General features: G+C 70.6%; 51 protein-coding genes and 1 riboswitch (2 of these 52 only partly in view). Of the genes, 22 read left to right on the forward strand and 29 right to left on the reverse strand.

Going from position 1 to position 56,759, the window contains the following annotated elements:
* Nucleotides 1–1,208, forward strand: partial view of a hypothetical protein gene (locus ACTWQA_RS15720; RefSeq protein ID WP_443159962.1) — the 3' portion only. 742 nt of this gene lie to the left of the window's left edge; 1,208 of the gene's 1,950 nt are visible here — the last part of the coding sequence; its start codon lies off the left edge, out of view; its stop codon occupies nt 1,206–1,208.
* On the opposite strand, the gene ACTWQA_RS15725 is transcribed toward ACTWQA_RS15720, so the two are convergent.
* The 5 genes from ACTWQA_RS15725 to ACTWQA_RS15745 form a co-directional block, all read right to left on the reverse strand.
* Complete coding sequence (locus ACTWQA_RS15725) at nt 1,205–3,211, reverse strand: hypothetical protein (protein WP_443159963.1); 2,007 nt, start codon at nt 3,209–3,211, stop codon at nt 1,205–1,207. The two genes, ACTWQA_RS15720 and ACTWQA_RS15725, sit on opposite strands and share 4 nt — an antisense overlap.
* Nucleotides 3,212–3,268: 57 nt before the next feature.
* Nucleotides 3,269–4,024 (reverse strand): ABC transporter ATP-binding protein, encoded by a 756-nt coding sequence (locus ACTWQA_RS15730; protein ID WP_443159964.1) that lies wholly within the window; start codon nt 4,022–4,024, stop codon nt 3,269–3,271.
* Entirely contained in the window at nt 4,021–4,782 is a 762-nt protein-coding gene (locus ACTWQA_RS15735) for an ABC transporter permease (RefSeq protein ID WP_443159965.1), read from the reverse strand. The genes ACTWQA_RS15730 and ACTWQA_RS15735 overlap by 4 nt, the downstream gene beginning before the upstream one ends.
* A 230-nt stretch (nt 4,783–5,012) precedes the next feature.
* Nucleotides 5,013–5,993, reverse strand: a complete 981-nt coding sequence (locus ACTWQA_RS15740; protein ID WP_443159966.1) for an ABC transporter substrate-binding protein — start codon at nt 5,991–5,993, stop codon at nt 5,013–5,015.
* On the reverse strand, nt 5,990–7,129 hold the full coding sequence (locus ACTWQA_RS15745; protein ID WP_443159967.1) for an agmatinase family protein: 1,140 nt from the start codon (nt 7,127–7,129) through the stop codon (nt 5,990–5,992). Before ACTWQA_RS15745 ends, ACTWQA_RS15740 begins: the two co-directional genes overlap by 4 nt.
* Before the next feature lie 50 nt (nt 7,130–7,179).
* A riboswitch (guanidine-I (ykkC/yxkD leader) is annotated at nt 7,180–7,279 on the reverse strand.
* A gap of 122 nt (nt 7,280–7,401) precedes the next feature.
* Here ACTWQA_RS15745 and ACTWQA_RS15750 point away from each other — a divergent pair.
* Nucleotides 7,402–8,271, forward strand: a complete 870-nt coding sequence (locus ACTWQA_RS15750; protein WP_443159968.1) for an NAD(P)-dependent oxidoreductase — start codon at nt 7,402–7,404, stop codon at nt 8,269–8,271.
* Nucleotides 8,272–8,570: 299 nt separating this feature from the next.
* On the opposite strand, the gene ACTWQA_RS15755 is transcribed toward ACTWQA_RS15750, so the two are convergent.
* Genes ACTWQA_RS15755 through ACTWQA_RS15765 form a run of 3 tightly spaced genes read right to left on the reverse strand, consistent with a single transcriptional unit; the run spans nt 8,571 to nt 12,750 of the window.
* Nucleotides 8,571–10,379, reverse strand: coding sequence for a hydantoinase B/oxoprolinase family protein (locus ACTWQA_RS15755; RefSeq protein ID WP_443159969.1), 1,809 nt, complete (start codon nt 10,377–10,379; stop codon nt 8,571–8,573).
* Nucleotides 10,372–12,372, reverse strand: coding sequence for a hydantoinase/oxoprolinase family protein (locus tag ACTWQA_RS15760; protein ID WP_443159970.1), 2,001 nt, complete (start codon nt 12,370–12,372; stop codon nt 10,372–10,374). The genes ACTWQA_RS15755 and ACTWQA_RS15760 overlap by 8 nt, the downstream gene beginning before the upstream one ends.
* 6 nt (nt 12,373–12,378) lie before the next feature.
* On the reverse strand, nt 12,379–12,750 hold the full coding sequence (locus tag ACTWQA_RS15765) for a hypothetical protein (protein WP_305922745.1): 372 nt from the start codon (nt 12,748–12,750) through the stop codon (nt 12,379–12,381).
* Nucleotides 12,751–12,825: 75 nt separating this feature from the next.
* Between ACTWQA_RS15765 and ACTWQA_RS15770 the strand changes: the two genes are divergently transcribed.
* Nucleotides 12,826–13,467: a thymidine kinase gene (locus ACTWQA_RS15770; RefSeq protein ID WP_443159971.1), complete on the forward strand. Its 642-nt coding sequence runs from the start codon at nt 12,826–12,828 to the stop codon at nt 13,465–13,467.
* A gap of 49 nt (nt 13,468–13,516) precedes the next feature.
* Here ACTWQA_RS15770 and ACTWQA_RS15775 read toward each other — a convergent pair whose 3' ends face one another.
* Both ACTWQA_RS15775 and ACTWQA_RS15780 read right to left on the reverse strand, forming a co-directional pair.
* Complete coding sequence (locus ACTWQA_RS15775) at nt 13,517–14,413, reverse strand: hypothetical protein (RefSeq protein ID WP_443159972.1); 897 nt, start codon at nt 14,411–14,413, stop codon at nt 13,517–13,519.
* A gap of 51 nt (nt 14,414–14,464) precedes the next feature.
* On the reverse strand, nt 14,465–15,178 hold the full coding sequence (locus ACTWQA_RS15780; RefSeq protein ID WP_443159973.1) for an SRPBCC family protein: 714 nt from the start codon (nt 15,176–15,178) through the stop codon (nt 14,465–14,467).
* 248 nt (nt 15,179–15,426) lie between these two features.
* Between ACTWQA_RS15780 and ACTWQA_RS15785 the strand changes: the two genes are divergently transcribed.
* Both ACTWQA_RS15785 and cydB read left to right on the forward strand, forming a co-directional pair.
* Nucleotides 15,427–16,773, forward strand: coding sequence for a cytochrome ubiquinol oxidase subunit I (locus ACTWQA_RS15785; protein ID WP_443160119.1), 1,347 nt, complete (start codon nt 15,427–15,429; stop codon nt 16,771–16,773).
* 15 nt (nt 16,774–16,788) lie between these two features.
* The gene (gene cydB, locus ACTWQA_RS15790; protein ID WP_443159974.1) at nt 16,789–17,679 is read left to right on the forward strand and encodes a cytochrome d ubiquinol oxidase subunit II; all 891 of its coding nucleotides are present in this window, start codon (nt 16,789–16,791) and stop codon (nt 17,677–17,679) included.
* On the opposite strand, the gene ACTWQA_RS15795 is transcribed toward cydB, so the two are convergent.
* The 5 genes from ACTWQA_RS15795 to ACTWQA_RS15815 are packed head-to-tail and all read right to left on the reverse strand — an operon-like array spanning nt 17,652 to nt 22,181.
* On the reverse strand, nt 17,652–18,383 hold the full coding sequence (locus ACTWQA_RS15795) for an ABC transporter ATP-binding protein (RefSeq protein ID WP_443159975.1): 732 nt from the start codon (nt 18,381–18,383) through the stop codon (nt 17,652–17,654). The two genes, cydB and ACTWQA_RS15795, sit on opposite strands and share 28 nt — an antisense overlap.
* The gene (locus ACTWQA_RS15800; protein WP_443159976.1) at nt 18,376–19,107 is read right to left on the reverse strand and encodes an ABC transporter ATP-binding protein; all 732 of its coding nucleotides are present in this window, start codon (nt 19,105–19,107) and stop codon (nt 18,376–18,378) included. The genes ACTWQA_RS15795 and ACTWQA_RS15800 overlap by 8 nt, the downstream gene beginning before the upstream one ends.
* On the reverse strand, nt 19,104–20,093 hold the full coding sequence (locus ACTWQA_RS15805; protein WP_327590620.1) for a branched-chain amino acid ABC transporter permease: 990 nt from the start codon (nt 20,091–20,093) through the stop codon (nt 19,104–19,106). The genes ACTWQA_RS15800 and ACTWQA_RS15805 overlap by 4 nt, the downstream gene beginning before the upstream one ends.
* Entirely contained in the window at nt 20,077–20,958 is an 882-nt protein-coding gene (locus ACTWQA_RS15810; protein ID WP_305922733.1) for a branched-chain amino acid ABC transporter permease, read from the reverse strand. The genes ACTWQA_RS15805 and ACTWQA_RS15810 overlap by 17 nt, the downstream gene beginning before the upstream one ends.
* Nucleotides 20,952–22,181 (reverse strand): amino acid ABC transporter substrate-binding protein, encoded by a 1,230-nt coding sequence (locus ACTWQA_RS15815; RefSeq protein WP_443159977.1) that lies wholly within the window; start codon nt 22,179–22,181, stop codon nt 20,952–20,954. The genes ACTWQA_RS15810 and ACTWQA_RS15815 overlap by 7 nt, the downstream gene beginning before the upstream one ends.
* 98 nt (nt 22,182–22,279) lie before the next feature.
* Between ACTWQA_RS15815 and ACTWQA_RS15820 the strand changes: the two genes are divergently transcribed.
* The 3 genes from ACTWQA_RS15820 to ACTWQA_RS15830 all read left to right on the forward strand — a co-directional run bounded on the left by ACTWQA_RS15820 (nt 22,280) and on the right by ACTWQA_RS15830 (nt 26,465).
* Nucleotides 22,280–23,305, forward strand: a complete 1,026-nt coding sequence (locus tag ACTWQA_RS15820; RefSeq protein ID WP_443159978.1) for a LacI family DNA-binding transcriptional regulator — start codon at nt 22,280–22,282, stop codon at nt 23,303–23,305.
* Between the two features lie 99 nt (nt 23,306–23,404).
* Nucleotides 23,405–24,124, forward strand: a complete 720-nt coding sequence (locus ACTWQA_RS15825; protein WP_443159979.1) for a hypothetical protein — start codon at nt 23,405–23,407, stop codon at nt 24,122–24,124.
* A gap of 31 nt (nt 24,125–24,155) precedes the next feature.
* Nucleotides 24,156–26,465 carry a PQQ-dependent sugar dehydrogenase gene (locus ACTWQA_RS15830; protein ID WP_443159980.1) on the forward strand — a complete coding sequence of 770 codons (2,310 nt, stop codon included), beginning with the start codon at nt 24,156–24,158 and terminating at the stop codon, nt 26,463–26,465.
* Nucleotides 26,466–26,498: 33 nt separating this feature from the next.
* Here the strand turns inward: ACTWQA_RS15830 and ACTWQA_RS15835 are convergent, their stop codons facing one another.
* Complete coding sequence (locus ACTWQA_RS15835) at nt 26,499–26,924, reverse strand: hypothetical protein (protein WP_305922738.1); 426 nt, start codon at nt 26,922–26,924, stop codon at nt 26,499–26,501.
* Between the two features lie 159 nt (nt 26,925–27,083).
* On the opposite strand from ACTWQA_RS15835, the gene ACTWQA_RS15840 reads away from it, so the two are divergent.
* The gene (locus tag ACTWQA_RS15840; RefSeq protein ID WP_443159981.1) at nt 27,084–27,695 is read left to right on the forward strand and encodes a dihydrofolate reductase family protein; all 612 of its coding nucleotides are present in this window, start codon (nt 27,084–27,086) and stop codon (nt 27,693–27,695) included.
* Nucleotides 27,696–27,710: 15 nt separating this feature from the next.
* On the opposite strand, the gene ACTWQA_RS15845 is transcribed toward ACTWQA_RS15840, so the two are convergent.
* From ACTWQA_RS15845 to ACTWQA_RS15875, 7 genes are all read right to left on the reverse strand, one after another.
* The gene (locus ACTWQA_RS15845; RefSeq protein WP_443159982.1) at nt 27,711–28,727 is read right to left on the reverse strand and encodes a leucine-rich repeat domain-containing protein; all 1,017 of its coding nucleotides are present in this window, start codon (nt 28,725–28,727) and stop codon (nt 27,711–27,713) included.
* A 21-nt stretch (nt 28,728–28,748) separates the two neighbouring features.
* Nucleotides 28,749–31,109 (reverse strand): aerobic carbon-monoxide dehydrogenase large subunit, encoded by a 2,361-nt coding sequence (cutA, locus tag ACTWQA_RS15850; RefSeq protein ID WP_443159983.1) that lies wholly within the window; start codon nt 31,107–31,109, stop codon nt 28,749–28,751.
* Complete coding sequence (locus tag ACTWQA_RS15855; RefSeq protein WP_127935032.1) at nt 31,106–31,582, reverse strand: (2Fe-2S)-binding protein; 477 nt, start codon at nt 31,580–31,582, stop codon at nt 31,106–31,108. The genes cutA and ACTWQA_RS15855 overlap by 4 nt, the downstream gene beginning before the upstream one ends.
* A complete protein-coding gene (locus tag ACTWQA_RS15860; protein ID WP_443159984.1) occupies nt 31,572–32,438 on the reverse strand; it encodes an FAD binding domain-containing protein in 867 nt (288 codons plus the stop codon). Before ACTWQA_RS15860 ends, ACTWQA_RS15855 begins: the two co-directional genes overlap by 11 nt.
* Nucleotides 32,435–33,847 (reverse strand): uracil-xanthine permease family protein, encoded by a 1,413-nt coding sequence (locus ACTWQA_RS15865; protein ID WP_443159985.1) that lies wholly within the window; start codon nt 33,845–33,847, stop codon nt 32,435–32,437. The genes ACTWQA_RS15860 and ACTWQA_RS15865 overlap by 4 nt, the downstream gene beginning before the upstream one ends.
* A 145-nt stretch (nt 33,848–33,992) precedes the next feature.
* On the reverse strand, nt 33,993–34,202 hold the full coding sequence (locus ACTWQA_RS15870; protein ID WP_305922724.1) for an RNA-binding S4 domain-containing protein: 210 nt from the start codon (nt 34,200–34,202) through the stop codon (nt 33,993–33,995).
* An 11-nt stretch (nt 34,203–34,213) separates the two neighbouring features.
* Nucleotides 34,214–35,821, reverse strand: a complete 1,608-nt coding sequence (locus ACTWQA_RS15875; protein ID WP_443159986.1) for a PucR family transcriptional regulator — start codon at nt 35,819–35,821, stop codon at nt 34,214–34,216.
* 130 nt (nt 35,822–35,951) lie between these two features.
* Here ACTWQA_RS15875 and ACTWQA_RS15880 point away from each other — a divergent pair, with 130 nt between their 5' ends.
* The 6 genes from ACTWQA_RS15880 (at nt 35,952) to ACTWQA_RS15905 (ending at nt 44,121) form a co-directional block, all read left to right on the forward strand.
* A complete protein-coding gene (locus ACTWQA_RS15880; protein WP_443159987.1) occupies nt 35,952–36,812 on the forward strand; it encodes a DUF2877 domain-containing protein in 861 nt (286 codons plus the stop codon).
* Nucleotides 36,813–36,823: 11 nt separating this feature from the next.
* Nucleotides 36,824–38,158, forward strand: a complete 1,335-nt coding sequence (locus tag ACTWQA_RS15885) for an FdrA family protein (protein ID WP_443159988.1) — start codon at nt 36,824–36,826, stop codon at nt 38,156–38,158.
* Complete coding sequence (locus tag ACTWQA_RS15890; protein ID WP_443159989.1) at nt 38,155–39,546, forward strand: DUF1116 domain-containing protein; 1,392 nt, start codon at nt 38,155–38,157, stop codon at nt 39,544–39,546. Before ACTWQA_RS15885 ends, ACTWQA_RS15890 begins: the two co-directional genes overlap by 4 nt.
* A gap of 240 nt (nt 39,547–39,786) precedes the next feature.
* Nucleotides 39,787–41,862 (forward strand): protein kinase domain-containing protein, encoded by a 2,076-nt coding sequence (locus tag ACTWQA_RS15895; protein WP_443159990.1) that lies wholly within the window; start codon nt 39,787–39,789, stop codon nt 41,860–41,862.
* An 88-nt stretch (nt 41,863–41,950) separates the two neighbouring features.
* Nucleotides 41,951–42,766 carry an MOSC domain-containing protein gene (locus tag ACTWQA_RS15900; RefSeq protein ID WP_443159991.1) on the forward strand — a complete coding sequence of 272 codons (816 nt, stop codon included), beginning with the start codon at nt 41,951–41,953 and terminating at the stop codon, nt 42,764–42,766.
* 86 nt (nt 42,767–42,852) lie between these two features.
* Entirely contained in the window at nt 42,853–44,121 is a 1,269-nt protein-coding gene (locus ACTWQA_RS15905; protein WP_443159992.1) for an MFS transporter, read from the forward strand.
* 20 nt (nt 44,122–44,141) lie between these two features.
* Here ACTWQA_RS15905 and ACTWQA_RS15910 read toward each other — a convergent pair whose 3' ends face one another.
* The gene (locus tag ACTWQA_RS15910) at nt 44,142–45,710 is read right to left on the reverse strand and encodes a bifunctional 3'-5' exonuclease/DNA polymerase (protein WP_443159993.1); all 1,569 of its coding nucleotides are present in this window, start codon (nt 45,708–45,710) and stop codon (nt 44,142–44,144) included.
* Between the two features lie 21 nt (nt 45,711–45,731).
* Nucleotides 45,732–47,090 carry a metallophosphoesterase family protein gene (locus ACTWQA_RS15915; RefSeq protein WP_443159994.1) on the reverse strand — a complete coding sequence of 453 codons (1,359 nt, stop codon included), beginning with the start codon at nt 47,088–47,090 and terminating at the stop codon, nt 45,732–45,734.
* 250 nt (nt 47,091–47,340) lie between these two features.
* Between ACTWQA_RS15915 and ACTWQA_RS15920 the strand changes: the two genes are divergently transcribed.
* Nucleotides 47,341–47,757, forward strand: coding sequence for a hypothetical protein (locus tag ACTWQA_RS15920; protein WP_443159995.1), 417 nt, complete (start codon nt 47,341–47,343; stop codon nt 47,755–47,757).
* Nucleotides 47,758–47,805: 48 nt separating this feature from the next.
* Here the strand turns inward: ACTWQA_RS15920 and ACTWQA_RS15925 are convergent, their stop codons facing one another.
* Entirely contained in the window at nt 47,806–49,425 is a 1,620-nt protein-coding gene (locus tag ACTWQA_RS15925) for an FAD-binding oxidoreductase (protein WP_443160120.1), read from the reverse strand.
* Nucleotides 49,426–49,456: 31 nt separating this feature from the next.
* Between ACTWQA_RS15925 and ACTWQA_RS15930 the strand changes: the two genes are divergently transcribed.
* From ACTWQA_RS15930 to ACTWQA_RS15950, 5 genes are all read left to right on the forward strand, one after another.
* Complete coding sequence (locus tag ACTWQA_RS15930; protein WP_443159996.1) at nt 49,457–49,963, forward strand: TetR/AcrR family transcriptional regulator; 507 nt, start codon at nt 49,457–49,459, stop codon at nt 49,961–49,963.
* A complete protein-coding gene (locus tag ACTWQA_RS15935; protein WP_443159997.1) occupies nt 49,960–51,456 on the forward strand; it encodes a glycerol-3-phosphate dehydrogenase/oxidase in 1,497 nt (498 codons plus the stop codon). Before ACTWQA_RS15930 ends, ACTWQA_RS15935 begins: the two co-directional genes overlap by 4 nt.
* A gap of 103 nt (nt 51,457–51,559) precedes the next feature.
* Nucleotides 51,560–52,438 (forward strand): sucrase ferredoxin, encoded by an 879-nt coding sequence (locus ACTWQA_RS15940; RefSeq protein ID WP_443159998.1) that lies wholly within the window; start codon nt 51,560–51,562, stop codon nt 52,436–52,438.
* A 100-nt stretch (nt 52,439–52,538) separates the two neighbouring features.
* Entirely contained in the window at nt 52,539–52,850 is a 312-nt protein-coding gene (locus ACTWQA_RS15945; protein WP_080036407.1) for a WhiB family transcriptional regulator, read from the forward strand.
* Between the two features lie 261 nt (nt 52,851–53,111).
* Entirely contained in the window at nt 53,112–54,317 is a 1,206-nt protein-coding gene (locus tag ACTWQA_RS15950) for an esterase-like activity of phytase family protein (protein ID WP_443159999.1), read from the forward strand.
* A 176-nt stretch (nt 54,318–54,493) separates the two neighbouring features.
* Here ACTWQA_RS15950 and ACTWQA_RS15955 read toward each other — a convergent pair whose 3' ends face one another.
* Together ACTWQA_RS15955 and ACTWQA_RS15960 are read right to left on the reverse strand one after the other, a co-directional pair.
* Nucleotides 54,494–54,727, reverse strand: coding sequence for a DUF397 domain-containing protein (locus tag ACTWQA_RS15955; RefSeq protein WP_443160000.1), 234 nt, complete (start codon nt 54,725–54,727; stop codon nt 54,494–54,496).
* 147 nt (nt 54,728–54,874) lie between these two features.
* Entirely contained in the window at nt 54,875–55,756 is an 882-nt protein-coding gene (locus tag ACTWQA_RS15960; protein WP_443160001.1) for a helix-turn-helix domain-containing protein, read from the reverse strand.
* Nucleotides 55,757–55,987: 231 nt separating this feature from the next.
* Between ACTWQA_RS15960 and ACTWQA_RS15965 the strand changes: the two genes are divergently transcribed.
* Nucleotides 55,988–56,359, forward strand: a complete 372-nt coding sequence (locus ACTWQA_RS15965; protein WP_443160002.1) for an ATP-binding protein — start codon at nt 55,988–55,990, stop codon at nt 56,357–56,359.
* Between the two features lie 5 nt (nt 56,360–56,364).
* Here the strand turns inward: ACTWQA_RS15965 and ACTWQA_RS15970 are convergent, their stop codons facing one another.
* On the reverse strand, nt 56,365–56,759 hold the 3' portion of the coding sequence (locus ACTWQA_RS15970) for a phosphoribosyltransferase (RefSeq protein WP_443160003.1). It continues 232 nt past the right edge of the window; 395 of the gene's 627 nt are visible here — the last part of the coding sequence; the start codon falls outside the window, past its right edge; the stop codon is at nt 56,365–56,367.

Below are 56,759 nucleotides of genomic sequence, written 5' to 3' on the forward strand. Positions count from 1 at the left end.
CCACGGGCGCCAATCCCATGGGCGTGTACGACCTGAGCACGCGCAAGTGGAAGGACGTCGTGGAGGACGTCGACAGCCTCACCGTCGGCGGCGGCAGGCGCGGCCACGACCTCTACCTGTTCCAGAACGACGAGCTGGTGAAATACGACCTCGAGACCGAGAAGATCACCAAGCTGGGCTTCACCGAGTACGGCGGCGGCGCCGCCCGCACGCTCGGCTGGCTCGGGAACGTGCTCGTCGGCACCAGCTCCACCGGCCGCATCTGGCACTTCGACCGCAAGACGGGGCAGGGCCGGCTGCTCGACGGCACGCTGACCGCCCAGCCCGTCAGCATGCGCTCACTCGGCGCGGGCCCCGACGGCCGGGTCTACGCGGGCGGCTTCTTCAGCGGCGGCCTGGCCGCCTACGACCCCGCCACCGGCGAGGCAACGAACTGGACAAAAGTCGGTCAGAGCGAGGGCATCGTCACCCACAAGGGCAAGCTCTACCTCGGCGTCTACCCCGGAGCGCGGATCTACGAGTTCGACGGAACCGCGCCCAGGCTCCTGCTCGACCTCGGCGGCCAGGAGCAGGACCGGCCCTTCGCGATGATCTCCGCGGGCGACTGGCTGGCGTTCGGCACGGTGCCCAAGGCCGGCACCCACGGCGGCGTGCTCGGCCTGCTCGACCCCGCCACCGGCCGCTCGGTCATCAGGCGGAACATCATCCCCGGCCACAGCATCATCGGGCTGGCCTACCGCGACGGGATCATCTATGGCGCCACCTCGGCCTTCGGCGGCACCAGCACGCCGGCGGGCGAGGCCGTGGCGTTCGCGTACGACATCGCCACGGACTCGCTCAAGTGGCAGTCCACCCCCGTCGCCGGCGACCTGGCGCTCGGCTCGATCGCCTTCGACGACGCGGGGCGGCTATGGGGGCTGACCCCGGACACTCTGTTCGAGCTGGACCCGGCCACCGGGCGGACCGTCAGGTCCGTCCAGCACCAGACCTACAACTGGGCCGGCGCCACGCAGGTCTGGCTGGACACCCACCTCTTCTTCCACAAGGGTTTCCTGTGGGGCAAGGTGCAGGGCAAGGTGTACCGGTTCGATCCGGGGACGATGGCGTTCGCGCGCATCGCCCGCCCGATCACCAACCTCACCCTCGGCCCTGACGGCCATCTCTACCTGTCACGCAACGAGAACTTCTACACCTACCGCATCTGCTAACGGGTCAGCCGGAACAGGCGCGACCCTTCGGCGAAGTAGACGTCCTCGGACCTGTGCACCGCGAGCTGGTGCACAGGTCCCTGCCGCAGCACGGCGTGCCGCCCGGTCCGCGGGTCGAGCGAGAAAACGCTCTGGCCGGCATGCGCGCCGTACAGGACCTGATCGCGCCGGTTGAAGGCGATCTGCCCGCTCGAGCTCATGCTGTCCGACAGCGTGACGCGTTCGACCACCTTGCGGGCGGCCGTGCTGACGGCGAACACCTCACCGCCGGCGATCCCCCACAACCGCCCGCGGTCGTCGAACGTCAGGGCCGGGACGGCGGGCTTGCCCGGGGCGGGGACGATCTCCCACAGCAGCCGGTTCTCCTTCACCGACCACGCGAACAGCTTGGCCTCCGGCTGGGTCGGCGGTGTGGCCGACTGGCCGCTGTAAATGGAGGTGCCGCCGTAGAGCACGCCGTCGCGGTAGGCGAGCGAGACGATGCTCTGGTCCTTGACCACGTTGCGCTGGGCGTGTTTGAGCGTCCCGGTCCGCGGATCCCAGATGGCCAGCACACCGCCGAGGTGGCCGAGGTCGGGCATGGTGCCCGCGGCGAGGTAGCGGCCCGCCGACGCCAGTGCCCGAGGCCTGATCTGCTGGTCCGCGGCGAGGTCGAACAGCCGGGCCGGGTTCGCCGCCGGGCCGGGCTCGGGGCTCGGCGAGTACTCGGTGCTGTTCCACGGCAGCGCCGGGTCGTAGGCGTACACCCTGGCCTCGGGATAGGCGCCGATGTAGAGCTTGCCGTCGTGCGCGGTCATGTCCTCGCTCTGGGAGAACGTGTGAAACTCCTCCCTTTTGCCCGTCGCCGGGTCCAGGGCGGCGAAACCGCCGTTGAGGAAGCCGCCGGCGTACATGCGGCCGTCGGGGCCCTCCGCCAGCGCGGTCACGTCGATGGGCTCGCCCTTGACACCCGTCTGCACGAACGACTTCGCGCCGGTCTGCGGGTTGTAGCGGAACATCAGCCCGCGCCAGAGCAGGCCGACGACGCTCTTGCCCGGATAGTCCGGCAGGCCCAGCTCGGCCCAGCCGATGCCGCGCGTGTTGGCCACCCGGCCGGTGATGGGCACCCCGGTCCCCGTCGTGGCCTTGGTCCGGGGGTCGTAACGGACCAGCTCACCGCCCTTGACCAGGTAGACCGCACCCTGGTCGTCCGGGGGCGAGACGTCCAGGCCGTGCGCGGCGTCGAGCATGTCGGTCCACTGGCCGGCGGCGATGTCCCAGACGTGCAGCGGTCCGGGGCTCGCGCCGCCGAAGCGGACATAGAGGAAGCCCGCCGCGACGTTGACGTCGTAGGCCCACTTGCCCGCCGGGTCCAGGCCGTCGGGCATAGGGAGCTGCCGGGTCGCGCCCGAGGCGGCGTCGATCTCGAAGACGGCTGCGGGGGCCTCGGTGCCGGCGTAGATCTTCCCGCCGGCGTAGGAGACGCTGCGGACGTAGGCGTGGGTGGGTGAGAGCCGGCCGTAGTCGCGTACGCCGGTCGCGGGGTCGTAGCCGAACAGGCGGCCGCCCGGCGAGGTGCCGCCGTAGACGGTGGCGCCCTCGCCCGCGGCGACGGACCAGATGAAGTTCTCCGAGGGCAGGGGCCTGCCGAGGTCCTGGACGCCGCCCTGGTCCGTCCAGCGGTAGAGGCGGCCGTCGCCGTACGTGCCGATGTAGACGCCGCCGTCCGGAGCGGCGTCCACGGCCCAGGAGCCGGCGGCGCCCGGCAGGTCGTGCCTGGCCACCTCGGCTCCGGTGGCGGGATCGACGGCGTTGAGGTGGGCGGGGGCGCCCGAGGAGGCGCCCCACAGCACGGTCCGGCCGCCGGGTCCCGAAGCCACCACGCCGCCGATCAGCAGCACGTCCTCCAGGGGGACGCCGAGATCCTCCACGCGGGGCGCCGACGCGGCCGCCGGGGCGGCGGCGCCGAGCACGGCGAGGGCGGTCACCATGCCGCACGCCAGTAAGCGTTTTATTAAGGTCATGACCGAAACCTAGAAAGCCGCCGTGTTTCGCGTCAATACCGAATTACGGCATAGGAACTAATCTCGTACTGGCACTCGTCCCCTGATGAGGTCCTCGACCGTCGCGCGGAGGTCGAGGAAGTCTGGCGTCCGCTTGAGCCCGATCTCCCGGCGGTCCGGCAGCGGCACGGGCAACTCGGCCGCCACCCGCCCCGGGTCGGAGGTGAGCACGATCACGCGCCTCCCCAGCAGCACGGCCTCCTCGACGTCGTGGGTGACCATGAGGACGGTCGCGCCGGTGTCCCGCCACACCTGGTGCAGGAAAACCTGCATGTCCTCCTTCGTCTGCACGTCGAGGGCGCCGAACGGCTCGTCGAGCAGCAGGATGGACGGCTCGCAGGCCAGCGCCCGGGCGATCGCCACGCGCTGCCGCTGGCCGCCCGACAGTTGCCTGGGCAACGCGTGCGCGAGGGCCGTCAGCCCGACCTCCGACAGGTACCACTGGACGCGCCGCTCGCGCTCGGCGGCGGGCAGGGGCAGCAACCGCAGGCCGAAGGCGACGTTCTCGGCCACTGTGAGGAACGGGAACAGCGCCCCCGACTGGAACACCAGCCCGCGCTCGGGGCCCGGACCGCTCACGGCGACGCCGTCGAGCTCCATCGTGCCGCCGGTGACCGGCTCCAGCCCGGCGATCATGCTGAGCAGCGTGGACTTGCCCGAACCGCTGGCGCCCACGATGCACAGGAAGTCGCCGCGCCGCACCTCCAGGCCGATGCCGTCGAGGACGCGGCGGCCGGCGTACTCCTTCACGACGTCGCGCAGCACGAGCGTCACCCCACCCACCTCCCCACCCTGGCCCTGGCCAGCCTCAACCCGACGTCGATGGCGAGGCCGATGACACCGATCACCACGAGCACCGCGAAGATGCGGTCCGTCTGGAGAAAGCGCTGGGCGCGGACGATCCGGTAGCCGAGCCCGGACTCGGCGGCGATCAGTTCGGCGACGACCACGAAGTTCCACGCGGCCGCCGCGTTGACGCGCATCGCGTCGAGCATGCCGGGCAGCGCGTACGGCCAGACGACCTTGCGCAGCACCTCGCCGCCGGTCGCGCCGAGCGTGGCGGCGGCCCTGCGCAGCTCGGCCGGCACGGCACGGACCGCGTCGGCCGTCATGAGCGTGTTGAAGAACACCACCCCGATGACCAGGATCGCGATCTTGGACGGCTCACCCAGGCCCAGCCAGATGATCAGGAGCGGGATGAACGCGGAAGCCGGCAGGTATCTCAGCAACCCGATCACCGGCTCCAGCAGCGCCAGCGCGACCTGGGAGGTGCCCATGGCCATGCCCAGCGGCACCGAGATCGCCACCGCGAGCCCGAAGCCGGCACTCACCCTGCCCAGGCTGGCGGCGGCGTCCGACAGCAGCTGTCCGCCGGCCGCCATCTCGGCGAACGCCTGGGCCACGGCGGCGGGCGAGGGCAGGAAGGTCGGGTCGACGACGCCCATGGAGCTGACGGCCCACCAGAGAGCCAGCGGCACGAGCACCGCCACGGCCCTCAGCCCCCACCGCGCCCGCCCAGGCAACACCCGCATGCCGCCATCCGCCGATCGCCGGTGCAGCAGGCGGGCGAGCGGTGAGGCGCCCGTGCGGCGCAGGCCACGGGTGGAGCGTTTCGGGAGCGGCGGCCAATCGGCGCGGTCTCCCGACCGCCGCTCGCTCGCATGCCCGGCACCCGGCGCCGGCTCCCTCGAAGGCTGCGCACCCAACGGCGCGGGGGTCGATCCGGCACCCTGGGCGGATGCCGCACGGACCGGCGGACCGCTCATGACGACACCCCCTGGACGAAGCGCGCATCCAGCAGGCCGTCCAGCGGCGGCGCCGTGTCAGCGAGGCCCGACTCGGTCAAGAAGGCGCCGATCTCCTTGGCCTGTTTCTCCAGGCTCCCCGAGCTGAACGCCTCCAGATTGTCGGCCAGCGAGAAGATCGTGGTCCCGGCGTCGTACTCGGCGTAGGCCTGCTCGCTCACCCCCGCCCGCTTGGCCATGATCGTACGAGCCTCCGCCTTGTTCGCCTCGATCCAGGCCAGCGTGTCGAACCAGGTCTTCACCAGCCCCTGCACGACCTCGGGCCGGTCGGCGGCAAGAGAACGCGACACCACCAGATGGTCCGGAATCGCCCCGGGAAAGTCCTTGGACGTGGCGATGGCGGCGGCGCCGGGCAGCTCCAGCGCGGTCGTCGTGAACGGCGCGAACACCCCGACCGCGTCCACCTGCCCCGCCTTGAACGCGGCCGCCGCCGCATCCGTGGGCAATGGCTTGAACGTGATGTCACTCTGCTTGAGCCCGGCCTTGCGCAGGGCGAGCAGCAGCAGGTAATGGTCCACGGTCCCTTGCTCGGCGGCGACCGTCCTGCCCTTGAGCTGCGCCACCGACGTGATGCCCGGCTTGGCGATGATCTGGTCGTTGCCGGTGGAGTTGTCGTTCACCAGCACGACCGTCTGCTTGGCCCCGCCGGAGACGGAGGCGAGCGTGTCGTTGAGCGTCTGGCTGTTGGCGTCGATGTTGCCGGTGGCGAGGGCGGTGAGACTGTCGGTGTAGCTGTCGAAGTACTTCAGCTCGACGGTGACGCCGTGCTTGGCGAACAGCCCCTTCTCCTGGGCGACCTGCCACGGGAACCAGCCGGGCCAGGCGGAGAAACCCAGGGTGACGGCCTTGCCGGCAGAGCCCGTGGGCGCGGCCGGCTGGCCGCCGCCGCAGGCGGCGCAGACGACGAGCAGTGCGGCGGTCAGGAGCCGGCGGATCATGACGCGGCCTCCTTCTTCTTGGACGGCAGGTGACCGGAGCGGACCAGGCAGCCGAGCGTGTCGCAGATGACGCGGGTGGCGATCAGCGAGGTGATGTCGGCGTTGTCGTACGGCGGGCTGCACTCGACCACCTCGATCCCGGCCAGCGGCGCCGCGTCGGCGATGATCTGGATGAACTTGAGCACCTCCCGCGGCAGGAACCCGCCAGGCTCCGGCCACCCGGTCCCCGGCACGAACGCCGCGTCCAGGCAGTCCACGTCGAACGACAGCCACACGGCCTCGGCGTCGCGCCAGGCCACCTCCAGCGCCTTCTCGGCGGCGGCCTCGATGCCCATCTCGACGCAGTCAGTGACCGTCATGATGGTGGTGCCGCGCTCGCGGCCGACCTTCACGCCGGGCCTGGGGGCCTGCCAGCCGCCGATGCCGATCTGGACGAGGTTCTGCGGGGGCACGTTGGGGAGGTCGGTGGCGTGGAACCACGGCGTCGTGTGCATGCGCTCGTCGAGGTCGGTCTCCTGGGTGTCGACGTGCCGGTCGAAGTGGATGATCCCGAGATTTCCGGACAGGTGCTCGGCGACGCCGCGTACCGTCGGGTAGCCGATCGAGTGGTCGCCGCCGAGGACGACGGGGAACGCGCCGCTGGCGTACACGTGGGAGACGGCCTTGGAGATCTGGTCGAAGGTCTTCTCGATGTTGCCCGGGATCGTGAAGATGTCGCCGAGGTCGGCCATCGTGATCGACTCGCGCAGGTCCACGCCGAGCTCGAAGCTGTACGGCCCGTACAGCGCCGAGATGCGGCGGATGCCCTGCGGCCCGAACCGGGTGCCGGGGCGATAGGTGGTCCCGCCGTCGAACGGCGCGCCGAGCACGGCCACGTCGTAGTCGCCGCAGGTGCGCACGTCCTCGACGTACGGGGCCTTGAGGAAGGTGTTGATGCCCGCGAAGTGCGGCAGCTCGCCGCGCGAGAAGGTGGGGATGCGCCGGTCCACGATGGAGTCGGCGCCCTGCAGGCCCAGCTCCAGGGCGCGGGCAACCTCGCGGTCCCAGGCGGTGGTGGGCAGCTCGGCCTCGCGTTCGACGGCGAAGCGCGCCTCGGGTCCGTAGTCGTCGTGGAGTTTGCGGGGGTGCCAGTGCATTCGAGCTCCGAAGATCGTCGCCCGGCCGGAAGGCAGCCAGGCGTTGGCTGACCTCCCGGGCTTTTGTCCCGCCGTGGAGCGGCCGGCACAGGCCGCCTGCACCTCTCGGACCAGACCCGTGGAACCGGCGGAACCCTAGGTGCGCCTCACGCTCTCGGTGAGTCCCCCTCAGTGCACTCCTGCGGTGTTTCCCCGCCGTTAAGACCTTGTTCCAGTCGGCTTACCGGTCCCCCGGGCGCGGGTCGCTTCCCCGTTCTTCATAGGGTGATCCCATGACCTCTGTCGCATTTCTCGGAACCGGCCTCATGGGCGCTCCCATGGCCCGCAACCTCGTCAAATCCGGCCTGCCGGTCACGGCGTGGAACCGCACTCGAGACAAGGCCGAGCCCTTGGAAGCCGACGGCGCGGTGGTGGCCGCGTCTCCAGCCGAGGCGGTCGAGGGCGCAGACGTGATCGTCACGATGCTGAGCGACGGCGACGCGGTACGCGCCGCGATGACCGCCGCCGCGCCCGGGCTGCGGTCCGGGCAGGTTTGGGCGCAAATGAGCACGGTCGGGATCGACGCGGTCGCCGGGCTGGCGGCGCTGGCGGGCGAGCACGGGCTGACGTTCGTGGACGCGCCGGTGCAGGGCACGAAGCAGCCGGCCGAGCAGGGCAAGCTGATCATCCTGGCCGCGGGGCCGCAGTCCGCCCAGCAGGCGCTGGAGCCGGTCTTCGCCGCGGTCGGCCAGCGCACGCTCTGGCTCGGCGAGTCCGGTGCCGACGGCGCGGCCTCCAAGCTGAAGCTCGCCGCGGTGAGTTACGCCATCTCCCTGACCGCCGTCATCGCCGAGTCCCTCGCCCTCGCCAAAGGCCTGGGGCTCGATCCCGACCTGGTCCGGCAGGTGATCAGCGGCGGGCCGCTGGACAACGCCTACTTCCAGGCCAAGTCCAAGGCCATCATGGAGGGCGACTTCACGCCCAGCTTCACGGTGTCCAACGCGGAGAAGGACACGCGGCTGATCACGCGGGCCGGGGAGGCGGCCGGGGTCCGGCTGGACGTGGTGGAGGCGGCCGGGGAACGCTTCCGGCGGGCGGAGGCCCAGGGGCATGGGGACGAGGACATGGCGGCTACTTATTACGCGAGCTTCGACAAGGGGTGAGCCGCTACGCTTTAGCCGCCGCCTCCTACGGGGGGAGGGAAGTGGGCCCGGGTGGACCGCCGGACGCCGGAAGCCCGGGCGCCGCGCTTTTTTCAGCGGGCGTCGATGCGGTGCACGAGCAAGTCGGCCTCGACCTGACTCCAGAACCTACGGTCGCCACGCTCCGCGAGACACATCGCACCCACAACGATGTCTGGCAGCCACAGCAGGGGCTCTGACACTGGGTCGCACCACGACAAGCGCAGCAGCTGTCGTCGCGATCATGCTATCCCCACCCTTCACGTAGGGTGATGAACACCTCACAATTCGTCTACCTCTGCGAGACTCCGCCCACCTGAGAGCTTGGCGTAGCCAGGCCCCCGGTCGAAGAACCGGTCCGCCGGCGGCCGGAGGGTGGCGCGGAGTTCGGCCGTGCCCTGTTCGTCGATGCGGTCCCCGTCCAGCACGACCCCGTAGTCGCCGAGAGCGCCGGCGATGGAGACCTTGCCGTCCCGGACGTCGGCCGCCACCGCCCGCGGATCCCGGTCGTACGGCGACCCCCAGCCCCCACCCCCGGTGGTCCGGATGCGGATGACCTCGCCGGCCTGGACCGGGTGGTCGTCGACCAGGCCCTCCATCTCCTTGCCGCCGATCTCCACCCGGAACGGCCGCCCGGCGAGGCCGCCGTTGACGCCCCAGCAGGACAGGATGGACCGATCCGCGATGGACATGTACGACGCGTCCCGCAGCATCCTGATGTGCTTGTCGTAGCCGAGCCCGCCCCTGAACATGCCGGGCCCGCCGGAATCGCAGGCCAATGCCAGCCGCTCCACCCGGAACGGCCAGCGCGCCTCGGCGAACTCGACCGGGATGTTGCGCGAGTCGGGCACCACGTGGATGGTGTCCTCGCCGTCGGCGTACCAGCGCCCGCCTGAGCCGCCGCCGAGCACCTCCCGCATCAGGTACGGCTGCCCGTCCACGCCCGTCCCGTACACGCCTGTGTACCGGATCGTCTCCTGGTCGGCCGGCATCCGCCCGCCCGTGGCCTTCGCCAGGACGCCGGCGAGCACGCCGAGCAGGCGCAGGATGACGAACGTGCGGGCGTTCGTGGGGGCGGGGAAGATCGGGGTGAGGAGCGTGCCCTTCTCCGGGAAGATCATCGTGATGAGCGGCACCACGCCCTCGTTGACGTCCAGCTCCGCCATCCGCTCCGGCGTCTCGGCGAGGTTGCGCAGCACGGGCGCCAGCCACTTCTTCAGGAACACGCCGTCGGCGTAGTCCCCGGCGTGGTTGATCGGGCCCTTGGCCTGCGGGGACGTGCCGGTGAAGTCGATCGTCAGCGGCGAGTCCGCCGCGTGGTCGACGGTCAGCGTGATGCGCTGGGCGTGCAGGCGGGGCTCGTCCACGCCGTCGTGCTCGGCGTAGTCCTCCCACACGTACGTCCCCTCGGGGATCTTCGACAGCAGCTCCCTGCGGAACGTCTCCGTGGTCTTGGAGATGATCGCGTCGAAGCACTCCTCGATGGCCTGCCTGCCGTACCGCTCGAACAGCTCGGCCAGGCGGCGGGCGCCCATCAGGCAGGCCGAGCACTCGGCGTCCAGGTCGCCGGCGAGCGAGTCGGGCATGCGCGAGTTGCGGGTCATGATGCGCAGCGCGGCCTCGTTCGGCACGCCCTCGTCCCACAGCTTGATCGGCGGGACCATCAGCCCCTCCTCGAACACCGAGCGGGCGTGCGAGGGCATCGAGCCCGGCACGGCGCCGCCGATGTCGTCGTGGTGGCCGAAGGCCTGCACGAACGCCACGACCTCGCCCTCGTGGAACACCGGCACGGTCACGCACAGGTCGGGCAGGTGGCCGATGCCGCCTTCGGAGAGGTAGACGTCGTTGTGGAAGTAGACGTCGCCGGGCTTCATCGTCTCGATCGGGAAGTCACGCACGATCGGCTGGACGAGCGCGCTGTAGGAGCGGCCGGTCAGCTTGCGCAGGTGCACGTCGTGGATGCCGGCGCGGAAGTCGTGCGCGTCGCGGATCATCGGCGAGCGCGCCGTCCGCGCGATGGCGGTCTCGACCTCCTTCTCGACGGAGGCCAGCGTGCCCTCGACGATCTCGATGAGAATGGGATCAGTCACGCTTTATCTCCACGTTTCCGTACGTGTCCACCGTGGCGGTGAAGCCGGGGTGGACGGGGATCGTCGAGCCGTACTCCTCGATCACGGCGGGGCCCGACACCTTGGCGCCGGCGCCGAGCGCGGCCCGCTGGTGGATCGGGGTGTCGCGGGTCTCGTCGAAGTGCACGGGACGGACGGCGGTGGCGCCCGGGCCGGGCTTGTCCAGCGGGCGCAGGGTCGGGCGGGTGATGGGGCCGACGCCGGAGACGCGCAGGTTCACCCATTCGACGCCGTGGCGGGGGTCGTCGCGGTAGGCGTACCCGTAGAGCTTCTCGTGGGCCTCGTGGAAGCGGTCGATCACCTGGGCGTGCCAGTCGCCGTCGATCTCGCCGACCGGGGCCGGGACGCGGACCTCGTAGCCCTGGCCGTAGTAGCGCAGGTCGGCGCTGCGGACGTAGACCGGGTCGTCGAAGCCCTCGCGGTCCAGCGCCTCGCCCGCCTGATGCTCCAGGTCGTGGAAGATCTCGGCGGCCTTGCCGAGGGAGAGGTCGCGGGTGACGTACGTGCGGACGTAGTCGTTCTTGACGTCCACCGTGAGGAGCCCGAACGCTGAAACGTTCCCAGGGTCGCGCGGGATGACGACCGAGGGCAGGCCCAGGATGTCGATCAGCCGGCACGCCAGCAGCGGCCCGGACCCGCCGAACGTCACCAGCGGGAAGTCCCGCACGTCCAGCCCCCGCTTGACGGTGAGCTGCCGGATCGCGTTGCTCTGGTTGAACGCGCTGATCTCCAGAATCCCGGTCGCGGTGCGCTCCGGGCTGAGTCCGAGCTTGTCGGCCAGGCCCTCGATGCCGGTGCGAGCGGCGTCGGCGTTCAGCGGGATCTCGCCGCCGAGCAGGTGCGGCGGGATGCGGCCGAGGAACACGTGCGCGTCGGTGACCGTCACCTCCGTCCCGCCCTTGCCGTAGCAGAGCGGTCCCGGGTCGGCGCCGGCGGACCTGGGGCCGACCTTGAGCGTGCCTTCGGGCGAGATCCAGGCGATCGAGCCGCCGCCCGCGCCCACCGTGACGATGTCGATCATCGGGATCTTGCACGGGTAGCGGCCGATGGCGCCTTCGGTGGTGATGGACGGCTCGCCATCGATCACCACGGCCACGTCGGTCGAGGTGCCGCCGCCGTCCAGCGTGATCACCGACTTGTGCCCAGCCGTGGAGGCGATGAGCGCCGCGCCCAGCGCGCCCGCCGCCGGCCCGGACAGGACGGTGGTGATCGGCTGGTTGACGACCTCGCGCGCCGACAGGATGCCGCCGTTGGACTTCATGACGGAGAACGGCCGGCCCAGGCGGGTGGAGAGGCTGGCGATGTAGCCGCGCATGGCGGGCTTGACGGCCGCGTCGACGAGGGTGGTCACCGAGCGCTCGTACTCGCGGTATTCGCGCAGCACGTCGCTCGACAACGAGATCACCGCCTCCGGGTGCTCGCGCCAGAGCACTTCGCGCATGCGGCGCTCGTGCTCGGGGTTGGCGTAGGAGTGCAGGAAGCACACGCCGATCGCGGTGATGTTCTTGGCGCGGAACCAGCGGGCCACCTCGACGGCCTGCTCCTCCGAGAACGGCCACACCTCGTTGCCCAGGTGGTCGAGCCGCCCGCCGACGGTCTTCACCAGGTGCACGGGAACGATCCTGGGCGGCTTGACCCAGAAGTAGGAGTTGCCGTAACCGTCGGGCACGCTCTGCCTGGCGATCTCCAGGATGAACTCGAAGCCCTCGGTCGTGATGAACCCGAGGTTCGCGATCCGGTCCTCGAGCAGCTGGTTCGTGGCCACCGTGGTGCCGTGCACGATCGAGCCGACGTCGAGCTCGCCCAGCTTGGCGATGCCCGCGAGGAATCCGTCCGCAGGGTTGGCGGGGGTCGAGGGGGTCTTCGTGGTGAGGATCTCACCGGTCTGCTCGTCCACCGCGACTACGTCGGTGAATGTGCCTCCGGTGTCCACTCCGATACGGACGCTACGCATGGCTCCTCAGCTTCGGCGTCGGCCGAGCACTTCGTCGATGACTCGGGGCGCGTTTTCCGTGCCGACGTACGCCGCCAGCCGGATCACCATCTCCTGAGATCTGGCGAGTTCAGCTTCGACCCTCGCCTTTCCCGACTGCCCCGCCTGCACCCCGAAATATGCACCGATTATGGTACCGATCACTCCCGCCACACCAGCGAACAACGGGGCGAACTCCCGCGTGGCGAACACGGCGGCGCCGAAGGCGACCAGGACCGCGACAATGCCCACCACGACGACGAGGAAGCCGTAACGCCATCGGGTGGCATCCGCCTGGGCGGCCGTGAGGTCGTCCTGCTTCATCATCGCGTCGAGCGCCGGTGGTTTATCGGTGACCATAGTTCCTCCTGAAACCTCAGGGGGAAAATGTCCCACGAGGTCATGGAACAAGCCAAGCCGCTAAGCTGGCGCCCCGTGACCGAATCGTCTGCCTTGTCTGCCGTACCGTCTGCTGCCAGGGACGCTGTACTGAAGTTCTACTTCGGGCCCATGGACTGCGGGAAGTCGACGCTCGCGCTCCAGATGAACTACAACCATGGACGGCAAGGCCGGCGCGGCCTTGTGCTGACCAAGCACGACCGGTCGGGCGGGCCGAAGGTCACCAGCAGGATCGGGCTCGGGCTGGAGGCCATCGAGGTGGACGACTCGCTCGACCTCGTACGGCTGGTGACGGGGATGCGAACCCGGGTCGACTATCTGATCTGCGACGAGGCGTGCTTCTACACGGTCGAGCAGATCGAGCAGCTGGCGGACCTGGTGGACGAGCACGGCGTGGACGTGTACGCGTTCGGGCTGGCCTCCGACTTCCGCTCCGTGATGTTCCCGGCGGCGCAGCGGCTCTTCGAGCTGGCCGACGAGGTGTGCAGGCTGCAGGTCGAGGTGCTGTGCTGGTGCGGACGGCCTGGGCTGCTGAACGCCAGGGTCCTGGGCGGGGCGATGGTGCGGACCGGCGAACAGGTGGTGATCGGTGACACCGATGCCTCCCCCGTCCGCTATCAGGTGCTCTGCCGGCGCCACCACCGCTCCGGGCTGCTGGGCGAGGGCTCACCCAACTAGCCCGGCGAGGGCTCAGCCGGCGGCCGGCTCCGCGATGCTCCCGCGCCGCTCAGCCGGCGGCCAGCTCCTCCAGCCGGTACGGCAGGTAGGCCGAGTCGTCCACAAGCGCCGACGCGCCGCGCCACCACCCGAACCATTCGCCGCTGCGCCACATCCAGTCCACCCGCTCGATGGCGGCCACCACGTCGCCGACCGTCTTCCAGCGCTCACCGAGCTGCTCGCGCGAGGCGCCGTGACGCAGGGCCCAGGCACGCAGGATGCCCACGGCGGCGGCGGGCACCTCGCGGGCGTAAGGGTCGGGGCTCTCCCCTGGCAGCCGGTGCGGGCCGAGGCCGGCCGCCACCCCCCAGCTCCACTGCGCCTCGGCGGGCTGCGAGTACCGCAGGGAGTGGAAGTCGAGGTTGGATCCGAGATCCTCGTCGGCCCGCCGGGTGACGACCGCGTCGAGCCGCCCGCCGGCGTCGAAGTGCACCACCAGCCGCTGCCCTGGCTTGACGCCTGGCAGCAGGTCGAACCGGTCCTCGGCCTGCCAGGAGTTGAGGTCGACCCGGGCGACGGGCTGGCCCCACAGCTGGTCGGCGGCGTCGTCGGAGATCCAGGCGGCCAGCATCTCCAGCGCGGTCAGGTCGGTCCACGGCTCGATCGCGACGGCCGTGCGCACCACCTCGTCCGGTGGCGGCAGCTTGCCGCCCCTGGACCGCGCCCACCAGTCCGCGCCCAGCTCGCGGGTGCCCACCAGCAGCGCGGCGAGGGCGGCCAGCTCGGCGGAACGCCTGGTGAGCGAGGCGCCGAGGGCGAGTTCGAGCGTGCGGTCGGTCCGCTCGTCCCCGAGCACGGGGCGCACGTCACCGATCAGGGTCTCGGCGGTGGGACGCTCCTCGCCGAGCAGATTGCGTACGATTCGCCTGGCTTCTGTCCGTGCGTCCTCCGCGTGTGCCTGCCGCATACCCGCCACGCTACGCCTGGAGATCCTTTTCCTCTAGAGCCCCGTTGGACGTCAGGGGCGGGAGCGGCGGGAGGCGCGGCCGAGAACCCAGCCGATCGCGACGCTCGTGAGCGCGATGCCCGCCCCCATGCCGAACGACGCCAGCATCACCCACGGCCGCGTCTCGGTGTGCCGCTTGGGCGGCCGCTCGTAAACGGCCCCGGCGGCACCGGCCTCACCCGCCGCACCAGTGCGCTCGCCCGCCAGCACACTCGGCGCAGAGCCCGCCGGGACGGCGCTCGCCGGGACCGCGACCCTGTCCGCGGCGAGGGCCAGGCCGGGAGCCGCAGGTGCGCACAGATGTTCCTCCACGGCGGCGAAGAACTCCCCCGCCGTCCGCTTGGCCACCGAGCCGAGCATGCGCTGCCCGACCCCGCCGATCATCCCGCCGATCACGGCGTCCGCGTCGTAGTCGACCCGGGTCCCACCGTCCATCTCGCTCAGCCGTACCTGGACGGTGGCGTCCACCGTCCCCGGCGCCCCCTGCCCACGGGCCTTGAGCGTGAAGCTCTCGGGCGCCAGCGGATCCGCCAGCACGACCTCCCCTTGGTAAACGCCCTTGACGGACGCGACCCCCGCGTTGACCGTCATCCGATAGGTGTCCGGCCCGCACTCCTCCAGGCGCTCGCACCCCGGAATGGTGCGCACCAGCACCGCCGGGTCCTGGAGCGCCGCCCACAGTTGATCCCGCTGAACGCCGATCACGGCGCTGCCCGCCACTTTCATGCCGCCCATCTAAGCAGCCACGACCAGCCCGGATAAGGGCAACACCTGCCAGACGGTCCGCCGAGGGGCGTACGGATGAATCAACCCGCCGGGGGACGCCCCGGCCCGCCTCCACCGGGCATTCTCGATACCCGGCAACCAGCACGCACAGCGATGTGACCAAGGTCGCATCGCGTTGCTCTACAGCTTGTAGTACTACTTTAAGTAGATGAACTACAGCTTGTAGAGCTCAGGAGTCGACGGGGATGATGGACGCACTTGACCTGGCGCGGTGGCAGTTCGGGGTGACCACCGTTTACCACTTTCTGTTCGTGCCCCTGACCATCGGTCTGGGGATCTTCGTGGCCGGCCTGCAGACGGCCTGGCACCGTACGGGGAAAGAGCACTACCTGAAGCTCACGAAGTTCTTCGGGAAGCTGTTTCTGATCAACTTCGCCATGGGCGTGGTGACCGGCATCGTGCAGGAGTTCCAGTTCGGCATGAACTGGAGTGAATACTCCACGTTTGTCGGCGACGTCTTCGGGGCGCCGCTGGCGATGGAGGCGCTGCTGGCCTTCTTCATGGAGTCCACGTTCCTGGGGCTGTGGATCTTCGGGTGGGACAAGCTGCCGAAGAAGGTGCACCTGGCGTGCATCTGGGCGGCGGCCATCGGGTCCAACCTGTCGGCCTACTTCATCCTCGCGGCCAACGCCTGGATGAAGCACCCGGTCGGCTACGAGGTCGTGGACGGCAAGGCCAGGATGACGGACCTGTGGGCGGTGCTGACGAACTCCACGGCGCTGGCCCAGGTGCCGCACGTGATCGGGGCGGCGTTCATCGTGGCGGGCGGGTTCGTGCTGGCCGTGAGCGGCTACTGGCTGCTGAAGACGCGGGCCGAGATGTGGCGCAGCGCGGCGCGGGCGGCGCTGGTGATGACCGCCATCGCGGGGGCGGTCGTCGCGGGCACCGGCGACATGTCGGCCAAGCTGATGTACGAGCAGCAGCCCATGAAGCTGGCCTCCGCCGAGGGCCTGGAGCGCGACACGGCGGGCGCGGCGTTCTCCGTCGCCCCCGGCCTCGAGATCCCGAAGGTCCTGAGCTTCCTGGCCACCAACGACTTCGACGCCACCATCCAGGGCACCGAAGACCTGCAGCGCCGCTTCGAGCAGCAGTTCGGCCCCGGAGACTACCGGCCCGACCAGACGATCGTGTTCTGGTCGTTCCGGGTGATGATCGTCTTCGGACTGGCCACGGTGGGCCTGTCGGTGCTCGGATTGTGGCTGACCCGCCGCAAGCGCGCCTTCCCGCGGTGGTTGTCGCGGGCGTTCCTGCTGGCGCTGCCGCTGCCGCTGGCCGGGGTGATCGCCGGGTGGCTGCTGAGTGAGATCGGCCGCCAGCCGTGGACGGTCGCGGGCGAGTTGCTGACCGCCTCCAGCGTGTCGCCGGGGGTGACGCTCGCCGAGGTCGCCACGTCGCTGACGATCTTCACGCTGCTGTACGGGGTACTCGCCGTGGCCGAGGCCGTACTGCTGACCCGGCACGTACGCAAGGGCGTCGAGGAGCCGGAACCCATCATCGCCAAGGCCGAGCGGCGCGAGCCGTCGCTGATGTACTGAGGAGGGACACCCATCATGATCGATCTCTGGTTCGTCATCATCGCCTTCCTCTGGACGGGCTACTTCGTGCTGGAGGGCTTCGACTTCGGCGTCGGCCTGCTCGCGCCGCTCCTCAGCAGGAACGCCGCCGAGCAGCGGCAGAGCCTGCAGACCATCGGCCCGGTGTGGGACGGCAACGAGGTGTGGCTGATCACCGCGGTCGGCGCGATGTTCGCCGCGTTCCCCGCCTGGTACGCGGGCGTGTTCAGCGCCTTCTACCTCCAGGTCACGCTCATCCTGGTGGGTCTGATCGTGCGCGGCGTCGGCCTGGAGTGGCGGGGCAAGGTGAACGATCCGCGCTGGTGCGACCTGGGCATCATGATCGGCAGCGGGCTGGCGGCGTTCCTGTGGGGCGCGGTCTTCGCCGACCTGCTGTTCGACAGCGCGCCCGCGGCCGTGCTCGGCGGTGCGTTCACGCTGGCGGTGTGCGCGCTGCACGGCGCCGTGTTCCTGACGCTCAAGACCACCGGCCCGGTACGCCGCCGCGCCCGTGGCGCGGCCCTGGGGGCAGGTGCCGTGGTGATCCCGGTGGCCGTGTTCGCGCTGTCCAACCTCGGCACGTTCCCCGCCCTGGCCGCCATGGCGGCGCTGGCCGCGGCGACGGCCCTGATCTGGCGGCGCAGGGAGGGCTGGGCGTTCGCGGCCACCGCCGCGGCGATCGTGCTGACCACGCTGGCGGTCTTCATGGAGTTGCGCGTGTCGCCGCTGCCCGGGCTGACGCTGGCCGAGGCCGCCTCCGGGTCGTACACGCTGACGATGCTGAGCTGGATCGGCCTGATCGCACTCCCGTTCGTGCTGGTCTACCAGGGGTGGACGTACTGGGTGTTCAGGAAGCGGGTTCAGCTCGCGGGAGCGCCCCCTAGGTAGAGCTTGCCGAGGCGGGGATCGGCGGCCAGTTCACGCGCCGGGCCGGAGATGTGCACGCGGCCGAGGTCGAGCACGCAGCCGACGTCGGCCATCTCCAGGGCCCGGCGCGCGTTCTGCTCCACCAGCAGCACCGCGACGCCGGTCCGGCGCATGAGGTCGATCTGGTCGAAGACCACCTGCGTGTTGCGCGGGTCGAGCCCCATCGACGGCTCGTCCAGCAGCACCACCTTCGGCTCCAGCATGAGGGCGCGGGCGAACTCGACCTGCTTCTGCTGCCCGCCGGACAGCAGCCCGGCCATGCTCCCCCACCGCTCGGCCACCACGGGGAACAGCTCCTTGACGGTCTCGATGCGGGTGTTCAACTGGGCCTGGTCGCGGACGGTGAACCCGCCGAGCCGGACGTTCTCGGCCACGGTCATCTCGCGGAAGACGCTGTGGCCCTGCAGCACGTGGGCCAGGCCGAGGCCGAGCAGGCGTTGCGGCGAGAGCCCCGTCACGTCCTGGCCGGCCAGCAGCACGCGGCCGGACCGGGGCGTGAGCAGGCCGCTGGCGACTTTGAGCGCGGTGGACTTGCCGGCGCCGTTCGGGCCGACGAGGCAGACGACCTCGCCGGCGCGGACGGTGATGCTCAGGCCGCGCAACACGAGCGCGGCCCTGCCGTACCCGGCTTCGACGTCTTCCAGGGACAGCACGACTTCAGACACCGAGATACGCCTCCAGCACCTTCGGATCGTCCCGCACCACGGACGGCGGGCCTGCGGCGATGGGCGCGCCCCGGTCGAAGACGATGACGTGGTCGCACATGCCCATGACCATGTCCATGTTGTGCTCGACGACCAGGAACGTCCGGCCCTCGGCGTTGAGGTCGCGCACGAGCGAGACGATCCGGTCGATCAGCGCCGGGTTGACGCCGCCCGCCGGCTCGTCGAGCAGCACCAGCTCCGGCTCGGCCATGAGGGCGGCGGCCAGTTCGAGGAGCTTCTGCTGGCCGTAGGACAGGTCGCGGGCCTCGGCGTCCTCCAGGTGCTCGATGCCCATCCTGCGCAGCCAGTGCCGGGCCCGCGCGACCTCGCCCTTGTCGCGCAGGCCGGCCAGCAGCTCGCGCAGGCGGGTGCGGCGGACGGCGACCAGCATGTTCTCCAGCACCGTCAGGCGCGGGAAGACCCGGCAGAGCTGGAAGGTGCGGCCGATGCCGGCGTGCGCGATGCGGTGCGGCGAGTGGCGGGTGATGTCGCGGTCGCGGTAGAGCACCCGGCCCGCGTCGGGCTTGATCATGCCGGTGATGAGGTTGAAGAAGGTGGTCTTGCCTGAGCCGTTCGGCCCGATCAGGCCGTTGATCTTCCCTTCGAGCAGTTCCACGCTCGCGCCGTCCACGGCCAGCACGCCGCCGAACGACTTGCTCAGCCCCTCGGTCCGCAGCGAGCTCATGGCGCCACCCCTTGGAGTCGCTGCTCGGCCGTCTCGTCGGGAATGGACGGCCCGGCGCGCCGTCTGGTGAAGCGGGCGAGGATGCCGTCCGGCATGAACAGCACGACCAGCACGAGCACCAGGCCCGTCGCGGTCAGGTGGATCTGCGTCTCGCCCAGCGCGATCAGGAAGTACTCCCCTGCGGGGGCCACGATGAGCGCCCCCAGGAGCGGGCCGAACAGGTGGCGCACGCCGCCGAGCAGGCTCATCAGCACCATGTACGAGCCGATGAGGATGGAGAAGACGAAGATCGGGTCGAGGCTGCCGAACCAGACCGCGTAGAGCCCGCCGGCCAGCGCCACGAACAGGGCTGACAGGGCGAACGCCGTCACCTTGTACGCCCCGGTCGGCACACCCAGCGACTCGGCCTTGTCCTCGTCCTCCCTGATGGCCCGCAGGCCCGCGCCGAAGCGGGAGCGGGAGACGTACCACCAGGAGGCCAGCGCGATCGCGAGCAGCGCCAGGAACAGGTAGAAGAACACCATGTGCGTCTGGCCGCGGTGCAGGCCGGGGAAGGGCGAGGGGACTTGCAGGCCGGTCGAGCCGCCGGTGAGGGAGCGCCAGCCCTGGACGACGAGGTTCATCATCGACACCAGCGCGATGGACACGATCACGAAGGACGCGCCGCGCACCCGGACCGCCGCGATGCCGACGACCACGGCGAACACCGTGACCAGCAGCGCCGACGCCAGCAGCGCCACGACCCAAGGGACACCTGCCCGGACGACGAGCAGGCCGGTGCCGTACGCGCCGAGGCCGAAGAACGCCGAGTGGCCGAGCGAGACGTAACCCGTGAATCCGCCCAGGAGGTTCCAGGAGGTGGCCATGGCGGCGTACATGACGGTCAGCGCGCCCGCGTACACGAGGTAGTAGTTGGGCACCAGGAACGGATAGGCGATCGCCAGCGCGGCGACCAGCAGGGGGAGCCCTCTAGAAGCGATGCGCAAGCCGGCCTCCGAAGAACCCCTGGGGGCGCGCGAGCAGGGTCAGGAAGAGGAAGACGTAGAACATCATCGTGGCCCAGGTCGCGTCCACGGTGACCAGGACGAGGCCCTCGACCACGCCGAGCAGGACGGCCGCCAGCGCGGCGCCGATCACGCTGCCCAGGCCCCCGACGACGATGATGGCCATGAGCTTGCCGATCCACACCCAGTGCGAGGCGGGGAAGAACGGCGTGATCAGCGCCAGCACCGTGCCGCCCACGGCAGCCGTGGCCAGGCCCACGCCGAAGCCGTAGCCGGCCACGCGCTCGGTGTGGATGCCGACCAGCCTGGCTGCCTCCCGATGCTGGATCGTGGCCCGCAGCGACTGCCCGAACCTGCTCTTGACCAGCACCGCGAACAGCACGATGAGCGTGATCGCGGCGACCCAGAACGCGATGATCTTGTCGTATGGCAGGTGCACGCCGGCGATCGTCAGGGACCGGGTGGCGTAGTCCATGCTGACCGACTTGTACGAGCCGGTGTAGAACGTGCCGAGCAGCCCCTCGATCGTCAGCGCGATGCCGAACGTCAGCAGCACCGACATCATCGCCAGGTTCTCCGGCGCCAGCCGCGCGATCAGCAGCCGCTGCACCGCCACGCCCAGCACGAAGAACAGCGGCACCGTCACCGGCAGCGCCAGGAACGGGTCGAGGCCGAACACGGTGTGCACGGTGTAGGTCAGGTACGCACCCAGGAACAGGAACGCCGGGTGCGCCACCATGACCACCCGCATCACGCCGAAGTACAGCGACAGGCCCGAGGCGAGCAGGGCGTAGAGCCCGCCCGTCAGCACGCCCAGGGCCAGTCCCTGCAGGAGCAGGCTCACCATTCCTTCTTCGGGTAGACGATGTCGGCGGTCTTGGCGCTCTCCGGCAGGACGATCTGGATCTTGCCGTCGACGTACTGCTGGATCATGTGCGCCTGCTCGGGCCTTCCCTGGTCGTCGAAGGACAGCGGGCCGACGACCGTGTCGAACGTGCCCTGCCTGATGTGGTCGGCCAGCTTGTTCTGGCACTCCGGGGTCGGGTCCACGCACTTGACCGCGCTCACGGCCGCCTCGACGATCTGGCCGACGGTGTAGCCGTTCGCGGCGTCCTCGTTGGCCTCGCCGCCGAACATCTCCTTGTACCGCTTGACCATGTCCTGGTTGCCGGTGAACGTCGCGGTCGCCGACCAGCCGACGGGCGAGATGATGTGTTCGGCCGCCCCCTTCACCGCGGTGGGGAACTCGGCCAGCGTCGGCCCGGTCGAGAACGCCGCCAGCTTGGGCTGCACCTTCAGCTCCTGCAGCGCCCGCACCAGGCCCACCGAGTCCTCGAACTGCGTGCCGCCCACCACGATGTCCGGCTTGGCGGCCGCGATCTTGGCGGCGATGGGCGCGAAGTCGGTGGTCTCCGGCGGGTAGACCTCGTCCACCACCGTCTTGATCCCGGCCGCGGCCAGCTTGTCACGCAGCCCGTACGCGGTGCCCTGGGCGAACGGGTCGTCCAGGCTCGCGTATGCCGCCGTCTTCGGCTTCTGGTCGGCCGGCAGCTTGAGTATGTAGTCGGCCAGATAGTTGTAATGATCGCTGGCGATCGCCGGAGCCGCGTAGAACAGCCGCTTGAAGCCCTGCTCGAAGACCTCCTTGGCGGCCCCGGCCGGCTCCACGAACACCATGTTGTACGACTCCGCCACCTTCGCCGCCGGGATGACCAGCCGCGACGAGAACGGCCCGAACACCAGGTTGACCTTGTCTTGGGTGATCAGGGACTCGTAGTCGGAGCTGACCCGGTTCGGGTCGGAGGCGTCGTCACGGAAGATCAGCTCGACCTTCCTGCCCAGCAGGCCGCCCTTGGCGTTCACCTGGTCGGCCCAGACCTGGTAACCCTCCTGGATGCCCTTGCCGGGCTCGGAGAAGTCACCGGTCAACGGGAGCGAGATGCCGATCTTCACCGGCCCCGTCTGCTGACCCGGCGTCTGAGCACCACCGGGCTCGTCTGTCTTGGCGCAGGCGGTCAGTCCTAATGTGCAGATGGAGATGATCGCCAGGCCCTTGAGAACTCTTGCCATCGAGGGAACCCCCGGTTTGGAGAGGTGCCGCGTAAGCGCTTTCGGAAGCGCTTTCGGTTACGATTACACGGGATTCAGCCCCGGACAAGGGGGTTCGTATGGCACATCGGCCGCCGCGCCTCGTGGACGTCGCCAAAGCCGCAGGAGTCTCGCTCGCCACCGCCTCGCGTGCCATGACCGGCAGCACGGGGGTCAGCCCTCAGGTCGCGGCCCACGTGCAGGCGGTCGCCTCTCAGGTGGGATACGTGCCCAACAGCCACGCGCGGGCGCTGGCGGGCGGGCAGGCGGCCATCATCGGGCTGATCGTGCACGACGTCGGGGACCCCTACTTCGGCGAGATCGCCAGAGGCGTGCTGCGCGAGACCGAGAGCCTCGGCTACCTGGCGCTGATCAGCCAGACCCAGCGTGACCCCGGCGCGGAGCTGGTCAGGATCCGGGCGCTGCGGGCCCACCGAGTGACGAAGATCGTACTGGCGGGCTCCGGCTACATCGAGGCGGCCACGGAGGTCGACATCGCCGCCGAGGTGCGCTCGTACACGGCGGCGGGCGGCCGGGTGGCCGTGATCGGCCGGCATCACCTGCCGGTGGACGCGGTGTTGCCGGACAACGCGGGCGGCGGGGTGACGCTCATGCGGCACCTGCTCGACCTGGGCCATCGCCGGTTGGGCGTGCTGGGCGGCCCGGCCAACCTGACCACCGTGGCGGACCGGCTGGCGGGGCTGCGCACCGCGTTCGACGTGGCCGGGCTCGACTGGCGCTCGGTCCCGGTCGTGCACGGGGACTTCACCAGGGAGGGCGGCGCGGCGGCGACCGCGCAGCTCATGCGGGCGCGTCCCGACCTGACGGCGGTGGTGGCGTTGAACGATCCGATGGCGGTGGGCGCCCTGTCGTGGTTGCTGAACCACGGGCGCCGGGTGCCGGAGGAGATCTCGGTGGCCGGGTTCGACGATGCGCCGGTGGCGCGCGACGTCTACCCGGCGCTGACGACGATCAGGCTGCCCATGGTGGGGATGGGCAAGGAGGCCTTCGAGCTGGTGCTCAAGCCGCCCGCCTCGCGCCCGCGCCGCCGTCGTACCCGTCACGAGCTGGTCATCCGCGCCTCCACCGCCCCGCCCCCGCCCTGACGTCACCCCCCTTGACAGACCTTTCCCCCGGGATACGATCCGCTCGAAGGTCACGTAAGCGCTTTCGGAAGCGCTTACGCCCGGCGAGAGGATGCCCGGATGTCAGCCCTTCGCACTCTCACCCTCGCGGCCGCACTCGCCCTGGCCGCCCCGGCACTCCCATTGCCCGCCCACGCCGTCGCCGCCCAGGACTGCGCACTCGGACACGCCCGCGTGAAGGGCGTGGACGCGGGGCACCACTGGGCGCCCGTGACCCCCGCCAAGTGGCAGTTCCCCGGCGACCAGGTGATTCTCGCCGAGGCCGGGGTCGCCCGCCCAGGACCGCGCCGGCCCTTCGAGTACGCGGTGCTCAAGACCGGCCCTGAGTTCGCCTCGGCACGCATCGACGCGAAGGTCCGCCTGGACACGCCGACCAGCGTCAGCAACCGCGACGTGATCATCGTGTTCGGCTACCGGTCGGACACCGAGTTCTACTACGTGCACCTTTCTCAGGACAACACCATCTACCCGCACAACGGGATCTTCGTCGTCAACAACGCCGACCGCCTGCGCATCGACGACCAGTGGAACGGCCAGGTCGGCGCGCCGCCCGCGGTGACGGACACCGCATGGCACCGCGTCCGCGTCACGCACTGCACGGACACCGGCCGCATCTCGGTCTACGTGGATGGCGCCGAGACCCCGCTGATGACGGCCACCGACCGCACGTTCGCCTCCGGCCGGGTCGGCTTCGGCTCGTTCGACAACATCGGCAGGATGCGCGACCTGACCGTCAAGGGCACCCCGGTCCGTGACGGCACCGCGCCCGTTGAGCAGTGAACCCGTGAATCGACACCCTTGGTGGTGAGGCATGCCCAGAACCCTCCGAGGCCTGATGGCCGTGCTGCTGGCGACCGCGTTATGCGCCTCGCCGGCCACCGCGCAGGCGGAGCCGACTCCCCTCGACGACCCCATCCCCGAGAAGCCCACCCCGTCGGGCCTCACGCTGACGCTCGAGGAGTTCGCCTCCTTCCCCAAGACCGACACGACCCCGGCGCCGACCGACCCGCGCCTGGTCCGCTGGGCCAGGATCAACTACCTGGGCGAGCTCCCCGACGGCTCGCGCCGCCTGTACGTCAACGACCTCAACGGCAAGCTCTACTTCCTGGACAAGAGCGGCGGCCGGCCGCGTGAGTACCTCGACGTCGGCGCCACGTTCGCACCCGACTTCATCTCGGGACGCGGCCTCGGCAGCGGCTTCGGCTTCGCCGCCTTCCACCCGGAGTTCGGCAGGAACGGCACGTTCTACACCGTCCACACCGAGTGGGGTGCCGCGCTCACCACCAAGACCCCAGACCTGCCGCCCCAGCCGGGCGTCAGGTTCCACGGCGTGATCACCGAGTGGACGGCGACGGACCCGAAGGCGAGCACGTTCTCCGGCACCCGCAGGGAGGTGCTGAGGCTCGGCTTCTCCGGCCAGATCCACGGCATCCAGCAGATCGACTTCAACCCGGCCGCCCGCCCCGGCGACAAGGACTACGGCCTGCTCTACATCGCCGCCGGCGACGGCGGACGCGGCGTCAGCAGCGACGACCCGCAGAACCTGGCCGTACCGCACGGCAAGATCCTGCGCATCGACCCGTCCGGCACGAACGGCGCCAACGGCCGCTACGGCATCCCCGCCGGCAACCCGTTCGTGAGCCGGCCGGGCGCGCTCGGCGAGATCTACGCCTACGGCATGCGCGACCCGCACCGCTTCAGCTGGGACCCGCAGGCCGGCAACCGCCTGTTCCTGGGCCACATCGGCGAGCACGCCATCGAGGCGATCTACGATGTCGGCGCCGGGGACAACCTGGGGTGGAGCGAGCGCGAAGGGTCGTTCCTGTTCAACAAGGCCGACCGCTGCCACCTCTACACGCTGCCGGACAACGACGCCGAGTTCGGCTACACCTACCCGGTGGCGGCCTACGACCACGACCCGCCGCCCGGCCACTCCTGCACGTCCGACAGCGGCCACGCGGTCGTCGGCGGTTTCGTCTACCGAGGGCTCAAGCTGCCGCTGCTGCATGGGAAATACCTGTTCGGCGACATCGTGGACGGTCAGGTGTTCTTCACGGTCGCCGCGCAGATGAGGGAGGAGACCGGCCGCCGGGCCACCATCTACAAGCCGCGGCTGGTCGACGCCGCCGGCAAGCAGGTCACCCTGCAGGACCTGGCCGGCCACTCCCGGGTGGACCTGCGGTTCGGCCGCGACGCCGCCGGCGAGCTGTATGTGTTGTCAAAGGCCAACGGCAAGATCTGGAAGGTCACCAAGGCCGGGTGGACGCCGCCCGACGTGCTGCCCAGCCTGCGTGACGACCTGGTGGCGGCGTACGACTTCGAGCACCCGGTGGCCGGTGACCCGGCCAAGGAGCGGGACCAGGGCCTGTCCGGCACCGACATCACGCTCGTCAACGGCGGCGCCGCCATGCGCGTGGCCGACCGCGCCTACCGGGGCAGCACGCATGCGCTGCAGACCCGCCAGGTCGAGCCCGCCACGGCAGGCAACGACGACTGGAAGGCCGGGATCTACGGCGAGAACGGCGTGCCGACCCTGCGGGCGTTCAACGCCGTCCAGGGCGTGACCATCATGGGCTGGTTCAAGATGCAGGGCACGGGTCCCGCGCCCAACTCCAACACCGCCGACCCGGCCGACTTCTTCAACGCGATCGGCCTGGCCGGGGTGCTGAGCGGCAACTCGCAGGGCCATGACGTCAGGGCGCTTCTGGAGCTGATCACCGTGAACGGCGAGCTGCGCGTGGTGGCGCTGGCCCGCCGCGTGGACGGCGGCAGCTCACAGACCTTCGCCGCCGGCCAGCCGTGGCAGGAGATCCTGCCACGGGACCAGTGGGTGTTCCTCACCGCGACGTTCGACTTTGACACCGCGACGATGAAGCTCTACCGGAACGGCCGCCCGCTCGACGGCTTCTCCACCGTCGCCGGCGACCCATGGGGCGTCGAAGGAGACCCCGAGCCGGACGTCACCTCGGCGACCGACCCGCGAGGCATCAAGATCGGCGGTAGCTACCCGCAGAACACCCGGGAGCAGAACCCGTGCGACTGCCGCATGGACGGGCTGATGTTCCTGGACCGGGTGGCCTCCCCAGGGGAGGTCAGAGCCCAGTACGAGCTGATGCGCTGACGTCGTGGGCGGCGCCGGCCCGTCCGGCGCCGCTCACTTGGGTGCGGGTGTCTGCGAGACCCGGTGGTCGGTCAGGTGCAGGTCGCCGTTGAGCGTGGGCTTGATGACCTCCAGCACCTCGAGCGGGCCCAGGACGGTCCAGCGGGGGCCCACCAGATGGGGGTTGTACTCGGGCGCCCGGTCCATCCACTCGTCCTTGAGCTTCTCGGTCTTGAAGGTGTTGACGAAGAACTCGCCTTCCTTGGTCTTGCAGTACGCGGTACGGATTTCGTCGGCGTCGACCTGCATCTTCGGCTTGCAGCCCACCTTGGCGGAGAGTTGCTCGACCGTGAGGGGGGCGGCGTTGGCCTGCGCATTTCCCGCTGCTCCGTAGTCACTGTTCTTCCCGACGTACTGGGAACAGCCAGTGACCAGCCCGGCCAGCAGCGCGAAAGCGGCCAGACGTGGAAATGTCGTCATGTGCGGAGGTACGCAGGGCCTGCCACCGCGGTTCAGCAACCTGCCGCAACCCGCATTCTGAAAAGATTCCGGCCGGCATGTAGAGAACAGGAGGACGGCTCCGACCTCCCCGTGAAGGCGGCGCCAGACGAGCGCCGGAACCACACAGGAGGCAGTGAGATGAGCAAGGTCACTTGTGACATGGCAATGTCCCTCGACGGCTTCGTGGCTGGCCCGAACCAGAGCCTGGACCAGCCGTTCGGCGACGGCGTGGGCGAGCGCCTGCACCAATGGATCGACCAATGGATGTTCGGTGAGTCCGAGCAGCACGCCGCAGTGATCGAGGGCATTACCGCGGCCGGTGCCTTCATCATGGGCCGCAACATGTTCAGCCCCGGCCGCGGCGCCTGGGACCTGGACTGGAACGGCTGGTGGGGCGACGAGCCGCCGTACCACGCGCCGGTCTTCGTCCTCACTCACCACCCACGCGAGCGGGTGACGATGAAGGGTGGCACGACGTTCACGTTCGTCACCGACGGGATCGAGTCGGCGATGGCCCAGGCGCGTGAGGTCGCAGGCGAGCGCGATGTGGCCGTCGCCGGCGGCGCCGAAACGGTGAACCAGTATCTGGCGGCAGGGCTCATCGACGAGCTGCGCCTGCACGTCGCGCCCATGATCCTCGGCAGAGGCGAGCGGCTGCTCCACAACGTCGGGGACATCACCCTCGAACCCCTCGCCGCCCCCTCGGGCACCCGCCTCGTCACCCACCTGACGTATCGGGTGATCCGATAGAAGGGCCGCCTCGGTTCAGCGCAGGATCACGCTGCCACGCGCGGTCAGCCTCCGCAAGACCTCGGGATCTCCGTCGAGCTTGTTCCACCGCAGGTCGAGCTTCTCCAGCGCGGGCAGGTCGGCCAGGCACTCGGGCAGCTCTCGCAGCCGGTTGTTCCGCAGGTCCACGTGGGTGAGCTGGGGCGGCATCGCGTCCGGCAGCTCGCGCAGGCGATTGTTGCGGAGATCCAGCACGCGCAGCTCGCCGAGCCGGCGGATCGAGGCGGGCAGCCGGGTCAGGGCGTTGCCCTGCAGGTGCAGCTCCCGAAGCCGGGCCAGGCCGCCGATGGTGCCAGGGAGTTCCTCCAGGCGGTTGTTGTAGAGCCGCAGTTCCACCAGGGAGGCCATGGACCCGATCGGGTCCGGCAGGCGCGTGATGCGGTTGTCGGTCAGATTGAGGTAAGCGAGCCGGTCCAGCCGTCCGATCGACTCGGGCACGTGCGTGAACAGGTTGTCGCTGAGATAGAGGTAGTCGGTGAGGGACAGGTCGCCGAGCTCGGGCGGGATCGCGGTGAGCCGGTTGTGGCCCAGGTCGAGCATGCGGAGGCGGGTCAGGCCGCCGATGGCTGCGGGGATCTCGGTGAGCGCGTTCTCGGCCAGGTTGAGCGATTCCAGGCCGGCCAGTTTCCAGAGGGAGCCGGGCACCTCGGTCAGGCCGTTCCCGCCGGCCGCCAGGTGGCGCAGCGCCAGGGGCAGCCGGTCAGGCAGGGCGCCGATGCGGTTGCCGTACAGGAAGAGTGTCTCCAGGTGCGGCGGGCAGGCCGGGAAGGACGTCAGCTCGTTGCCGTCGAGGTGCAGGGCGCGCAGGGCGGTGAGCCGGGAGAGGTCCGGCAGGCGGCGCAGGCGGTTGCCGTCGAGCCGCAGCTCCTCCAGCGCGACCAGCTCCGCCACCCGGTCGGGCACCTCGGCGATCGCGTTCCAGGCCAGGTCGATCAGCCGGACGTCGTCCGGGACATGCGGGAAGGCGGTCAGTCCGGCGTCGGGTGCGCGCATGGTGTCGATCATCGCACGGGGTTATCGGGTGTGGGCGGTACGCAGGTCGAAGAGCTCCGACGGGGAGATGGGCATGCGGTCGATCTCGATGCCCTCGGCGTCCTCGAGGGCCGAGGCGATGACGGCGGACACCGGGATGACCCCGGCCTCGCCGGCGCCCTTGATGCCGAGCGGGTTGAGCGGCGACGGCGTCTCCAGGTGGGCGGTCTCGACGCGGGGGACCTCGGTGGCGTACGGCATGAGGAAGTCCATGAAGGAGGCGTTGACGAGCTGCCCGTGCGCGTCGTACACCATGCGCTCGTAGAGGGCGCCGCCGACGCCCTGCGCCACCCCCCCGTGGATCTGCCCCTCCACGATCATCGGGTTGATGAGCCGCCCGCAGTCGTGCACGACCGCGTACCTGACGATCCTGATCTCGGCCGTGTCCGGGTCGGTCTCGACGACGGCCGCGTGCATGCCCGCCGCGAACGTCGACCTGATCGGCGAGTAGTAGTCCCGCCCCTCCAGCCCCGGCTCCTCGCCCTCGGCCACCGGCGGCCGGTCCGGGGAGGCGGTGCCGGAGAACTGGGTGGCCTTGGCGGCCTCTTCGTCGAAGGCGTAGCGCAAGGGGTTGGCCAGCACGGCGACCGTGGACAGCGGGATGGACGCGGTGGGCGCGCCCGCCACGTGCACCACGCCGTCGGTGATCTGCAGGTCCGACGGGTCGGCCTCGAGCGCGTCGGCCGCGATGCGCAGCGCCTTCTCGCGTACCTTTCTGCAGGCCAGGGCGATGGCGTTGCCGCTGACGACGGCCGCGCGGGAGGCGAACGTGCCGACCGCGTACCCGAACCGGCGCGTGTCGCCGGTGACCACGCTGATCCGCTCGATGGGCACGCCCAGCTCGCTGGCGGCGATCTGAGCGAACACCGTCTCGTGTCCCTGGCCTTGCGAGGTGAGTCCCGTGGACACGTGCACGCGGCCATCGGAGGTCACCTGCACGTGTCCGCCCTCGTACGGCCCGACCCCGGTCCCCTCGACGTAGCAGCCGATCCCGATGCCCCGGCCGGGCGCCGGCTCGAAGTCGTCCCAGCCGATCAGCTCCTTGACCATGCGGAGCATCTCGGGATAGTTCCCGCTGTCGTAGATCAGCGGCCGCCCGTCCTGGAACGTCATCCGCTGGTCGTACGGGAACTCCTCGGGCTGGATGAAGTTGACCGCCCGCACCTCGGTCCGGTCCTTGCCCAGGTAGCGCGCGATCTTGTCCATGGTGCGCTCCATGCAGAACACGCCCTGCGGGCGGCCCGCGCCCCTGTAGGGGGTCACCTGCACGGTGTTGGTGTAGACGGCGCTGAACTCGACCCGGTACGCCCCGAGCTTGTAAGGGCCGAGCAGCTGGGTCGACGTGACGATCGGCACGATGATCCCGTAAGGGGTGTAGGCGCCGTGGTCGTGCAGGATCGTCACGTCCAGCCCGAGCACCCGGCCGTCGTCGTCGAACCCGGCGCGCACGTACTGCACCTGCCCGCGCTCGTGCGCGGAGGAGATGAAGTGCTCTCTGCGGTCCTCGGTCCATTTGAGCTCGCGGCCGAGCGTCATGGCCGCCCACGGCACGAGGATCTCCTCGGGCCACGGGTGCACGATCTTCACGCCGAACCCGCCGCCGACGTCGGGCGCGATCACCTCGACCTTCGGCAGGGGCAGGCCGAGCGTGGCGGCGACGGCCATGCGGACGCTGGTGGAGGTCTGGGTGCTGGAGTAGACGCGCAGGTCCTCGCCGTCCCATCGGGCGTACACGCCGCGTCCTTCCAGCGGCATGCTGGCGCTGCGCTCGATGTCGAGCCGGAAGGCCAGCGTGTGCGGCGCGGTCTCGATGGCCTCCCGGGCGCCGCGCCCGTCGGCGGCGGCGACCTCCTGGATGAGGTGGGCGCCGATGTTGCCGGGCACGTCCTCGTGCACGAGCTGGGCGCCCTGGACGGCCTCCTCCAGGCCGACGACCGGCTTGAGGAGCTCGTAGTCGACCTCGATGAGCGCGCAGGCGTCCTCGGCGGCGTACCTGTCGGCGGCCACGACCATCACCACCGGCTCGCCGACGTGCCGGACGACGTCCCTGGCCAGCGGGTACGCGGTGCGCCCGTGCGTGAGCGCCGGGTGCGGGATGAGGAGCGGCAGCGCCCGGCCCACCCGCTCGGGCAGGTCCTCCCAGGTGTAGACGGCGACGAGCCTCGGCACGTCCAGCGCGGGCCCGACGTCGATGTCGCGGATGCGGGCGTGCGCGTGCGGCGAGCGCACGAACGCCGCGGCGAGCGCGTCACGCCCCAGGTCGTCGAGGTAGCGGCCCTGTCCGGTGAGCAGCCTGGGGTCCTCCCTGCGCGCTACGGACTCCCCGAACAATCTCGTCGTCATGCTTCCTCCGCCAGCAGCTCGGCGGCCCGGTGAACGGCCTTGACGATGTTCTGGTAGCCGGTGCAGCGGCACAGGTTGCCGGAGACGCCCTCCAGCACCTCCTCCTCCGTCGGCGCCGGATTCTCCGCCAGCAGGGCGGTCACCGTGCAGAGGAACCCCGGCGTGCAGAAGCCGCACTGCAGCCCGTGACACTCGGCGAAGGCCCGCTGCACGGGTGAGAGCCCGTCCGGTCCGGCGAGCCCCTCGACGGTGGTGATCTCGCGGCCGTCCACGGTGACGGCGAACGTCAGGCACGAGCGCACGGGCTGCCCGTCGAGCAGCACCGTGCAGCAGCCGCAGACGCCGTGTTCGCACCCCACGTGGGTGCCGGTCAGGCCGAGGTCGTGGCGCAGGCAGTCGGACAGCAGGCGGCGGGCGGGGACGCTCACCCGCCTGGCGGCGCCGTTCACGACGAGCGTGATCTCATGCTCCACGGGTCTCCGCCTCCCTGGCCGCGTTGCGCAGCGCCCGCTGGGCGAGCACCCTCACCAGATGCCTGCGGTAGGCGGCCGATGCGTGGATGTCGCTCTCGGGCTCGATCGCGTCATGCACGAGCTGGGCCACGCCCCAGTCGATCCCCTGGACGGGAGACGGCCCGCTCAGCTCTGTCACGTCCACGACCGTCGGCACCGGCCCGACTCCGATGCACGCGACCTTGGCCGCCGTGACGAACGCGTCCTCGTCCAGCGTGACCACGGCGCAGACCCCGGCGAGGGCGTAGTCGCCGTGCCTGCGGGTCACCTCCTCGAAAGCAGCCCCGGTCCGCGGACCCAAGGCCGGGAAATATGCCGATACGGCCAGCTCGCCCGCCTGGACGGCCGACTCCATGGGACCGACGAAGAAGTCCTTGGCGGGCACGTCCCGCTCGGCCCGCGTGTCTCCGTCCCAGCGGGCCACCCGTACGGAGCCGCCCAGCACCGCCAGTACGGCGGGCAACTCCGCGGCCGGGTCGGCGTGCACCAGGCTCCCGACCACGGTCCCCCGGTTCCGGATCACCGGATGGGCGACCAGTTTCAGCGCCCGGCTGAGCAGCGGATGCGCGCCGGCCCGCTCCACCTCCGAGTGCCGGGCCAGAGCGCCGACCCGCACACCCGCCTCCGTGCGCTCGATGCCGCCCAGCGACACCACCTGGTTGATGTCGACGAGATGCTCAGGCGCGGTCAGCCGCATGTTGAGCATCGGGATCAGGCTCTGCCCTCCGGCCAGCACCTTGCCCCGGACCTCGGCGAGGGTCCGCAACGCCGTGCCGAGGTCGCGCGGGGCGTGGTACTCGAACGGCGGCGGCTTCACCCGGCCTCGCTCCTGGCCGGCTTGAGCGACGGCCCGGCGATGGCCCGCAGCAGGTGGTAGCCGCCCAGCACCACGATGGTGCCGAGGGCGATGCCCTCCAGGATGAACTCCCCGGCGATGAAGTGGCTGACGGGCCCGATGGCCAGGATGATGCCCGCGCCGATGGGGACCATGTTGACCGGGTCGGCGAAGTCCACCCGGTTCTCGATCCAGATCTTCGCGCCGAGCAGCCCGATCATCCCGTACAGGATGACGGTGACGCCGCCGAGCACGCCGCCCGGCGTGGCAGCGACCAGCGCGCCGAACTTGGGGACCAGCCCGAAGAAGATCGCGATGACGCCGGCGATGTAGTAGGCGGCCGTCGAGTAGACCCTGGTGGCGGCCATGACGCCGATGTTCTCGGCGTATGTCGTCGTCGGTGAGCCGCCGACCGCGCTGGTGACCACCGTGGCCACGCCGTCGGCGACCACCGCCCGCCCGACGTACGGGTCCACGTCCGCGCCCGTCATCTCGCCCACGGCCTTGACATGCCCGATGTTCTCCGCGATGAGCGCGATGACCGCGGGCAGCACCAGCAGCACGGCCGAGAACCGGAAGTCGGGGCCGTGGAAGCTCGGCAGCCCGAACCACTCGGCCTGGGCCACCTGGTCGAAGTTCACCCGGTCGTGCGGGAAGGCCGTGGCCACGCAGTACGTGCCCTCGACCGGGCAGGGGTTGCCGGCCGCGTCCCGCAGGTTCTGGCCGGGCAGCACGGAGGTGACCGGCCCGGCCGCCCGGTCCAGCAGCCACGACAGCAGGAACCCGGTGACCAGCCCGATCAGCACGCCGATCCGCCCGATGAACCCCTTGAACACCACGATCACCAGGAACGTGATCACCATGGTGATGAGCGCGATCCAGTGGTCCTGCGGCCAGTAGACGTCCGCCACCACGAACGCCAGCCCGAACCCGATCAGCATCACCACCGCGCCGGTGACCACAGGCGGGAAGACCTTGTGGATGATCTCCACACCGAGGAAGTGGATGGCGAGCCCGGCCAGCGCCAGCACGAGCCCGGCGACCAGGATCGCGCCGGTCACGATCGCGTCGGCGCCGGCGGTGTCGCCGCCCGCGGCCGCCCTGATGGCGAACACGCCGCCGACGAAGGACGCGCTGGTGCCCAGGTAGCTGGGCACCTTCCCCTTCACGATCAGCAGGAACAGGATCGTCGCGACGCCCGACATCATCACGGCGACGTTGGGGTCCAGCCCCATGACGATCGGGAAGACGAACGTCGCGCCGAACATCGCGATCACGTGCTGCGCGCCGAAGCCCACCATTCTGGGCCAGCTCAAGCGCTCGTCGGGTCTGACCACCTCTCCGGGCGTCAGGTGTTTGCCGTCACCGTGTCTGGTCCATCCCCACACCATGAGAGGGCCCCTTTGTGCTGGTTTTCCGCTGAGCCGGCGCCACGTTCCGTTGCGGGCACATTAGGCCCGCCCGGACGCTCCTACACGGGCATGATCTGCCAAATCTGCGCCGACTACCAGTGAAACCCTCGCGCACATGCCAGAACTACGCGACGTGAATCGAGAATCCGTCCCCACTCACGACCTGACCTGCCCTGATTTTGGCGGTTTTGCGGAGTTCAACCTCTCCGTCCACGAGCACCATGCCCTCGGCGATCAGCTGCTTGGCCAGGCCGCCGGTCTCGGTGATCCCGCAGTACTTCAGCAGGTCGCACAGCGGGATGTAGTCGGATTGCAGTTCGAAGTCCAGGTCCACGAGACTCAAGCCTAGATGCCCCGCATCCGCAGCACGTGCAGGGCCAGGGTCAGGTTGAGCCGCAGGTGCGGGTCGTCGGTGAAGTTGCCGAGCAGCCGCTCCAGCTTGCCGATCCGGTAGCGCAGCGTGTTGTAGTGGAAGTGCAGGCGCCTGGCCGTCTCGGCCACGTTGAGGTTCGTCTCCAGCAGCACCTGCAGGGTGCGCCGCAGGTCGGCGTTCTCGGCGTCGTCGTCGGAGGCCAGGGGCCCGAGCGTCTCGCGGACGAACGCGTGCAGCTCGTCGGTGTCGTTGACCAGCGACAGCAGCCGGTAGACGCCCAGCTGGTCGAAGTGGGCGACCGCGCCGGGCCCGTGCAGCTGGCGGCCCACCCTGGCCGCCTTCAGCGCCTGCGAGTACGCCTCCGGCAACGTCTCCGCGCCAGGGCTGGGCCGGGACGTGCCGGTCGAGAACGTCGCGGGCGGCACGTCGGCGAACGCCGAGGCCGCGTCCTTGGCCACCCGGGTGGCATCGATCGAGGCGTCGACCACGGCCACCACCTCGTGCGAGAACCCGGCCACCGCCCCCCGCGGGTCGTGCCGCCTCATGGCCGCCGTCCAGCACGACACCAGCCGGTCCTGCGCGCTGCGCTCGTCGCCGTCGGGGTCGAGCTCGGCCACGAGCACGGTCACCGGCCGCGCCAGGTCCCATCCGAACGCCCTGGCCCGCGCCGTGATCCGCTCGATGCTGCCGGCCCGGCCGGTGAGCACGTCGCGCAGGAAGTCGGCGCGGTATTTGCTCTCGACGGCGTTGACCGCCTCCTGCCGGGTGACGACGAGCGCGGCGACGGTGGCCGCGCGCTCCAGGATGCCGACGTCGCCGTCCCTGATCGCCGCCGACGGGCTGTAGGCGACGATCCTGCCGTGATGGTGCCCGCCGGCCAGCACCGGCACCGAGGCGAACGCCCGCCCGCGCCCCGACGTCCGCGCCGGGGACGTCGGTGGGCCCTCGCGGGAGATCGACTCGCGCAGCACCGCGACGTGGTCGGCCGGACCGGCGGTGGCCAGCACCTGGCCGGCGCCGTCCACGGCCGCGACCGACACGTCGAGCAGCTGCGCCACCTCGGCGGTGACCTCGCCCAGCCCGCCGCCCGCCAGCACCACCTGCACCATGGCCCGGTGCGCCTCCTCGACGCGGGCCAGCATGGCGGCCTGGCGGTTGAGTATGTCGGTCAGCACCTGGTTGAGGATGTCGTCGAAGCCGACGTCGTTCGGCAGCAGGATGAGCGGGAAACCGAGCCGGTCGGCCTGCTCGACCATCTCGTCGGGCAGCTCCTCGACATAGCGGCCGAGCTTGATCGCCAGTGCGGCCAGGCCGCGCTCGTCCAGGTCGGCCACGAGCCGGCCGAGTGACTGCGGCGTGTTGCGAAGCGGATATCCGGTGGTGAGCAGCAGTTCGTGCGGTTTGACCCAGGCCAGGATGTCGGGGACCTCCATGACGTTGAGCCGCTGGACGATGCGCCCGAGCCCGCTCTCCCCGGCGATGAGCCTGGCCTCCGCGAGGGTCGACACGCCGAGCACCTCTTCCACGGACACGCCATGAATGATCGTTCCAGTGCTGGCGAGACGGACGGGGGGCTCCATGGGGAGATTGTGACCCGGGAAGCGGTCTGTCAGGAAGAGCCAACCTTCCCGCTGACTGTTGGCAAATTTCTCCGTACGGAGGGTTCCCTGCCCGTTCTACGGTCAGGTCCAAGGTCGGTTGGGAGGTCCGGTGACGGTCAGCACTCACGCGCGGCGTACCCGCATCCAGGTCACGGGCGCTGCCAGCACGGCGGTACGCCCGCTCCTGGAGTCGCCGCGCCGCCCCGCCCGTGTGCTCGCCGCCTTCCCCGCGGGGGTGTATCTGGAGGTCAGGACCGATCTGGAGCCTTCGGTGATCGCCGTCATCACCGGCGAGGCCACCAGGCTGCCGAACTCGGCGCTGCTCGCGGGCCCACTGCCTCATGTCACGGTGGGTGACGAGGCGTCGGTGGGTGATCGCGCGATCGACGTGGGGCACCTGAGTTTGCGCGTGCGCCGCTGGTGGGATCCGGCCCCGTCGCTCGGGTCGGCTGATCGCGATTGCCTGACCGGCGCCGCCGCGATCCTGGCGCGACCCGCCGAGCCGCGGCCCGGCCTGCACGGCAACGGCGCGGTCGCCTCGCTGGCCGCCGCCTGCGCGCAAGGGTGGCTGCTGGGTGTCGTCACGGCGGCCGAGCAGCTCATCGGGCTCGGGCCGGGGCTCACGCCGAGCGGTGACGACGTGCTGGCGGGACTGCTGGTGACGTTGCGGCACGTGGGCAGGGCCACGGGGGCGGAGCGCGCGGTGTGGCTGGCGGACTGGCTGGGGGCGACCGTCACGTTCGACGCGCGCACCCGCACCACTCCCCTGTCGGCCACGCTCCTGCACTGCGCGGCCAGAGGCGAGGCCAGCCCTGAGGTGCTCGCGGTGCTGCGCGGCGTCACCGGCGGCCAGGCGCTCGAACCGGCGCTGAACCGCCTGCGCCGTCTCGGCCATACCTCCGGCGCCGACCTCGCCCAGGGCGTCGCCATCGGTGCGCACGCCGTCCTGGCCCTTGGCGGGCAGCGGTGAGCCCAGAAGGGGTGAGCGCAGAGGTGGTGCTGGTCCGTAAGGGGGCGTACTACGACTCGGTCCAGCTCATGCGGGTCAGCCGGGCGCTGGCGGACACGCCGGGTGTCGAGGCGGCCATGGTCGCCATGGCGACGGACCTCAACGTCGCCGTCATCAAGGACCTCGGCTTCACCGTCCCCGAGGCCGGTCCCGGCGACCTGCTGATCGCCGTCAGGGCGCACGACACCCGGGCAGCCGTCGCCGAGGCCGACCGGCAGCTGACCACGCTCCAGCGTCCTGGGACCGCGACCGAGCAGCCGCCGCTGACCACCGGCTCGGCTGCCGCCAGGGGCCCGGCCGATCTGGTCCTGGTCTCGGTGCCGGGCGAGCACGCGTTCTGTGAGGCGTACGACGCCGTCCTGGCCGGCCTGCCCGTCATGATCTTCAGCGACGGCGTGCCCGTCGCGCAGGAGCGGCGGCTGAAGGAGCTGGCGGAGCAGCGGGACGTCCTGGTGATGGGCCCGGACTGCGGCACCGCCTCGATCGGCGGCGTCGGCCTCGGCTTCGCGAACGTCCTCGCCCCCGGCCCCGTCGGCGTGGTGGCCGCCTCCGGCACCGGCGCCCAGCAGGTCACCTCGCTCCTGGACTGGGCGGGCGCGGGCATCAGCCACATCCTGGGGGTGGGCGGCAGGGACCTGTCGGCCGCGGTCGGCGGCCTGTCGACGCTGCGTGCGCTGCGCATGCTCGACGAGGACCCGGCGACCGAGCTGATCGTGCTGATCTCCAAGCCGCCCGCCCACGAGGTGGCGCGCCGCGTGGAGGAGGCCGTGGCAGGGCTGCGTACGCCGGTGGTGTCCGCGTTGCTGCCCGCGGATCTCACGGAGGCGGCGGAGCAGGCGTTGCGCACCCTCGGGAGACCCGTGCCCGAGTGGCCGTCCTGGCCGGGCGCCCTGCGAGAGACCTCGGGCAAGACACTCAAGGGCGTCTACGCCGGCGGCACGCTGAGCCTGGAGGCCGCGGCGCTGGCCGGGCAGGGCGACTTCGTCGACTACGGCGACGACGCCTACACCAGGGGACGGGCGCACCCGATGATCGACCCGACCCTGCGCGTGGAGGCGCTGTCCCGGGCCAGGGAGACCGACGTGGTGCTCATGGACGTCGTGCTGGGTCATGGCGCCGACCCCGACCCCGCGGCATCCCTCGTGCCCGCCATCGCCCATACCCCCGCCACCGTCGTGGTGGCCCTCGTCGGCACCCTGGGCGACCCGCAGGACCTGCACCGCCAGGCCGCCGCGCTGCGGGCGGCGGGCGCGGCCGTGTTCCTGTCCAACGCCCAGGCGGCCCGGCACGCCAGGAGTCTCATATGAGCCCACTGTCCGCCCCGTCCAACGTGATCACGGTCGGCGCGGGGCTGCTCGACGAGGCACTGACCGCGCAGGCCGTGCCGACGACCCCGGTCGACTGGCGCCCGCCCCTGCCCGGCACCGCGGAGGCGCTGGTCACGGTGCTGGCCGACCCGCGCAGGCAGGCCGCCAACGAGCTGGCCGCGCGCCGGCTCACCTCCGCGCGACCGTACCTGGCGGGGGTGCGGCGGGCGTCGGACGTGCTGGCCGACGGCACCTTCCTGCACGCCGGGCCGCCGATCACGTGGGAGCGGGCCTCGGGGCCGATGCGCGGCGCGCTGATCGGCGCGATGTTGCTGGAGGGCCTGGCGGGCGACGAGCACGACGCGGCCGCCAAGCTGGCGGCCGGCGAGATCACGCTGCGGCCGTGCCATGAGCACGGCGCCGTGGGGCCCATGGCGGGCGTGGTGAGCCCGTCGATGTGGGTGTTCGAGGTACGCGACGAGGAGCACGGCGGCACCGCCTACTGCTCGCTGAACGAGGGCCTGGGCAAGGTCCTCAGGTACGGCGCGTACGGACCCGAGGTCCTCGACCGGCTGCGCTGGATGGACACCGTGCTCGGCCCCGCGCTGGCCGCGACGCTGGAGCGGACCGGCCCGATCGACCTGCGCTCGCTGATCGCGCAGGCCCTGCAGATGGGCGACGAGCTGCACAACCGCAACCGGGCCGCCACCTCGCTGCTGCTGCGCGAGCTGGCCCCGGCCGTGGTCGAGGCCGCGCCCTCCAGTGCCGCGGAGGTGCTGCGCTTCATCAACGGCAACGACCACTTCTTCCTGAACGCCGGCATGGCCGCGGCCAAGGTCAGCACGGACGCGGCCCGGGACATCCCCGGCTCGACCATGGTCGTCGCCATGGCCAGGAACGGCACCGACTTCGGCGTCCAGGTGTCGGGGCTCGGCGGGCGCTGGTTCACCGGTCCCGCCGGGGTGCCCGACGGGCTCTACCTGGGCTCGTACGGCCCCGGCGACGCCAACCCCGACATCGGCGACTCCACGATCACCGAGACGTCGGGGCTGGGCGGGTTCGCGATGGCGGCGTCCCCGGCCATCGTGCGGTTCGTGGGCGGCGAGGTGGCCGACGCGGTGCGGGCCACCCGCTCCATGTACGAGATCACGCTCGCCGAGCACCCCGCCTACCAGATCCCGGGCCTCGGCTTCCGCGGCACGCCGGTCGGCATCGACGTCACGCTCGTGGCCAGGACGGGCCTGCTTCCGGTGGTCAACACCGGCATCGCGGGCCGGGTCGCTGGAACGGGCCAAGTCGGAGCGGGCCTGGTCAAGCCACCCCCCGAGGCTTTCACCAGCGCATTGCAGGCCCTTGCCGGCGCAGTAAGTGATCCATTTGATGAGTGATATATCTGCACGTCATCAGCACCGTAAAGGGGCATCAGCTTCCATTACGGATTCCCCGCCGATATCGTGTCCAACCTCAATAATCTGCAAGTAGCGTGAAGACGCACGTGACGGATGAGGCGAGATGGGGGCGGGACGATGGCAGCCGACCGCTTGCTGAGCGGTCCCGGAGGAGAGGGAAGTGCCCCGAGTGGCGCCCCGCAGAGCCAGGGCCGCCTGATCGGCAGACGTTACCGTCTCATGTCGCCGGTCGGCAGGGGCGGCATGGGCATGGTGTGGCACGCCCATGACGTGCTGCTCGACCGCGACGTGGCGGTCAAGGAGCTGATCCTCCCGTACGGGCTCGACCACGCGGGCAAGCAGGTGGCGCACCGGCGCATGCTGCGCGAGGCCAGGTCGGCCGCGCGTCTGACGCACCCGGGCATCGTGACCGTGCATGACGTCGTCGAGGAGGACGGCCGCCCCTGGATCGTCATGGAGCTGGTCCGGGCGTGGTCGCTGGAGCAGGCGGTACGCCAGAGCGGCCCGCTCCCCGTGATCCAGGCCGCCGAGATCGGCATCCGCGTGCTGGACGCGCTCACGCACGCGCACGCCGCCGGGATCCTGCACCGCGACATCAAGCCGGGCAACGTGCTGCTGACCCAGGACCGGGTCGTGCTGACCGACTTCGGCATCGCCGCCATCGAGGGCGATGTGAACATCACGCAGACCGGGCTGCTCATGGGGTCCCCGGCGTACATCCCGCCGGAGCGGTTGTCCGCGCAGCCGATCACCCAGGCGGCCGACCTGTGGTCGTTCGGGGCGACGTTGTACGCGGCCGTCGAGGGGCGGCCGCCGTACGAGGGGCCCGACCCGGTGGCGGTGCTCGGCCAGGTGCTCACCCAGGACCCGATCACGCCGCAGCGTGCCGGCTCGCTGATGCCGGTGATCGAGGGCCTGCTCCGCAAGAACCCCGCGGAGCGGCTGACGGCCGCACAGGTCATGGAGATGCTGGAAGCGGTGCTGCGGGCTCACGGCTCCGCCCGTCCGCGCAAGCCGGAGACGCTGCCCAGCCCGGTCGACCCGACGCCCGCCGCGCTGCTTCCGCCGCTCGACACGCCGTCGGGACCGATGCCGTCGCGGATCGTGGAGACGCCTTCAGGACCGGTGCGCGTGCCGTACGACCCGGCGAGCAGCCCGTCGGGCGGCCACTCGATGCCGTACGACGGGCTCTCCACCCCGTCGGGCAGCCACCGGACCGACCAGCTGCCGGGCGCCTTCGGCACGGGACCGCAGGCGCCCCAGGCGTTCTCCACCGGCCCGGGGCAGCAGGCGCCCCAGGCGTTCTCGACCGGCCCGGGGCAGCAGGCGCCCCAGGCGTTCTCGACCGGCCCAGGACAGCAGGCGCCACCGGCCTTCTCCACCGGCCCAGGACAGCAGGCGCCACCGGCCTTCTCCACCGGCCCGCACCGGATGGCGGGACGAAATCGCGACGACGACTTGGACGGCCCGTCGGGACCGCACCCGCAGCCGATCCTGCCGCTGACCACCGACAGCCGCTCGTCCACGAACTCCGGCGCCACTCCGTGGCCGCTGGCCTCCCCCGACGACCTGCGCGAGCAGTCGCGTGACCTGTCGCACGACATCGGCAACAGCCGCCTGGCCGCACTGCCGGGCGCCTCGCCGCGCACGGGCAAGAGCAGGCGCAGGACGGACGAGGACGACGGGCCCTGGATGCGCGACGGGCGGCCCACGCCGCTCACGATCATCGGCTCGCTGGTGGCCGTGGCCGTCGTCATCGGCGCCGTGATGGTCATCCTGTCAGGCGGAAGCACGCCCGCGGCCACCACCACGAACACGCCCGCCGCCTCCGCCACGACGCTGCAGGCCGACCCGTCGGCCGTGCCCGAGGGCTACAAGGAGCACACTCCGGCCGGCTTCTCCGTCGCCGTGCCCGAGGACTGGAAGCTGACCACGTCGGGCGGCGAGGCGACGTTCACCGGGCCGAAGGACTCGGGCATCCGCTTCCTCGTGGAGGAGGCGACCCCGCAGGCCGACGGCGGGCTGTCCGAGCTCGGCAGGCTGGAGGCCGACGGCGGCCTGGAGAGCTACATCCAGGTGCAGTTGCAGGCAGTGGACTACCGCGGCTGGAAGGCGGCCGACTGGGAGTACACCTACACCACCGCCAACGGCGTCCCCATGCACGCGCTGACCAGGTACGTCACGATCGACGACACCACCGCGTTCAAGATCACGTTCGACCTGCCCGAGCTCAAGTGGGACGACCAGGCCGGCACGCGGCAGGCGTTCCTGGACACCTTCAGGAAGACGACATAGCCCGCAGGGGGCCATACCCAAACCCCGCCCGCCTGCATCGCGCGACCGCCTCGGAGCCGGCTGCGCCCGGTGAGGTACGGTCGGCCGTATGAGGCTGGCGAGCATCCACTTTTACCCCGTCAAGTCCACGGCCGGACACGAGATCCACGAGGCCGAGGTGCAGCCCTGGGGGCTGGCGGACGACCGGCGCTACCTGATCACCGACGAGCGCGGCGAGATCCTGACCGCCCGCGAGCAGCCGCGCCTGCTGGCCTGTGTGGCCAGGGTCGATGACGGCACGCTCACGCTGACCGGCCCCCACTCCGCTCCGCTGCGGGTCACCCCGGACGACACGATGTCCACGGTGCTCATGGGGCGCACACCGGTGGAGCTCACCGACTGCGGTGACGACGCGGCACGCTGGTTGTCGGAGCTGGCGGGCCGGCCGGTCAGGTTGAAATGGCTCGACGACCCGACCCGCCGCCCGGTCAACCCCGACTACGGCCTCCCGGAGGACCGCGTCAGCCTGGCCGATGGATACCCGCTGCTGCTGACCTCCACCGCCTCGCTCGCCCGGCTCAACGACTGGATCGTCGAGGGTGCGCTGGAGCGCGGCGAGCAGGCGCCCGAGCCGCTGCCGATGCACCGGTTCCGCCCGAACGTGGTGATCGACGGCGTCGGCACGCCCTTCGCGGAGGACGAGTGGAAGCGGGTGCGCATCGGGGCGGTCGACTTCCGGGTGAGCAAGGGGTGCGACCGGTGCGTGCTCACCACGATCGACACGGCCACGTACACCAAGGGCAAGGAACCCATCCGCACGCTGTCCAGACACCGCAAGTGGGACGGCAAGGTCTGGTTCGGCATCAACCTGATCCCGGACGGACCCGGACGGATTATGACCGGAGACTCCGTCACTATTCTCTGAAATAACGCACTAAAAGGGATTTTTCTGGATAAATGGGATGGCTGTCCCCTTTGGGGTGATGTTGGAGGCTATGCGAGACTTCACAGGTGACCAGCACCCCCACAAAGCCCGCTGTCTCCCCATCTGACCGGATCCGCATCGTCCAGCGCCGCACCTTGGGCGTGTTGTCCGTCGCGCAGATCATGGGCGGCGTGGGGGTCGCCGTCGGGCTGGCGCTCAGCTCCGTCGTGGTCGACGACCTGTCGGGGTCCACGGTCATCAGCGGCTTCGCCGGGACGGCCACCGTGCTCGGCGCGGCGCTGCTGGCCCTGCCGACGGCCAAGGCCTCCGGCAGGGGCGGGCGGCGTGCGGGACTGGCGCTGGCGTACGTGGCGGCGCTGACGGGTTGCGCGATCTCGGTGGTCGCGATCAACCTGCGCACCTGGCCGCTGCTGCTGGTGGGGCTGGTGCTGGTGGGCGGCGGCACCGCGGGAGGGCTGGCGGCGCGATACTCGGCGACGGACCTGTCGCCGAAGGGCCGCTCGGCCAGGCACCTGTCGCTGGTCGTCTGGGCCTCCACGATCGGCTCCGTCGCCGGCCCGAACCTGGCCAAGCCCGCCGACCAGATCGGCATGCGGCTCGGGCTGGTGGGGACGGCGGGGCCGTTCGCGTTCGCGGCGCTGGCGTTCGCCCTGGCGCTCGTCGTGATCATCGGCTTCCTGCGGCCCGACCCGCTCATCCTGGCCCGGCGGCTGAACGGCGCCGGGGACCCTGGCTCAGGACGCCACCGCACGGTCAGGGCCGCCTGGCAGACCCTCCGCACCACCCCGATGGCCCGCCGTGCGCTGATCATGATCGCGGTCAGCCACACGGCGATGGTGTCCGTCATGTCGATGACCCCGGTCAAGCTCCACCACGACGGCTCGAACCTGGACGTCATCGGATTCGTGATCAGCCTGCACATCGCAGGCATGTACGTGCTGTCCCCAGTGGTGGGCTGGCTGGCCGACAAGGCAGGCAAGGTGCCGGTGCTGGTGCTCGGTATGGCCCTGCTGCTCGCCTCGGCCGTCCTGGCCGGCACGGCGGGGCACCGGGTGTGGCAGGTGACGGCGGCACTGGTGCTGCTCGGGCTGGGCTGGTCGTGCGGGCTGGTGGCCGGCTCCGCCCTGGTCACGGAGTCGGTGCCGATCGACCGCCGGCCCGCCGTCCAAGGGCTGTCCGACCTGCTGATGAACGTCTGCGGCGCCACGGGCACGATCGTGGCGGGCGTCATCGTCGGCGTCCTGTCCTACAGCGCCCTCGGCCTGGGCGTCGGCGTCATGGTCACGGTCGCGGGCCTCTGGCTGGCCACCACCCACTACCGCACCCAGCCCTGACCCACCGCCGCCGGACGGCCTCACTTGGCGTCGGCGTAGCAGGCGACCGCGACCGCCTCCATCGGAAAACGCACCGGCGTCTGCCCGAACAGCAGCCTGCTGGCCTCCGCCGCCGCCGCCGACACGGCCGCCATCACCTCCTCGGCCTGCGCGATCGGGCAGTGCACTATCACCTCGTCATGCTGGAAGAACACCAGCCGCGCAGGCGAAGGCAGCAGCCCGCGCAGCACCGCGAGCAGCACCAGCGCCCACTCCGCGGCCGTCCCCTGCACCACGAAGTTGCGCGTGAACCGCCCCCGGTCCCTGGCCGCACGCCCGCCTTCCGGCCCCGACACCAGCTCCTTCCACCGGGGCGACGGCGGCGGGCAGGTGCGGCCGAGCCAGGAGCGCACGAGCCGCCCCTCCTCCCCCGCCTTGGCCGCGTCCTCCACGAACTGGTAGGCCTGGGGAAAGCGCTGGCGCATCATCGCCAGCAGCTTGAGCGCGTCCCCGCTGGTGCCGCCGTACATGGCGGACAGCATCGCGATCTTGGCGTTGTCACGCTGCCCGCCGAAGGACTGCGCCAGCGCCGAGTAGAGGTCGATCTCGCCGGCGGCCGCGGCCAGCCCCATGTCCCCGGCCATCGCGGCCAGCACACGAGGCTCCAGCTGCGCCGCGTCGGCGACGATCAGCACCCACCCGTCGTCGGCGACCACCACCCGCCGCATCACCTTGGGGATCTGCAGCGCCCCTCCCCCGCTGGTGGCCCACCGCCCGGAGACCACACCGCCCACGACGTATTCCGGCCGGAACCGCCCGTCGCGCACCCACTGGTCGGCCCACACCCACCCGTGAAAGCTGTAGAGCCTGGCCAGCTCCTTGTAGGCGAGCAGCGGCGCCACCGCCGGATGGTCGATCTGCTTGAGCTCCCACGACCGGGTGCTCTTCAGCGCGACCCCGGCCCCCTTGAACGCCTTGACCAGCTGCTGCACCGAGTCGGGATTGACCGGATGCCCGAACGCCGCCGCCACCTCGTCGGCCAGCGCCTGCAGCTTGGCGGGCCGCATGCCGTGCACCGGCCGCGGCCCGAGCAGCTCGGTCAGCAGCGCGTCGTGCACGTCCCTGCGCCAGGGCATGCCGTCGTGCGCCATCTCGGCCGCGATCAGCGCACCCGCCGACTCGGCCGCGACCAGCAGCCTGAACCTCCCGGGCTCCGGCAGCGCCCCGATCCGCCGCAGCTGATCGGCCAGCACCTCGGCCACCGCCTCCGCGGCGAGCGGCTCAGGGGCGAAGAGCGTGCCGGGCGCGTCCGGCTGCTCGTCGGGCACCGGCAACCCGTGCAGCCGCGCGTGGGCGGCCCTGGCCGAGCGGGGCTCGCCGTAGCGGCCCTCGTGCGCGAGCAGCAGGCCTTCGGTGAGCGCGATGTCGTGGCAGCGGGAGACCCGCACGCCGGCCCGCAGCAGCGCCGGATAGGTCTCGCGCGCGTCGGCCCACACCCACCGCGGCCCCTCGGCCGCCTCGATCTCGCGCACGGCCTCCGCGAGATCGACGGTACGGCGAGCCGCGCCCCCGACCGGGAGCACCGTCTCGCCGGCGACCACGACATACACGCAGCCAAGGGTGACAGACGACTACGACAAACTGATGCGCACCTCGTCCTCCACGGGCGGCTCCAGCTCCTGCGCCAGGCACCCGGTGGCGGCGAAGCACCGTAACGTCAGCTCCTCCGGCGTGACCGACACGTGCAGGAACTGCTTGAAGAACGGCGGTGTGTCCCAATCGGACAGCTCGGACAGGTAGCGGTGGAACACCTTGTCCACGGGCAACCGGAACGGCCACGGCCAGGCCCCGAGCAACCGCGCCGCCCACCGCATCCGGCGGGTGATCTTCACGGCCCCCGCGGGCGTCCTGACGGGCTGGTTCTTGATGTGCTCGGACATGATGCACAGGGCCTCGTCGGGCCTGAGGTAGAGCCACTTCATCCGCAGCCTGCGCGCGTACAGCTGGCTGTAGAACGACAGCGAGTCGCCGCGCAGCGGGTAGCACTTGAAGTCGTCCTCATGCACCCCTGCCACGCCGACCCTGCCGATGGTGTGGGTGGCGTGCATGAACGCGCCGCTGCCACCCGCCACGACGTACTGGATCACCCGGTCGCCCACCTTGACCGGATACCGCTGGTAGTTGTGCACGTCTCCGCCGATGGCCGCGACATACCGGTGCGCCGGGTCGCGCACGATGTCGTCAATCGTGCCGCCTTCCTCCAGCGGTGAGGGCTTGTAGGCGTTCGCGGTGTAGATGGGCTTGCCGGTCACGAGGATCTTCGGCCGGGGATCGAGCGAGACCCGGCGCAACCACGCGGTCTGCGCCTTGTCGATCACGTTTCTGATACCGGTGTCCACGCCGACGATGAGCAGGCTGTCGCTCTCGATCGCCCAGTACGGCCCCGGCTGCTCGGCCTGCTGCGACGGCTTGCCCCTGAGCGAGCGCGCCTCGGCCAGCCGCGCCTCGTCGATCGTCTCCGGCTTGCGCCACAGCAGCCCGCGCAGCCCGGGGTCCGGCTTGGGCTTGAGCGGCGGCGCGTCGCAGAAGACCCGCATGAAGCCGCCGAGCCCGTCGTACCAGTCGTGGTTGCCGGGGATCGCGTAAATGGGGGCGTCGTAGTCCTTGTACGGGCGGAAGAACTTGTCCCCGTACTCGTTGCCCGATCCCGTCGGATAGATGACGTCGCTGGCGACGATCGCGAAGGACGTCCCTTCGCCCACTTTGAGCATTCCGGGAACGACGGCGTATTGGGAGGCGTCGCCCTCGCCGGTATCGCCGAGCAGGAGAAAACTGAAATTTCCCCCAACGGGTGGCTTGATACGAAATTCCGGATCAATCCCGCGTGCCTCCTGGGCCGCCACCCACCGCACCCGGACATCCCCCGAGGGATCGCCGAACAGTCCAGCCAGGATCTCGTTGCGCGAACGCCACAGGGTCGCCGGATTCAACCAACTAAACCCAACACCATTCGGTCTGAGCTGGTCAAACGTACCGATCTGCGTGCACGCCCACCCGGCGCCCGCTTCCGACACTCGTGAGGAAAGCTGTTTTCCGCGCTCCGCCGCGACTTCGACCATGACCACATCTTCACCGCGATCTCCCATTCGCGCACCCCGAACGCTCTGTACCGCAGAGAACAATGGTGTAGCCTTCACCCCCCAAGCAAGCGGTTGGGATCGCCCAGGGGAGGCGCCGCCCATGACGCAGAACGGCCCGGACGACGCGCTCAGAAAGGGCACGTCCGAGGCGAGGGCCATCGAGGGATTGCTGGCATATGCCCAGAAACGACCCCGGTGGGGCAATTCCGCGATCGCCTGCGTGAACGAGGCCATCGCCAGGAGCCGGGCCCTGGCCAGGGAACATCCCGGCGAGCACACGGAGCTGTTGGCACGCTGCCTGGGCACGGCGGCGAACGTGCTGCTCAAGCGGCGCCGGGCGAAGGAGGCGCTGCCGCCGGCCCAGGAGGCGGTGTCGCTCACCCGGGCGGAGGGCGGCGCCCCGCTCGTGGTCTCGCTGCATCGCCTGGCCGCCGTACTGGAGGCGCTCCACCGCTACAGCGAGGCCGCCGAGACGCTGGCCGAGGCGGACGGCGTCACCCCGCCGCCGGACGCCTGAACAGCGCGTGCGGCCGCCGTATGGAGCGCCGGCGCGGGCCCGGCCGCCTCAGCCGGTCCGCGGGATCAGCACGCCGGGGTTGAGTATCCCCGCTGGGTCGAGCCGGGATTTGACCGCCTGCAGGATGGCGACGCCGACCGGGCCGAGCTCGGCGGCATAGGCGTCGAGATGATCGCGCCCGACCCCGTGATGGTGCGTGATCGTGCCGCCCGCCTCGACGATGGCCGCGCTCACCGCCGCCTTGGCCCGCTCCCACTGCGCCACCGGGTCCTCCTCCTGCGCGGTGACGACCGTGAAGTACAGCGACGCGCCGGTCTCGTACACGTGCGAGATGTGGCACATGACCAGAGGAGAGCCGAGCTCGCCGAGCAGGGCCAGCCGCACCGCGTCGTAGAGCCGCGGCAGATCGGCCCAGAACCCGGCCGTCTCCAGCGTCTCCACCGTGGCGCCGGCCGCGAGCAACGCGTCCCGCAGGTAGGGGGCGGAGAAGCGCCCCCGCTCCCACTCCTCCCCGGACACCTCGCCCATGGGCTCGCCGCCCATGCGCTGCAGCACGCCCGCGACCGCGTCCCGCCGATCCGCGAGGGAGATCCCCGGGCCCGCCGCCGAGGCGCCCACGCCTTCGCGACCGGTCGCCGGCCGGCCCTCGTAGCCGACGATCGCCAGGCAGCCCGCCTCGCCGCCCGGGTCGATCGTCTCCGGCTTGGCCAGGCCGAACGTCGTCTCGTTCTCGTCCGACAGCCGCAGCACGGCCGGCAGCGGCCCTTCCTGGGCGATCATCCGCAGGGCGGCGCTTCCAGCGGCGAACGACGCGAAGCGCCACCGCTCGTACAGCCGCTCGGCGGGGGCGCGCCGGACGCGCAGCCGCAGCGAGGTGATGACCCCGAAGACGCCCTCCGAGCCGAGCAGGAGCTGCCGCAGATCGGGACCGGCCGCCGACTTGGGGGCACGGCCGAGGTCCAGGTCGCCCGACGGCGTGGCCACGGTGAGCCCGACCACCATGTCGTCGAAGCGGCCGTATCCGGCGGAGGCCTGGCCGCTGGAGCGGGCCGCGGCGAAACCGCCGAGCGTGGCGTACTCGAAGGACTGGGGGACGTGCCCGAGCGTCAGCCCGTGCGCGGCGAGCAGCCGCTCGGCGTCGGGGGCCCGCACCCCCGGCTCGAACTCGGCCACCATCGACTCGGTGTCCACCGACCGCAGCCGGTCGAGCCGGCCGAGGTCAAGCGCGATCACGCCCGCGAAGCCGGTGCGGGAGGCCTGGAGCCCGCCCACGACCGAGGTGCCGCCGCCGAAGGGCACCACGGCGATCCGCTCCGTGGTGCACAACCGCAGCAGCGCGGCCACCTCCTCGTGGGAGCCGGGCAGCACCACCGCATCGGGCGCGTCGGAGCCGTCCCCGGCACGCATGCGCAGCAGGTCGGGGGTGGACTTGCCGCGGGTGTGCCGGACGCGGTCGCCCCGCGAGGTGAGCACGTGCTCCTCGCCGACGACCCCGGCCAGCGCCCGCAGCAGCGGCTCGGGCAGGGCGATCGGCGGCAGCTCCACCGACTCCAGGGTGGCGGCGGGAGCGGGCGGCGGACGCACCCCCAGCAGGTCGTGCAGCAGCTTCAGCACCTGATCGGGCAGCTCGCGGCTCTTGGCGGGATCGCCCCAGCCCGCCCATCGCATAGGTTCTCTCGGCACGCTTACACTGTGACACATGACGTTGATTCGTCACAATGACAGCGTTCTTGACGCGGCTCGCGACTGCGTGCTGGCCTACGGGGTGCGCAGGACGACGCTCACGGACGTGGCGCGCCGGGCGGGCGTGTCCCGGATGACGATCTACCGCCGCTGGCCCGACGTGGGCTCGCTGGTCGCCGATGTGATGACCAGGGAGTGGGTGAGCGTCGTCGCCGGCCTGGACCTGTCGGATCCGGTGCGCGCGGTCGTCGCCGGAGTGCGGGGGCTGCGCGCGCACCCGCTGTGGCGGAAGATCGTGGAAGCGGATCCCGAGCTGCTCATGCCTTACCTGCTGGACCGGCGGGGCGCGACCCATGAGGCCGTGCTCCAGGTGCTGGAGCCGGCCGTCGGGGATGCGCGCAAGGCCAGGGCGGTGCTGCTGGTGGCGCAGTCGTTCCTGGTGTCGGCGCCCACCATGCTCGACCCTGTGACGCTCGACGAGCTCGACGCCGAGCTCACCACCCTCCTGGAGGCCTACCTGTGAGAAGTTCGCTGAACGCCCGCCGCCGCGCCCGCGAGCTGCGCGAGGTCGCCGAGGAACGCGTGGACGTGCTGGTGGTGGGGCTGGGCGCGACCGGGGCCGGCGCCGCGCTCGACGCCGCCGCGCGCGGGCTGAGCGTGGCCGCGATCGACGCGCACGACCTGGCGTTCGGCACGTCCAGGTGGAGCTCGAAGCTGATCCACGGCGGCCTGCGGTATCTGGCCAGGGGGCAGGTGGACGTCGCTTACGAGAGCGCGGTGGAGCGCGGGATCCTGCTGCGCAGGACGGCTCCGCACCTGGTCAAGGCGCATCCGTACGTGCTGCCGCTGACTCCGGCGGTCTCCCGGCGGCAGGCCGCCCTGATCATGGCCGGCTACCGGGCCGGCGACACCCTGCGCGCCGCCGCGCGCACACCGCGCCGTCTGCTGCCCGGCCCCACGCGCCTCAACGCGGCCAGGGCGCACACGCTGGCCCCCGTGGTGAACGAGGACGGCCTGCGCGGCGCGCTGCTGTCATGGGACGGCCGGCTGCTCGACGACGCCCGGCTGGTGGTGGCGATCGCCAGGACCGCCGCCGCGCAGGGCGCCCGCGTGCTGACCCGCTGCCGCGCGCTGCGGCTGTCGGAGCGCGGCGCCGAGGTACGGGACGAGCTGACGGGCGAGCACTTCACCATCCGCGCCCGTGCGGTGATCAACGCCGCCGGCGTGTGGGCGGGCGGCCTCGATCCCCAGGTGAAGCTGCGGCCCTCGCGCGGCACGCACCTCGTGCTGAGCCCGGGCACGCTGCCTGGACTGATCGCCGGCATGCACCTGCCCGTGCCGGGCGAGCTCAACCGGTTCGCGCTGGTTCTGCCTCAGCGCGACGGCCGCGTGTACGTCGGTCTCACGGACGAACCCGTGGAGGGTCCGGTGCCCGACGTCCCCGAAGCGCCCGAGGAGGACGTGAGAGCGCTTCTGGAGGTGCTGAACGGGGTTGTCGGGGCCCGGGTGACCAGAGAGGCGGTTGCGGGCGTCTACGCGGGCCTCAGGCCTCTTCTGGCGGCCGACGGACGCACGGCGGACCTTTCCAGGAAGCACGCGGTGCTGTCGGACGGCGGCGTGGTCACCGTGATCGGGGGCAAGCTGACGACATATCGGCGCATGGCCGAGGACGCAGTGGATCGAGCGGTCTCATCCAGGAAGCTCCCGGCCGGCCGGTGCCGGACGCGGAAGATCCCGCTCGCAGGCGCCGGGCCGCAGCCGTCCGGCGTGCCGATCCGGCTGGCCGAGCGGTACGGCAGCGAGGCCGAGGCCGTGCACGAGCTCGTCAAGGCATACCCGGAGGAGGTCGGTCTCGGCATCACCGAGGGCGAGCTGATGTGGTCGGTCATGCACGAGGGCGCGCTCGACGAGGACGACCTGCTGGACCGGCGGACCAGGATCGGCCTGGTCAGAACGGACAGGGACCGCGCCCTGCCCGCGACACGGGACGTACTGGATCGAACCAGCCACGCCTGACCCCACCAATCCGTTAGGTTAGTCTTACCTAATTCGACGGAGCGAGGGAGAGAAGGCGTTGGCGAGGGGCTGCGAGCATCCTGTCGGGTGTCACACCGGGGCGGTGCCCACACTGGCCAGCGCCACCGTGGGAGCCCGGCTGTGGCTGCTCATCGAGCACAACGGCGCCTGGCCCTCCCACCTGGAGAGCTTCGAACATACGGAAAAATTCTCCGGAATCAACAAACTCGTCCGCCGCGCGCTCGAACGTGGTATCAGGCCCCAGCTGATCCGCCGCCCCGGCAAACGGACCCGCCCGCAGGAGCAGGGCATCCGTGTGCTATTGGCGTACGCGGTGGGGGACCAGCCCTGGCTGGCCGGCGGCGTCATCGCAGGTCCTGACGATCTTGACCTGGACGCGCTGGTGGCCGGAGTGGTCCCGGAGTCCTGCATACTTGAAGACGAGCCGGTATTTCTGGTCTGCACGCACGCCAAGCGCAATGTGTGCTGCGCCCGCATTGGACTACCCCTCGCTCGGTCCCTGGCCGATTCTCTGCCGGACAGAGTGTGGGAAACGTCACACGTTGGCGGCGATCGCTACGCCGCCAACCTCGTGTGCTTGCCACACGGAATTTTCTACGGCAGCATGTCTCAGGCTGCTGCACTGGCAGCGGCTAACGCGTACCGGTCGGGCGAGGTCATTCTCGACCGTTACCGGGGACGCGCAGGCATCCCTGAGCCATTGCAAGCCGTCGAGCACTTCGCCCGAGCCCATACGGGAGAGTGTTCCGTCGGCGCGGTGGCCGTGGAATCCTCCAGGTCGGACGGTGACGTCACCGTAGCCATCGTGCGTTGCGGCGACGTCCGGCTCCAGGTTGTGGTTGAGCCATCGGCGTTCACAGCGCCGTGTGGCACGGCTTGCGCCGAGACGATCACTACCTACCGGCTGGTGTCGCTGGACAGGCTCGCGCCTGTGCGGTACGCCACGCCGGCTCTTGCCTGAACAGGGAACATCACGGCCGTACGTTGCGTTGGAACAGTGACGCCAAAAGCGTCCAATGCGGCTCAATTACCGAAATACCTCTCACGAAGGTGGTTTTCTCATGTCTCAGGTACGTCGGCAGCTCGCCCGCCCGCGCCCCAGCTGGGGTTGGCAGGATGATGCCGCGTGCCGGGGTGAGGACCTCGTGCTCTTCTTCGGCCCCGATGGGGAGCGGCAGCCCGAGCGTGACGTACGTGAGCGGAAGGCCAAGGCGATCTGCGCCCAGTGCCCCGTCCGCAACGAGTGCCTTGACTACGCGCTGTCCCGGCCAGAGAAGTACGGCACGTGGGGCGGTCTCAACGAAGACGAGCGCGCTTCCGAGCGGCGCCGTCGCATGCGCCGCGCGGCCAGCGCCGGCATCTCCGCCGCCTGACATACCCGGCAGCGTCACCATCGCGTGATCAAGCAGTTGTGCCGATGAACCGGAGCCTGGCCCTCCATGCCCAGGCTCCGGCGAACCCGGTCGGGACAACTGCCTGATCAGGCGGATCCCACGGCGATCGCCGCGCTCCCCCGGCGCGGCGTCGTCTCCACTGAGCCCATGGCGCGACGACAGCCGCGCCGACATCTGGCGGTCATCGCCCGTTGCCGTATGTTCGGAATCCCGTCATATGGCCGCCTTAGGGTGCCCGCCATGAAACGCATTTCCATCCTGATGTGCGCGGGCGTGACGGCCTTGTCCCTGGCCGCTCCCGCCGCCGCCGACCCCGGACGCCACGGCCAGCAGCCCGGTTTCGGGCAGGCCACGCTGACCGGGTTCGCCTCGCTGCCCGCACTGACCTTCGTCCCCGGGAGCGAGCCGTCGGGATCGTCCCTGGGCACCGCGCCCGTCAACGGGGTCACCCCGCCGTTCCCCGGCCAGCCCGTCCAGGGCTTCAGCGGCATCGTCCGCCGCCACGACGGCACCTTCGAGGTGTTGTCCGACAACGGCTTCGGCGGCAAGGCCAACAGCGCGGACTTCCTGCTGCGCGTGCACCGGGTCAAGCCCGACTTCACGGCCAAGTCCCTCGAGGTGCTCGGCGGGTTCAACCTGACCGACCCGCGCGGGCTGGTGAAATTCCCGCTCACCCGGCAGGACCGCAAGCTGACCGGCGCCGACTTCGACGTCGAGTCGATCGTGCGCACCGTGGACGGCACGTACTGGATCGGCGACGAGTTCGGCCCGTTCCTGCTGCACTTCGACCGCAAGGGCCGGCTGATGGAGGCTCCGATCGAACTGCCGGGCGTCCGCGCGCCCGAGAACCCGAACCTGAACGGCGCCCAGCCCAACCTCGGCGGCAGCAAGGGCTTCGAGGGCATGGCCAGGTCCGTGGACGGCCGCCACCTCTACCCGCTGCTCGAGGGCACGGTCGCCGGTGACCCCGCGGGGACACTGCGGATGAACGAGTTCGACCTGCGCGAGCGGGCCTACACCGGGCGGCGGTGGACGTACCGGCTGGACTCGCCCTCCCACGCGATCGGCGACGCGATCGCGGTCGACGCCGACCGGTTCCTGATCATCGAGCGGGACAACCTGCAGGGCGACGCCGCGCAGGTCAAGCGCATCTACTTGGCGGACATGCGGGACAAGGACGGCGACGGCGCACTCGACAAGACCCTGGTCGCCGACCTGCTGAACATCGCCGACCCGCGCGGCCTCGGCGGCGCGCCGGGGACCTTCAGATTCCCGTTCCAGACGATCGAGGACGTCGTCATCCTTGACGACCGCACGCTCGGCGTGCTCGACGACAACAACTTCCCCTTCTCCAACGGCCGCACTCCGGGCAAGCCGGATGACAACGAGTTCATCACCATTCGACTGACCCGCGGTCTCAAGGCCGACCCCCGCGTCTACCGGTAGGTGCCACCCAGGCTCGGCCGGTGGCCCGGCCACCGGCCGAGTCGGGCAGAGTGCGCCTGCCATGGCACGCCGCCGGTTATCCGCGTGCCTGCCGTGGGCTCTGCGCCGGGACATGTGCGCGGCGCGCCCCGCGCGTGACCGAAATCTGCTCCAGGAGTCGCCCGTAATCCGGCGTCTCAGACGATGAGGTCGTCGAATTCGCCGTCCTTCGCGCCGAGGACGAACGCGGTGATCTCCGCCTGGGTGTAGACCAGCGCCGGTCCTTCGGGGAAGCGTGAGTTGCGCATGGCGATCTCCCCCGTGGGCAGGCTCGCGACCTCGACGCAGTTGCCGTTGGGGTTGCTCCGCCTGCTCTTGCGCCAGACGACGGGAAGGCGGCCGGCGGGTGTTCCGTTCCGGAACTCGTGCATGGGGGCAGCTCCTCGCGATCTTACGGATGCACGTGCATCCGCGTTTGCGAGGTGACAATACGGCAACACGTTGATCTCCATATACCGGACGACCAAAAATCCCGGTATGTGGTGGATCACAGGGATATCAGCGGGGCTATCAGCAGATCATGCGGAAATGAGGCGTTCCAGGAAGCGCCTGGTCTCCTTCGGCGTCTCCGCCTGGATGCTCAGCCGGTCCATGACCTCCATGTAGTGGTCGGAGTCGGCGGGTTTGTCCAGGTAGAGGGCGCTGGTGAGCTGCTCCATGTAGACCACGTCGGGCAGCTCGGGCTCCGGGAAACGCAGAATGCTGAACGGCCCCCCGGCCGCCGCGTGGCCACCGCGGTCGAACGGCATGATCTGCACGGTGACGTTGCGCGAGCCGGTGATCTCCAGCAGATGGGCGATCTGCGCCCGCATCGTGTCGGGACCGCCGAGCGTCCTGCGCACGACGGCCTCGTCGATCACCGCCCAGAGCTTCAGCCCGCTCTCAAGCCGCTTCTGGCGCATGGTGCGCACGGCCACCCGGCGGTCCATCTCCGCCCGCGTGGCCTTCTCGTGGGCCAGTTCGATGACGGCCCTGGCGTAGTCGGGAGTCTGCAGCAGGCCGGGGACGAACTGGTTCTCATAGGTGCGGATGCTGGAGGCGGCGCCCTCGAGGCCGATATAGACCTCGAACCAGGTGGGCAGCACGTCGGTGTACTTGTGCCACCAGCCAGGAGCGTTGGCCTGCTTGGCCAGGTCGAGCAGCGGCTGACGTTCGGCCGAGTCCGTGACCCCGTACAGCGTGAGCAGATCGGCCACGTCGCGCTGCTTGAAACTGACCTGACCGAGCTCCAGTCTGCTGATCTTGGCGTGAGATGCGCGAATCGAGTACCCGGCGTCCTCGCGCGAGATACCCTTCTCCGTACGGAGCCTACGGAGTTGGGTTCCGAGCAGGATACGCAGCACCGTCGGGCTTCCCGGCGAATAGCTGAGAAGCTTCCCTTCCGCGCTCTCTGCGCTCACTGCGCCGCTCCAAGATCGTCTGCACGTGCAGATGCTATTGGCATCTGTAAACTACGAAAAGTCTTGCATTGGTCAGCACACCCCGTAAAGATGGGCATTGGATCACCAGACCGCGCTTCGGGGGCCAGAATGACGACTTTCGACGCTCGGCCGCAAGCCGCTATCGGTTCCCGGCCACCAGGATGGCTCTCGTCCATTCTGGTCGATGGCCGTGCCGGTGACTGCGACGCTGTGTTCCCCTTTCATCAGCGTTCGGCGCTCGAGCCCGCCTGCGTGGCCACGGCCAGGCGGTTCGTCGATCATACGCTCACTACGTGGGGCGCCATCGAGGTCGCTTTCGACGCGCAACTGGTGGTCTCCGAGCTGGTGACCAACGCGATGCGGCACGGCGGCGGCGCCGCGCAGCTCCGGCTCCTCGCCCACCAGGCCGAGCTGGCCTGCGTGGTGACCGACCACAGCCAGACCGTTCCGGTGGCCGCCACACCCGACGTGTTCTCGGAGTACGGGCGGGGGCTGCGGCTGGTGGACGCCCTCTGCACGGCTTGGGGGTGGCTGTCCCCCGGCGGCCCGCGCAAGCTGGTCTGGGCCGTGCTCGCGGGCTGAGCCGGTCAATCCCGGCCGAGCAGCTCCAGCACGTCGGCGTCGCTGAGCTGGTCGAATCGCTCGTACCACTGGCCCACCGCCCTGAAGTCGATCGGCGTCAGAAGCACCACCACCTCGTCGGCCTCCTCTTGCATGGACCGCACGGTCTCGCGGGCTCCGACCGGCACGGCGAGTGTCACCTTGGCCGGCTTGTGCGTGGCGACGGCCCCGAGCGCGGCACGGGCGGTGCCGCCGGTGGCCAGGCCGTCGTCGACCACGATCACCTCCCGGCCCTCCAGCGCGGGCAGCGGCTGATCTCCCCGGTAGGCGCGCACCCGGCGGGCCAGCTCCCGCCGCTCCTGCTCGACCACGTCCGCGACGGACTCGGGCGTCATGCCGAGGCGGTGCAGCAGCCGCAGGT

It is taken from the genome of Nonomuraea sp. 10N515B (assembly GCF_052245915.1).
Lineage (GTDB): Bacteria > Actinomycetota > Actinomycetes > Streptosporangiales > Streptosporangiaceae > Nonomuraea.

Coding starts and splice junctions, on each gene's coding strand:
- cutA (WP_443159983.1), bottom strand. CDS start 31,109: ATGACGACGAGATTGTTCGGGGAGTCCGTAGCGCGCAGGGAGGACCCC.
- ACTWQA_RS15820 (WP_443159978.1), top strand. CDS start 22,280: ATGGCACATCGGCCGCCGCGCCTCGTGGACGTCGCCAAAGCCGCAGGA.
- ACTWQA_RS15845 (WP_443159982.1), bottom strand. CDS start 28,727: ATGCGCGCACCCGACGCCGGACTGACCGCCTTCCCGCATGTCCCGGAC.
- ACTWQA_RS15825 (WP_443159979.1), top strand. CDS start 23,405: ATGTCAGCCCTTCGCACTCTCACCCTCGCGGCCGCACTCGCCCTGGCC.
- ACTWQA_RS15815 (WP_443159977.1), bottom strand. CDS start 22,181: ATGGCAAGAGTTCTCAAGGGCCTGGCGATCATCTCCATCTGCACATTA.
- ACTWQA_RS15810 (WP_305922733.1), bottom strand. CDS start 20,958: ATGGTGAGCCTGCTCCTGCAGGGACTGGCCCTGGGCGTGCTGACGGGC.
- ACTWQA_RS15750 (WP_443159968.1), top strand. CDS start 7,402: ATGACCTCTGTCGCATTTCTCGGAACCGGCCTCATGGGCGCTCCCATG.
- ACTWQA_RS15900 (WP_443159991.1), top strand. CDS start 41,951: ATGAGGCTGGCGAGCATCCACTTTTACCCCGTCAAGTCCACGGCCGGA.
- ACTWQA_RS15840 (WP_443159981.1), top strand. CDS start 27,084: ATGAGCAAGGTCACTTGTGACATGGCAATGTCCCTCGACGGCTTCGTG.
- ACTWQA_RS15745 (WP_443159967.1), bottom strand. CDS start 7,129: ATGCACTGGCACCCCCGCAAACTCCACGACGACTACGGACCCGAGGCG.
- ACTWQA_RS15925 (WP_443160120.1), bottom strand. CDS start 49,425: ATGCGATGGGCGGGCTGGGGCGATCCCGCCAAGAGCCGCGAGCTGCCC.
- ACTWQA_RS15890 (WP_443159989.1), top strand. CDS start 38,155: ATGAGCCCACTGTCCGCCCCGTCCAACGTGATCACGGTCGGCGCGGGG.
- ACTWQA_RS15780 (WP_443159973.1), bottom strand. CDS start 15,178: ATGAAAGTGGCGGGCAGCGCCGTGATCGGCGTTCAGCGGGATCAACTG.
- ACTWQA_RS15835 (WP_305922738.1), bottom strand. CDS start 26,924: ATGACGACATTTCCACGTCTGGCCGCTTTCGCGCTGCTGGCCGGGCTG.
- ACTWQA_RS15955 (WP_443160000.1), bottom strand. CDS start 54,727: ATGCACGAGTTCCGGAACGGAACACCCGCCGGCCGCCTTCCCGTCGTC.
- ACTWQA_RS15735 (WP_443159965.1), bottom strand. CDS start 4,782: ATGCGGGTGTTGCCTGGGCGGGCGCGGTGGGGGCTGAGGGCCGTGGCG.
- ACTWQA_RS15775 (WP_443159972.1), bottom strand. CDS start 14,413: ATGCGGCAGGCACACGCGGAGGACGCACGGACAGAAGCCAGGCGAATC.
- cydB (WP_443159974.1), top strand. CDS start 16,789: ATGATCGATCTCTGGTTCGTCATCATCGCCTTCCTCTGGACGGGCTAC.
- ACTWQA_RS15930 (WP_443159996.1), top strand. CDS start 49,457: ATGACGTTGATTCGTCACAATGACAGCGTTCTTGACGCGGCTCGCGAC.
- ACTWQA_RS15800 (WP_443159976.1), bottom strand. CDS start 19,107: ATGAGCTCGCTGCGGACCGAGGGGCTGAGCAAGTCGTTCGGCGGCGTG.
- ACTWQA_RS15725 (WP_443159963.1), bottom strand. CDS start 3,211: ATGACCTTAATAAAACGCTTACTGGCGTGCGGCATGGTGACCGCCCTC.
- ACTWQA_RS15785 (WP_443160119.1), top strand. CDS start 15,427: ATGGACGCACTTGACCTGGCGCGGTGGCAGTTCGGGGTGACCACCGTT.
- ACTWQA_RS15945 (WP_080036407.1), top strand. CDS start 52,539: ATGTCTCAGGTACGTCGGCAGCTCGCCCGCCCGCGCCCCAGCTGGGGT.
- ACTWQA_RS15920 (WP_443159995.1), top strand. CDS start 47,341: ATGACGCAGAACGGCCCGGACGACGCGCTCAGAAAGGGCACGTCCGAG.
- ACTWQA_RS15950 (WP_443159999.1), top strand. CDS start 53,112: ATGAAACGCATTTCCATCCTGATGTGCGCGGGCGTGACGGCCTTGTCC.
- ACTWQA_RS15895 (WP_443159990.1), top strand. CDS start 39,787: ATGTCGCCGGTCGGCAGGGGCGGCATGGGCATGGTGTGGCACGCCCAT.
- ACTWQA_RS15760 (WP_443159970.1), bottom strand. CDS start 12,372: ATGCGTAGCGTCCGTATCGGAGTGGACACCGGAGGCACATTCACCGAC.
- ACTWQA_RS15830 (WP_443159980.1), top strand. CDS start 24,156: ATGCCCAGAACCCTCCGAGGCCTGATGGCCGTGCTGCTGGCGACCGCG.
- ACTWQA_RS15765 (WP_305922745.1), bottom strand. CDS start 12,750: ATGGTCACCGATAAACCACCGGCGCTCGACGCGATGATGAAGCAGGAC.
- ACTWQA_RS15740 (WP_443159966.1), bottom strand. CDS start 5,993: ATGATCCGCCGGCTCCTGACCGCCGCACTGCTCGTCGTCTGCGCCGCC.
- ACTWQA_RS15875 (WP_443159986.1), bottom strand. CDS start 35,821: ATGGAGCCCCCCGTCCGTCTCGCCAGCACTGGAACGATCATTCATGGC.
- ACTWQA_RS15865 (WP_443159985.1), bottom strand. CDS start 33,847: ATGGTGTGGGGATGGACCAGACACGGTGACGGCAAACACCTGACGCCC.